Source organism: Anaerotruncus colihominis (assembly GCF_010206195.1).
Lineage (GTDB): Bacteria > Bacillota > Clostridia > Oscillospirales > Ruminococcaceae > Anaerotruncus > Anaerotruncus colihominis_A.
This window is the reverse complement of sequence record NZ_VIQT01000024.1, coordinates 56996-112940: the sequence shown is the minus strand read 5'-3', so window position 1 is coordinate 112940 and position 55945 is coordinate 56996. Positions and strand designations below refer to the sequence as shown.

Annotated in this window: 58 protein-coding genes and 1 tRNA gene (1 of these 59 only partly in view); 22 read left to right on the top strand and 37 right to left on the bottom strand. The window is 51.1% G+C overall.

What is annotated here, in order from left to right; all coding sequences use genetic code 11:
- Together FMM72_RS16655 and FMM72_RS16650 are read left to right on the top strand one after the other, a co-directional pair.
- Positions 1–1119, top strand: partial view of an antirestriction protein ArdA gene (locus tag FMM72_RS16655; protein ID WP_162222067.1) — the 3' portion only. 738 nt of this gene lie to the left of the window's left edge; only the last 1119 of its 1857 coding nucleotides appear in the window; the start codon falls outside the window, past its left edge; it ends in the stop codon at positions 1117–1119.
- Entirely contained in the window at positions 1109–1339 is a 231-nt protein-coding gene (locus FMM72_RS16650; protein WP_162222066.1) for a hypothetical protein, read from the top strand. Before FMM72_RS16655 ends, FMM72_RS16650 begins: the two co-directional genes overlap by 11 nt.
- 174 nt (positions 1340–1513) lie before the next feature.
- Here the strand turns inward: FMM72_RS16650 and FMM72_RS16645 are convergent, their stop codons facing one another.
- The 6 genes from FMM72_RS16645 to FMM72_RS16620 form a co-directional block, all read right to left on the bottom strand.
- A complete protein-coding gene (locus tag FMM72_RS16645) occupies positions 1514–3859 on the bottom strand; it encodes a S8 family peptidase (RefSeq protein WP_162222065.1) in 2346 nt (781 codons plus the stop codon).
- A gap of 3 nt (positions 3860–3862) precedes the next feature.
- Entirely contained in the window at positions 3863–4969 is a 1107-nt protein-coding gene (locus FMM72_RS16640) for an AAA family ATPase (RefSeq protein ID WP_162222064.1), read from the bottom strand.
- A gap of 134 nt (positions 4970–5103) precedes the next feature.
- On the bottom strand, positions 5104–6447 hold the full coding sequence (locus FMM72_RS16635; protein WP_162222063.1) for a relaxase/mobilization nuclease domain-containing protein: 1344 nt from the start codon (positions 6445–6447) through the stop codon (positions 5104–5106).
- The gene (locus FMM72_RS16630; RefSeq protein WP_162222062.1) at positions 6408–6737 is read right to left on the bottom strand and encodes a plasmid mobilization protein; all 330 of its coding nucleotides are present in this window, start codon (positions 6735–6737) and stop codon (positions 6408–6410) included. The genes FMM72_RS16635 and FMM72_RS16630 overlap by 40 nt, the downstream gene beginning before the upstream one ends.
- Positions 6738–6980: 243 nt before the next feature.
- Positions 6981–7349: a helix-turn-helix transcriptional regulator gene (locus tag FMM72_RS16625; RefSeq protein ID WP_162222061.1), complete on the bottom strand. Its 369-nt coding sequence runs from the start codon at positions 7347–7349 to the stop codon at positions 6981–6983.
- A 155-nt stretch (positions 7350–7504) separates the two neighbouring features.
- Positions 7505–8026, bottom strand: coding sequence for a PadR family transcriptional regulator (locus FMM72_RS16620; protein ID WP_065535707.1), 522 nt, complete (start codon positions 8024–8026; stop codon positions 7505–7507).
- Between the two features lie 193 nt (positions 8027–8219).
- On the opposite strand from FMM72_RS16620, the gene FMM72_RS16615 reads away from it, so the two are divergent.
- The 8 genes from FMM72_RS16615 (at position 8220) to FMM72_RS16580 (ending at position 14142) form a co-directional block, all read left to right on the top strand.
- Positions 8220–9596 (top strand): MATE family efflux transporter, encoded by a 1377-nt coding sequence (locus tag FMM72_RS16615; protein ID WP_162222060.1) that lies wholly within the window; start codon positions 8220–8222, stop codon positions 9594–9596.
- A gap of 68 nt (positions 9597–9664) precedes the next feature.
- Positions 9665–10189: a PadR family transcriptional regulator gene (locus FMM72_RS16610; RefSeq protein WP_162222059.1), complete on the top strand. Its 525-nt coding sequence runs from the start codon at positions 9665–9667 to the stop codon at positions 10187–10189.
- The gene (locus FMM72_RS16605; protein WP_162222058.1) at positions 10186–10608 is read left to right on the top strand and encodes a YjdF family protein; all 423 of its coding nucleotides are present in this window, start codon (positions 10186–10188) and stop codon (positions 10606–10608) included. Before FMM72_RS16610 ends, FMM72_RS16605 begins: the two co-directional genes overlap by 4 nt.
- A 1-nt stretch (position 10609) precedes the next feature.
- The gene (locus FMM72_RS16600; protein WP_009260154.1) at positions 10610–10795 is read left to right on the top strand and encodes a cysteine-rich KTR domain-containing protein; all 186 of its coding nucleotides are present in this window, start codon (positions 10610–10612) and stop codon (positions 10793–10795) included.
- 524 nt (positions 10796–11319) lie between these two features.
- Entirely contained in the window at positions 11320–11751 is a 432-nt protein-coding gene (locus FMM72_RS16595; protein WP_180322952.1) for an RNA polymerase sigma factor, read from the top strand.
- A 5-nt stretch (positions 11752–11756) separates the two neighbouring features.
- Positions 11757–11990 (top strand): helix-turn-helix domain-containing protein, encoded by a 234-nt coding sequence (locus tag FMM72_RS16590; protein ID WP_119345203.1) that lies wholly within the window; start codon positions 11757–11759, stop codon positions 11988–11990.
- A gap of 463 nt (positions 11991–12453) precedes the next feature.
- Positions 12454–12726, top strand: coding sequence for a helix-turn-helix domain-containing protein (locus FMM72_RS16585; RefSeq protein WP_431603344.1), 273 nt, complete (start codon positions 12454–12456; stop codon positions 12724–12726).
- Positions 12727–12747: 21 nt separating this feature from the next.
- A complete protein-coding gene (locus FMM72_RS16580; RefSeq protein WP_162222057.1) occupies positions 12748–14142 on the top strand; it encodes a site-specific integrase in 1395 nt (464 codons plus the stop codon).
- A gap of 178 nt (positions 14143–14320) precedes the next feature.
- On the opposite strand, the gene FMM72_RS16575 is transcribed toward FMM72_RS16580, so the two are convergent.
- Positions 14321–14397: transfer RNA gene (locus FMM72_RS16575), tRNA-Arg, on the bottom strand.
- Between the two features lie 330 nt (positions 14398–14727).
- Between FMM72_RS16575 and FMM72_RS16570 the strand changes: the two genes are divergently transcribed.
- Together FMM72_RS16570 and FMM72_RS16565 are read left to right on the top strand one after the other, a co-directional pair.
- Positions 14728–15165, top strand: coding sequence for a bis(5'-nucleosyl)-tetraphosphatase (locus FMM72_RS16570; RefSeq protein ID WP_160209881.1), 438 nt, complete (start codon positions 14728–14730; stop codon positions 15163–15165).
- A gap of 35 nt (positions 15166–15200) precedes the next feature.
- Complete coding sequence (locus FMM72_RS16565) at positions 15201–16568, top strand: TrkH family potassium uptake protein (RefSeq protein WP_160209880.1); 1368 nt, start codon at positions 15201–15203, stop codon at positions 16566–16568.
- A 125-nt stretch (positions 16569–16693) separates the two neighbouring features.
- Here FMM72_RS16565 and FMM72_RS16560 read toward each other — a convergent pair whose 3' ends face one another.
- Complete coding sequence (locus FMM72_RS16560) at positions 16694–16873, bottom strand: hypothetical protein (RefSeq protein WP_160209879.1); 180 nt, start codon at positions 16871–16873, stop codon at positions 16694–16696.
- Positions 16874–17313: 440 nt separating this feature from the next.
- Here FMM72_RS16560 and FMM72_RS16555 point away from each other — a divergent pair, with 440 nt between their 5' ends.
- Both FMM72_RS16555 and FMM72_RS16550 read left to right on the top strand, forming a co-directional pair.
- The gene (locus FMM72_RS16555; protein ID WP_160209878.1) at positions 17314–18177 is read left to right on the top strand and encodes a pyridoxamine kinase; all 864 of its coding nucleotides are present in this window, start codon (positions 17314–17316) and stop codon (positions 18175–18177) included.
- A gap of 220 nt (positions 18178–18397) precedes the next feature.
- On the top strand, positions 18398–18868 hold the full coding sequence (locus tag FMM72_RS16550; protein ID WP_162222056.1) for a DUF4870 domain-containing protein: 471 nt from the start codon (positions 18398–18400) through the stop codon (positions 18866–18868).
- 521 nt (positions 18869–19389) lie between these two features.
- Here the strand turns inward: FMM72_RS16550 and FMM72_RS16545 are convergent.
- Positions 19390–20625, bottom strand: coding sequence for an amidohydrolase family protein (locus FMM72_RS16545; RefSeq protein WP_162222055.1), 1236 nt, complete (start codon positions 20623–20625; stop codon positions 19390–19392).
- A gap of 244 nt (positions 20626–20869) precedes the next feature.
- Here FMM72_RS16545 and FMM72_RS16540 point away from each other — a divergent pair, with 244 nt between their 5' ends.
- The 4 genes from FMM72_RS16540 (at position 20870) to FMM72_RS16525 (ending at position 24693) form a co-directional block, all read left to right on the top strand.
- Entirely contained in the window at positions 20870–21145 is a 276-nt protein-coding gene (locus FMM72_RS16540; protein WP_162222054.1) for a hypothetical protein, read from the top strand.
- The gene (locus FMM72_RS16535) at positions 21114–21818 is read left to right on the top strand and encodes a nitrilase-related carbon-nitrogen hydrolase (RefSeq protein ID WP_162222053.1); all 705 of its coding nucleotides are present in this window, start codon (positions 21114–21116) and stop codon (positions 21816–21818) included. Before FMM72_RS16540 ends, FMM72_RS16535 begins: the two co-directional genes overlap by 32 nt.
- A gap of 126 nt (positions 21819–21944) precedes the next feature.
- Complete coding sequence (locus FMM72_RS16530; protein WP_162222052.1) at positions 21945–23255, top strand: uracil-xanthine permease family protein; 1311 nt, start codon at positions 21945–21947, stop codon at positions 23253–23255.
- A gap of 28 nt (positions 23256–23283) precedes the next feature.
- Complete coding sequence (locus FMM72_RS16525; RefSeq protein WP_162222051.1) at positions 23284–24693, top strand: amidohydrolase family protein; 1410 nt, start codon at positions 23284–23286, stop codon at positions 24691–24693.
- A gap of 67 nt (positions 24694–24760) precedes the next feature.
- Here the strand turns inward: FMM72_RS16525 and FMM72_RS16520 are convergent, their stop codons facing one another.
- From FMM72_RS16520 to FMM72_RS16505, 4 genes are all read right to left on the bottom strand, one after another.
- Positions 24761–25876: a 4Fe-4S binding protein gene (locus FMM72_RS16520; RefSeq protein ID WP_160209868.1), complete on the bottom strand. Its 1116-nt coding sequence runs from the start codon at positions 25874–25876 to the stop codon at positions 24761–24763.
- 28 nt (positions 25877–25904) lie between these two features.
- Positions 25905–26918: a LacI family DNA-binding transcriptional regulator gene (locus tag FMM72_RS16515; protein ID WP_160209867.1), complete on the bottom strand. Its 1014-nt coding sequence runs from the start codon at positions 26916–26918 to the stop codon at positions 25905–25907.
- 149 nt (positions 26919–27067) lie between these two features.
- Positions 27068–27784: a hypothetical protein gene (locus tag FMM72_RS16510; protein ID WP_160209866.1), complete on the bottom strand. Its 717-nt coding sequence runs from the start codon at positions 27782–27784 to the stop codon at positions 27068–27070.
- A gap of 166 nt (positions 27785–27950) precedes the next feature.
- Positions 27951–30215: a vitamin B12-dependent ribonucleotide reductase gene (locus tag FMM72_RS16505; RefSeq protein ID WP_162222050.1), complete on the bottom strand. Its 2265-nt coding sequence runs from the start codon at positions 30213–30215 to the stop codon at positions 27951–27953.
- A gap of 257 nt (positions 30216–30472) precedes the next feature.
- Between FMM72_RS16505 and FMM72_RS16500 the strand changes: the two genes are divergently transcribed.
- Positions 30473–31639 carry an amidase domain-containing protein gene (locus FMM72_RS16500; protein ID WP_162222049.1) on the top strand — a complete coding sequence of 389 codons (1167 nt, stop codon included), beginning with the start codon at positions 30473–30475 and terminating at the stop codon, positions 31637–31639.
- A gap of 135 nt (positions 31640–31774) precedes the next feature.
- Here FMM72_RS16500 and FMM72_RS16495 read toward each other — a convergent pair whose 3' ends face one another.
- Together FMM72_RS16495 and FMM72_RS16490 are read right to left on the bottom strand one after the other, a co-directional pair.
- Positions 31775–32944 carry an iron-containing alcohol dehydrogenase gene (locus FMM72_RS16495; protein WP_162222048.1) on the bottom strand — a complete coding sequence of 390 codons (1170 nt, stop codon included), beginning with the start codon at positions 32942–32944 and terminating at the stop codon, positions 31775–31777.
- A 145-nt stretch (positions 32945–33089) separates the two neighbouring features.
- Positions 33090–33836 (bottom strand): MerR family transcriptional regulator, encoded by a 747-nt coding sequence (locus FMM72_RS16490; protein ID WP_160209862.1) that lies wholly within the window; start codon positions 33834–33836, stop codon positions 33090–33092.
- Between the two features lie 271 nt (positions 33837–34107).
- Here FMM72_RS16490 and FMM72_RS16485 point away from each other — a divergent pair, with 271 nt between their 5' ends.
- On the top strand, positions 34108–35451 hold the full coding sequence (locus tag FMM72_RS16485; protein ID WP_160209861.1) for an MATE family efflux transporter: 1344 nt from the start codon (positions 34108–34110) through the stop codon (positions 35449–35451).
- Positions 35452–35639: 188 nt separating this feature from the next.
- On the opposite strand, the gene FMM72_RS16480 is transcribed toward FMM72_RS16485, so the two are convergent.
- From FMM72_RS16480 to FMM72_RS16430, 11 genes are all read right to left on the bottom strand, one after another.
- On the bottom strand, positions 35640–37028 hold the full coding sequence (locus FMM72_RS16480) for a hypothetical protein (protein WP_162222047.1): 1389 nt from the start codon (positions 37026–37028) through the stop codon (positions 35640–35642).
- 355 nt (positions 37029–37383) lie between these two features.
- Entirely contained in the window at positions 37384–38844 is a 1461-nt protein-coding gene (locus FMM72_RS16475) for a carbon starvation CstA family protein (RefSeq protein ID WP_162222046.1), read from the bottom strand.
- 377 nt (positions 38845–39221) lie between these two features.
- Positions 39222–40226 (bottom strand): reverse transcriptase family protein, encoded by a 1005-nt coding sequence (locus FMM72_RS16470; RefSeq protein WP_162222045.1) that lies wholly within the window; start codon positions 40224–40226, stop codon positions 39222–39224.
- A 194-nt stretch (positions 40227–40420) separates the two neighbouring features.
- Positions 40421–40717 (bottom strand): hypothetical protein, encoded by a 297-nt coding sequence (locus FMM72_RS16465; protein WP_160209857.1) that lies wholly within the window; start codon positions 40715–40717, stop codon positions 40421–40423.
- Positions 40714–41688: a phosphoribosyltransferase-like protein gene (locus FMM72_RS16460; RefSeq protein WP_162222044.1), complete on the bottom strand. Its 975-nt coding sequence runs from the start codon at positions 41686–41688 to the stop codon at positions 40714–40716. The genes FMM72_RS16465 and FMM72_RS16460 overlap by 4 nt, the downstream gene beginning before the upstream one ends.
- Positions 41689–41929: 241 nt before the next feature.
- Positions 41930–43117 (bottom strand): site-specific integrase, encoded by a 1188-nt coding sequence (locus FMM72_RS16455; protein WP_162222043.1) that lies wholly within the window; start codon positions 43115–43117, stop codon positions 41930–41932.
- 87 nt (positions 43118–43204) lie between these two features.
- Positions 43205–43408: an excisionase gene (locus FMM72_RS16450; protein WP_016321997.1), complete on the bottom strand. Its 204-nt coding sequence runs from the start codon at positions 43406–43408 to the stop codon at positions 43205–43207.
- Positions 43405–43938 carry a type II toxin-antitoxin system PemK/MazF family toxin gene (locus tag FMM72_RS16445; RefSeq protein ID WP_162222042.1) on the bottom strand — a complete coding sequence of 178 codons (534 nt, stop codon included), beginning with the start codon at positions 43936–43938 and terminating at the stop codon, positions 43405–43407. The genes FMM72_RS16450 and FMM72_RS16445 overlap by 4 nt, the downstream gene beginning before the upstream one ends.
- A gap of 362 nt (positions 43939–44300) precedes the next feature.
- Positions 44301–44507, bottom strand: coding sequence for a hypothetical protein (locus tag FMM72_RS16440; protein WP_162222041.1), 207 nt, complete (start codon positions 44505–44507; stop codon positions 44301–44303).
- A 36-nt stretch (positions 44508–44543) separates the two neighbouring features.
- On the bottom strand, positions 44544–45056 hold the full coding sequence (locus FMM72_RS16435) for a sigma-70 family RNA polymerase sigma factor (RefSeq protein WP_162222040.1): 513 nt from the start codon (positions 45054–45056) through the stop codon (positions 44544–44546).
- A 445-nt stretch (positions 45057–45501) separates the two neighbouring features.
- Positions 45502–46293: an SDR family NAD(P)-dependent oxidoreductase gene (locus FMM72_RS16430; protein ID WP_162222039.1), complete on the bottom strand. Its 792-nt coding sequence runs from the start codon at positions 46291–46293 to the stop codon at positions 45502–45504.
- 81 nt (positions 46294–46374) lie between these two features.
- Between FMM72_RS16430 and FMM72_RS16425 the strand changes: the two genes are divergently transcribed.
- On the top strand, positions 46375–46755 hold the full coding sequence (locus FMM72_RS16425; protein ID WP_162222038.1) for a MerR family transcriptional regulator: 381 nt from the start codon (positions 46375–46377) through the stop codon (positions 46753–46755).
- 238 nt (positions 46756–46993) lie between these two features.
- Here the strand turns inward: FMM72_RS16425 and FMM72_RS16420 are convergent, their stop codons facing one another.
- The 6 genes from FMM72_RS16420 to FMM72_RS16395 are packed head-to-tail and all read right to left on the bottom strand — an operon-like array spanning position 46994 to position 52175.
- Complete coding sequence (locus tag FMM72_RS16420) at positions 46994–49015, bottom strand: FtsX-like permease family protein (RefSeq protein WP_243157865.1); 2022 nt, start codon at positions 49013–49015, stop codon at positions 46994–46996.
- The gene (locus tag FMM72_RS16415) at positions 49015–49791 is read right to left on the bottom strand and encodes an ABC transporter ATP-binding protein (RefSeq protein ID WP_162222036.1); all 777 of its coding nucleotides are present in this window, start codon (positions 49789–49791) and stop codon (positions 49015–49017) included. Before FMM72_RS16415 ends, FMM72_RS16420 begins: the two co-directional genes overlap by 1 nt.
- Before the next feature lie 2 nt (positions 49792–49793).
- Positions 49794–50288, bottom strand: a complete 495-nt coding sequence (locus FMM72_RS16410) for a hypothetical protein (protein WP_162222035.1) — start codon at positions 50286–50288, stop codon at positions 49794–49796.
- A gap of 33 nt (positions 50289–50321) precedes the next feature.
- Positions 50322–51332 carry a sensor histidine kinase gene (locus tag FMM72_RS16405; RefSeq protein WP_162222034.1) on the bottom strand — a complete coding sequence of 337 codons (1011 nt, stop codon included), beginning with the start codon at positions 51330–51332 and terminating at the stop codon, positions 50322–50324.
- On the bottom strand, positions 51329–51994 hold the full coding sequence (locus tag FMM72_RS16400) for a response regulator transcription factor (RefSeq protein WP_162222033.1): 666 nt from the start codon (positions 51992–51994) through the stop codon (positions 51329–51331). Before FMM72_RS16400 ends, FMM72_RS16405 begins: the two co-directional genes overlap by 4 nt.
- Entirely contained in the window at positions 51987–52175 is a 189-nt protein-coding gene (locus FMM72_RS16395) for a helix-turn-helix domain-containing protein (protein WP_162222032.1), read from the bottom strand. Before FMM72_RS16395 ends, FMM72_RS16400 begins: the two co-directional genes overlap by 8 nt.
- 49 nt (positions 52176–52224) lie before the next feature.
- Here FMM72_RS16395 and FMM72_RS16390 point away from each other — a divergent pair, with 49 nt between their 5' ends.
- On the top strand, positions 52225–52599 hold the full coding sequence (locus FMM72_RS16390) for a winged helix-turn-helix transcriptional regulator (RefSeq protein ID WP_373925763.1): 375 nt from the start codon (positions 52225–52227) through the stop codon (positions 52597–52599).
- Positions 52600–52602: 3 nt separating this feature from the next.
- Here the strand turns inward: FMM72_RS16390 and FMM72_RS16385 are convergent, their stop codons facing one another.
- From FMM72_RS16385 to FMM72_RS16365, 5 genes are all read right to left on the bottom strand, one after another.
- A complete protein-coding gene (locus FMM72_RS16385; RefSeq protein ID WP_161930533.1) occupies positions 52603–53025 on the bottom strand; it encodes a DUF2000 domain-containing protein in 423 nt (140 codons plus the stop codon).
- A gap of 4 nt (positions 53026–53029) precedes the next feature.
- Complete coding sequence (locus tag FMM72_RS16380) at positions 53030–53923, bottom strand: DMT family transporter (RefSeq protein ID WP_162222031.1); 894 nt, start codon at positions 53921–53923, stop codon at positions 53030–53032.
- Positions 53913–54749, bottom strand: a complete 837-nt coding sequence (locus FMM72_RS16375; RefSeq protein WP_162222030.1) for a helix-turn-helix domain-containing protein — start codon at positions 54747–54749, stop codon at positions 53913–53915. The genes FMM72_RS16380 and FMM72_RS16375 overlap by 11 nt, the downstream gene beginning before the upstream one ends.
- A gap of 129 nt (positions 54750–54878) precedes the next feature.
- On the bottom strand, positions 54879–55436 hold the full coding sequence (locus tag FMM72_RS16370; RefSeq protein WP_243157862.1) for an FUSC family protein: 558 nt from the start codon (positions 55434–55436) through the stop codon (positions 54879–54881).
- A complete protein-coding gene (locus FMM72_RS16365) occupies positions 55366–55869 on the bottom strand; it encodes a YbhB/YbcL family Raf kinase inhibitor-like protein (protein ID WP_162222029.1) in 504 nt (167 codons plus the stop codon). Before FMM72_RS16365 ends, FMM72_RS16370 begins: the two co-directional genes overlap by 71 nt.
- Positions 55870–55945: the final 76 nt, after the last annotated feature.

Sequence of the window (55945 nt, the reverse complement as noted above, 5' to 3'; positions counted from 1 at the left end):
GCCGCCGAGCACCCAGAGGAACATGCGGCGAAGGAAGAAATCTACGAGAACCTTTCCGATTGCCGCATTGCCTCTCTGGAAGAAAAGCTGAAGGCGTTGGGCCAGACCCTGGAGGACTACCTTCCCTCCGAGTTGGAGAAGTTCAAGGAGGCTGTGGGCTACGAGGCATATTTGGATGTGGACCCCCAGGCGATCCGGGAGGCCATTGAAAACCCGGATCAGTCCCATGTGGACGAGATGCTGGCCTTTGCGGAGCAGGCAAACCGGGAGTATGAGGCGGAATTGTATGGGCAGCAAGCGGCACCTACCCCAGACGACCGGGAGACCGGCGAAACGGTGCGGACCCCCAGGGGCACCTTCCATGTGACGGATATGAGCCGGGAACAGATGGAGGCGGCCGGATACGGTTTCCACCACGAGTCCGAGGACGGAAAGTATCTCATCATGGCCAACGGCAGCCGTGCCTTTGCCATCCCCAACGGAGACGCCCCCGAACATACCGCGCCGGAGAAGCTGACCATCCTGGTGGTGGAGCCCATGAAGGAACCCTATGTGAAGGAGATCGATCCCGGCCTCCATGCGCTGCAAGCGGAGGTAGGCGGCGACATTGCCGCCTCCTATCCCTTTGACGATCCGGTGGGGTTGGTGCTGAACGATGAAGGCAAGCTCATCGGTCTGGACCTGAACCGTTCCCTCCGGGACGAGCATGGGGAGATTTATGACATTGTGGCAGGCACCTTCCTGGTGGTGGGCTTGGGCGAGGAGTCCTTCGCCTCTCTGTCCCCGGACATGATCCAGAAGTACACCGAGCAATTCAAGCGGCCGGAACTGTTCGCCAGCTTGGGCGGGCAGATTGTGTCCGTTCCCGTAGAACCGGAAAATCCGCTACGCACGGCGGAAATGACCCTGGAGGACGATTATGGGATGATCGACGGAATTGTCAACAATGGCCGCCGTGGGGAAGAACTGGAGAAGGCCCAGGCCGAGGCGCGCAGGACCACACCGGAGAAAAAGCCCTCCATCCGGGAGCGACTGGAGGACGCAAAACGAGAGTGCGCAGAACGGAAAGCCCCGGACAAGCCCGCCCCGCAGAAGAAGCCCCCGGAGCATGACCTATGAGCCGGAGCAAGAAATGGCGTCTGGAATGGGCGTTCTTCCTGGGCGAGAACGGCAGGCGCCAATACAACAAGCTCTGCAAAGGCTGTGTCCACCCATGCAAGCAGAGTTTTCGGGCGGTGGTGTTGACCTGTCCGCACTATCTTTCCCGCCGTTCCAAAAAGTGCAGGAATTAGAGTTTAAAATTGGTGATAAAACCGCTTGTATCGGCTTTTCCGTGTAGGGGCAGTATGATTTCCCATGTGGGGCGGCAGGGCGTTTCTGCATAGAAAAAATGCTGGATTTTCACATTTAGACAAAATGAGAGCGCCACCATCGGATCAAAGTGGGTCCGGTGGTGGCGCTCCTTTCCTTTTTGCACGATTAAATATCTAACATATTTTCTGAAGGCTTCATATCAAACATTAACAGTAACATCGTTTGTAAGCTTAATATTGCTGTGCCAGAAATGGTAGTTATCCAAACCTTGCGTAACATCATTGTAGATTGGGGCGATTCGATTAGGATCTCGGACTGTAATAATGAGACAGAGGTCTTGTTTTGGAATACTCCGCTCCAAACTTGCTTGTTGCTCTGTGTGCTCACGAAACAGTCCTCTTAGTGTAAGATACCATTTTTTCCCGTCTGTAATATAGTGCTGCTTATTGGCATCAGAAAGTTCCGATAAGTCGACGGCATACTTCTTGACGGGATAGTATTTATCGCCGTATTGAATCAACAAACGCTCTCTAAGTGCAAAGTCACTACTGTTATCTCTCATCAATCGTTTGCTATAAAGCGATTCACGAAACAAATTTTGGGAACCTTGGCGTCCAACAGGATTCAAAATATCTCTTCTTTGGGTATCTCGTTCCATTTTGGAATCGTAGGTGCCGAACTTTAAATCAATATTTGACTGACAATACTCAATTCCCTGAGACGGATCAAGAATAGGTTCGTATACTAGAGTTGCGATGATTTGTCCAGTATAAAATCCATTTTGAATTAAAGATTTAGGCATCGGGAAATCCATAATATCAATATACTCGCCTTTAGCTAGTGTATCTCGAAGAATCAGAGTCGCTTCATAAGGATCGTTATAGAGAATATTATGAATGTTCTGAGGGATACCAAAACCAATTTGATTGGCCCGCTCAGTTTCTGGAATATGAAGATTATGAGAATAAGTGGCCGAGTGAATTATTAATCCTTTTATTAACAGGGGATCAAATTTTTCATCGAGTTCTTGAAAAAGCCCTGTAGCTAAAGACGCAACTCTGGGAGTCGAAAAGCTTGTACCTGCATTTTCAATAGTCGTTCCGTTGGTAGAAAATGATTTCACTCCAGATATTACCAGTTTTCCATGATTATCAGTTCCTGCATTCCCACCATAATGTGCTACTTCTGGTTTTATAATAAATTCCGGACCAGGGCCGACTCTTGTAAATGGAGAAGGATTATCAATGTCTGCACAATCAAACTGCCCTTTTTTATGTGCCATCGAACCAACCACCAACGAGAGAACCGAATCGGCTCCCTCATGGATTCGGCCTTTAGGAAGATGCATTGCGAAATTTTGGCAATTGCCGGCAGATTTGCAAATCAAAATGTTATATTGTTCTTGTAGGGCATCCAGAGCCATTGCAAAATCAGAAAATTTGCTGTCGTCAACCTCTCGAGTAATGCTAACAGAGAGATTCCAAACTTTCACTTTTTCGTGATTTGCTTCAATTGCTTCCTGGATATTTGCAATTAAATCATCTTCGTCCAAGCTCTCCTTTGCAGGATCTGGAAAGATAGCTGCATCAAACAGCTTGATTCCATTATGACCAATCCAATCCTTTTCCTCAAAAATATCTCCATATAGTGCCACACCAGCTACAAAAGTGCCGTGCGTCTTTGAAATAACATTCTCTGGATAAACGGTCCATCTCTTGCCTTCCATCCACGGCTGAAGCTGAGGAATACTGGCAATGCCATTGTCAAGGATTCCTAAAGTTTCGTACCGTCGCCCGTCTACAGGGTATACCGGAGAAACATTATTACCATGATCTACAAAATCCAAAGACAATGTATACTGCGGCATAGGCTCAATAGAAAAAATCATTTCAAAAGAAGGATCATTTGCTAGATTATCAATCGTCATCTTTGGTGCTTGCTTAATTTTATAGACTGGTACTTGGCTTGTGTAAAGAGTTTTTTGATATGCAATACTTTTTTCTGTTAATCGCTGCTCAAATAGCCTTTGCATGGCAATATTTGTTTCATAATTCTGAAAGTCTATCAACTTAATTTTATAAGCTTCATTCTCTTCGTCCCACTGAACAATGGGCTCAAATTGTCTGAAGGTTTCTAAACAGGAAATGGCGTAACTGTTTCGCTCATAATCCCCAATACGAAATCCAAATTCATCCATTTGAGCGGGAGATTCTACTTTAACGATAAGTTCATCAGAACTTATTAACCCTAAGACATTACTTTTTTCGGCCGTTTGAAAAAGATTCATAATGTCTTTGCGTCTGGATTTGGCAGTAGCATCTTCACACATTTTTGCAACAAAGACAAATGGAATAGGAGATGATACCCGTTGCTCAAAGATATCCGAAAATGAATGAAATGCATCCAGCAATTGTGTAGAACGGTCGATTAGGTCTTGACCGGTAAGCAACCATCTAGGAGGCTCTTGGTTGCGATTCCCTTCGACACGGAGCTCATCGATTTCCCGTGGTGCAAAGAACTTGATTGGCAGTCTTTCATTATCCATATCTTATGGCTCCTTTCGTTCTAATGACTTGGAAATTGTTTGAATTTTGCGAAGAGGAATCCCAAGACTCTCATTAGCTTCTTTATGAGTAACTCCATGATTGAGCAAAAATGCAATAAAATCATCTTCGCATTCTACAGCATGTTTTTCATAGAGATAGATTGACTTTAAAACATCACAGTTAGTCAAGTTTTCACGGCCAGACAAGATAACAGTCTTTAGTGCATTGAGAATAATAGTCCTTATATCAGAATAGCTAAGTCCTTCAAATGCACCAACAATCCGCTCGAGTTTTTTATCATTAGAAATAAAGTCGGTGGATTTGCTAGCAAGAAGAGTATTCAAATAGCGTACTATTTCGTCCCTTTGTGGCTTTTCCAAAGCCACTATGGTCGAAAACCTCCTCCAAATTGCAGGATCAAGTAATTCGTGATGGTTAGTTGCAGCAATCAAAATACTGTCGTTATTAAAGCCATCAATGTTTTGAAGTAGGCTATTCACAACACGTTTGAGTTCTCCAAGTTCATTTTTATCGTCGCGTAGTTTTGCAATTACATCAAACTCATCTAAAAACAAAATGCACTCTCTTTTAGATGCATAATCAAAAACTTTTCTAATATTTTTAGCCGTACTCCCCAACAGAGAAGAAACCAGTCCATCTAACCGTGCAGTTACCAAGGGAAGGCCTGTAACGCTGGCAATATACTGTGCAACAGTTGTTTTTCCACATCCAGGAGGGCCATAAAGAAGTAAAGTATTTGAAACTTCCAAGCCGGATTGAAGCAGTATATCTCTATGTGTATAGCTATCAACAAAACTGTGGATTGAAGCGCGGGAATATTGATCTAACACGACCTGCTCAGGACTAACCTGTGGCATTGTAACCTCAACAATATCCATCCTACTTTCAGTATCAACTGGCCTTGTTGAGAAACTATCTAATGCGGTCAGTGTGCCCCTTTTTTTGTTAAGTGTTGAACGTATTTTTTTTGCTAATGAAATCTCTCCCTGCTGCTCCAAATTATTTGCCAAAACTTCAGCATAGTTAATCACTTTTTCTTTATCATTAACTAGGCCACCTTCAATAATTTTCACAATTTCTGTGTACATGATGACCACCTCACTTATCTACAATTTAGAATACCACATTCCGTTATTGAAGTCAATATATTCGTTATTGCAATTATACATTTTGTTATTGAGATGAGGATTTTCGTTATTGATATCAAATGATTAGAATAAGGTTATATTGAAAACTCTTTGGTCACCATTATTTTAGAGTTGTCAGTTTCAAGTATATCCTTTACGTTCTGCCGGACAGCATCGTACTCCTTTTCTTCATACTGTACCTTCCGAAGCTCTGCTTGCAGGACAGTTTTGCGGGCGGAGAGTCCGTCCAGTTCTGCTTTCAGTTTTTCGGCTGAAGGAAGTTTGGTGAGTCCAGCCTTCTTGATTTCCCTGGCTGCCGCCTCGAATAAGATGATCTCGCTCTCAAAGCCACGGAGGAATTTTTCCTTATCCTTTGATGCCTTGTAGCGGTCATAGACAGGTTTCAACTTGCGGTAGGTGTCAATCTGTTTTCCCAGGAGGGCAAGGTCGGCAATCCGTTGTTCTGTATCCCGCAGGCTTTCCCTGGTACGGATGGAGGCGGCGGAAACGGCGTCGCACCGTTCCACCAATTCCTCATAGCTGCCGATGCCGTGTTCGGTGAGAAAGTTCATAGTGGCGGCCGCACGTTTCAGATTCTCAATGGTCGCCCACCGCTGGTATCCTGCGCTCTGCTGGGCCTTGATATTGTTCTGAATGTCAATGAGCAGACTGACCTTCCCGCTACGCTGCCGGGGTTGTCTGGAGGGCCTGGAGCCTCCGGCGATGCGAGAGACAACGGCTTCTTCCGTGTAATCGGCGCCCAGGGTTTTGAGCCGGGTGAACCGCTCCTGGTCTGGCGCCCTGACGGAGATATACTTTCCTCGCTTGATCTCGTATCCTTCCCGCTGCAACCGGGCAAGCAAATCTTCCAAACTAGAGGACACGGGGATCAGGCGGTCGATGGTGGTTTTCAGCTTTGCCTTGTAGCTGGTGCCGTTCTGTGCGGCCTGATGCTCAATGTAGCTCTTGCCCTTGTCCCGGCCGGGGACGATGACGGACAGGCCGTGTTCTCTGCACAGCCGGTCGCTGACCCAGCGTATCTCGTGATAGCTGCGCTTATTGGAATGGTAGTGTTTGTGGTCGGTAAAGCTGACCGCATTGAAAATCAGATGGTTGTGAATATGTCCCTTGTCAATATGGGTGGTAAGTACAAACTCGTACTTGCCACCCAATATTTCTTTTGCCAGCTGCATCCCAATCTCATGGGCTTCCTCGGCGGAGACCTCCCCAGGCTCAAAGGCTTGGATCAGGTGGCGGCCCAGGTGTGTGCCCTTGTCGATGAAATGGCGGCGTGTCCATTCAAATTCAATGTCGGCGGTTTCAGCAGCACAACCAAAAGAGGATACCAGCAATTTTCCATCTGTCTTATCGGGATTACAGATATAGTCAATAGCTGCTTTCAGCGTTGACTTAATAGGATGCGTCTTTGTAACTGCCATATCTGACCCAGCCTTTCCCGGATTTCCTCCATGTCAGCCTGATAGGTGGGACCTCCGGCATTGATCCGTTTGGCAATTTGGTTGATATTCCGGCCAATGGCGGACAGGAGCTTGTTCATCTCCTTGATGTCCCTGGTGTCCACATAGATGATGTATCCGTCGATCGCCATCTTCCGTAGGTAGGCGCCGATCCGCTTTGTATGGAGCTGGGCCATCTTCTGCTCAATTAGGTTGCGTTCTTCCGCTGTTACTGGGCAGCGCAGGATGATGGGGCGTTTGCGCTTTGCCATAGGGTGGCACCGTCCTTTCTGTATAAGGGTTTGGGAGTATCCCAAAAAGCAATTTTGTGTTTAGGGACAAGGGACTCCCTAAAGCCAAAATTCGCAAGTGTGGCCACACTTGCTGTGCTTGCTCTACGCTTCTTCCCCCGTAAATACAATGCCGGAAACACCTTTATCTGCCCGCAAAATCCTGGATTTTTCAAAAAGAAAAGGGCAGCAGAGCCGCCCTGGAGAAACGAAAACGGAGGATGCTCACACACCCTCCGTTTCATCTGCTGATTTTTCAGTTTTCAGCGCCCCGTCAAGCGCGCCTTCGATGACGGCCAAATACTGCTCTGGACAGAGCTTCAGTTTGTGACTGATACGCTGCCGCTGTGCGCTTTCCTCCCGCATGACCTCTGGATTGAAGTACCGTTCCACGGGAAGTCCACATACTTTGATAAGCTGTATGATAACCGGCAAGCTGGGGATCGTACCCTCGTTCTCGATATTTGCGAGATACCGGGAGTCGATGTTGATGATCTCCGCCAATGTCTTGCGCGACAGATGCTTTGCGCTCCGTGCGGCTTTTACATCGGCACCGAAAGTTTCAAAACCGGGGCAATCTTTGATGTTCGCCATATTGCATCACCCACTTACATTGTATATTTCATACTTTGCCCGTGAAATGTTGCTATATGCGTATAAATTACATTTTATAATTCATATTAAAACAAAAGAAAACAGGCCATCAGATTGTAGATGCTACTATAATCTGATGACCTGTTTTTGTAATTTTATTGTTTTGTCAAAGAATTGATCCATGTCTGGATTGCTTCTGCCAATACATATTGCTGATGTAATACGGCCATACCTGTTGCCGGAATACTGGGTTCGTGTTCCTTCTCTTTTATGTTTTGCTCCAGGTAAGCTTTCAAAGTATCAATATTCTCCTGAATCTCTGCAAGGCACGCTCGCTGCTTTTCGGCCGGTAAAGAATCCAGATTCACAATAACAGCATTGAAGTCCAAGAAAATGTTAATTGGCTTTGAAGAGATTTCAAACATAAGCCGTTCAAATTCAGATTCTCCAGCTTCGGTCAGAGAGTAAATTGCCTTTTCCGGCATCTTGCCTTCTTTGACAACTTCGCCCCGGATTAGCCCTTTTTCTTCTAACTGAATTGCCTTTTTATAGATAGATGGAGTGCTGATTTTTACCCATTTAGAGATGTTCCTGTATTCCACCAGTTTCTGTATATCATAGGCACTCATCGGCTCTTTTTTTAACATTCCAAGAACAATCAAATCAATGGTAGCCATGTGGATCACGCCCCTCCGTTCCAGTGCGCATTTTAAATGGAAACACTATAAATTATAGTATTGGATTTTATAGCCTTTGTCAAGAGTGGACGATACTCCCTTGACAACTACTATAATTTATAGTAGTATAGTCGTTGCAGTATACTATAATTTATACTACTGTAATTTATTCTTTTAGGAGGAAGTATCCACAATGAGTGAACGCAACAACAAACTTGAGCTTTTGGGCAGTGCGCCCATCCCCAAAGCTCTGATGGCCCTCGGCATACCGATTATGATTGGGATGTTGATCAATGCACTCTATAATCTGGTAGATGCCTATTTTGTGGGCGGTCTGGGCGAAAGTCAAATGGGTGCTATTTCCGTCGTGTTCCCCTTGGGACAAGTCGTGGTTGGTTTGGGGCTTATGTTCGGTAACGGAGCCGCATCCTATCTGTCAAGACTGCTTGGGCGCGGAGATAAAGATACCGCCAATAGGGTGGCAAGCACCGCACTATATAGCAGTATTCTGATTGGTGCCATTATCATTCTGTTTTCTACAATTTTCCTCAAACCAATTTTGGCAATGTTGGGTGCAACAGAAACGATTATGCCGTATGCCATGACATACGCAAGAATTTATGTGCTGTCCTGTATTTTTAACGTGTTTAATGTAACAATGAACAACATTGTAAGCAGCGAGGGTGCCGCAAAGACGACCATGTGCGCTTTGCTGCTGGGAGCCGTATTGAACATCGGATTGGACCCTCTTTTCATCTACGCTTTGGACATGGGGGTAGCGGGTGCAGCAATTGCCACAGCAATTTCGCAAATGGTATCCACACTTGTTTATCTAACCTATGTTCTTCGCAAAAAAAGCGCATTTTCCTTCAGCGTAAAAGCATTTTCTCCAACTGGACAAATGATGGCGGAAATTTTGAAAATTGGTATTCCTACTTTAGTATTCCAACTGCTGACAAGTCTTTCGATTGCGCTGATCAACCGTGCATCCGGTGATTATGGCGATTCGGTCATTGCAGGCATGGGGGCAGTCACGCGGATTACTTCTATGGGAACGCTTGTTGTCTTTGGATTTTTGAAAGGGTTTCAGCCTATTGCCGGATTCAGCTATGGGGCAAAGAAGTTTGATCGCCTGCGCGAAGCAATCAAAACCTCAATCATTTGGTCTACAAGTTTCTGCTTAGTCGTGGGCTTGGTGATGGCCGTTTTCTCCACGCAGATTATCTCTCAATTTACCGAGGGAGATACTCAAATGATTATAGCCGGTCAAAAATCCCTATTTGCGAACGGCCTTACATTTATTCTTTTCGGTTTCTACACGGTATACTCCTCTCTGTTTCTTGCTTTGGGCAAGGGGGCGGCAGGTTTCTTTTTGGGAGCATGCAGACAAGGCATCTGCTTCGTTCCTGTCATTTTGCTGCTGCCTATGGTATGGGGAATGAACGGAATCCTATATGCCCAACCCATCGCAGATGTAATTTCCGTAGTAATCACTGTGGTTATGGCGTTGCACCTTCATCGGGAATTATCCAGGGCTGAAAAACAGATTATGTCCAATTCGGAAATGTAAGTTACGCCCCTTGACTTTTACTATTGTCAATAGTACTATTGTTAATAGTAAAAGCTGGAGGTGGCGTTATGTCGTCAATCGATTTGGTCATACTTGGTATTGTATTGGAAAAACCGCAAAGCGCCTATGACATTCAAAAGGATGTTGAGTACCACCATTTTTCCCGCTGGACGAAAATAAGTGTCCCCTCTATTTATCGAAAAGTACTCCAGTTGAGCGAGAAGGGTTATCTCCAAAGCGATATTGTCAAGGGTGATAAGTTTGCGGATAAGGCCATTTATTCTATTACCGATAAGGGCAGAGCGTATTTCAAGGAACTGATGGCCTCGTGCGCCGCTGGCCCGGTGCCCCTGTTATTCGATTTCAATGTAGTCATTACCAATCTGAACAAGATGGACAAAGCCGAAGCGTTGGAGCTGGTTTCGGCTTTGCGCCGGAGTATACAGTCCTCGGCTGAATCGAACGAGGGCTATGCGCGGGAATTTGCAGACATTCCTTTGGTTGGGAGAACGGTTTTTGAGCAGCAGCAGCTTCTCTATCGCGCCCTTCTGGAATGGCTGGATCACTTTGAAGGGCAGTTCTTAGAAGAATGAGTTCAGGCCCCCAAAGCAGTTTGACCATCCTGTTTGAAGCTCCGTTTTGGATCGGTCTATACGAAAGAACGGATAACGGTAAGTACGAGGTATGCAAAATCACTTTTGGCTCAGAGCCCAAAGATTATGAGATCTACGAGTTTCTGCTGAAGAATTGGCACAAGTTGAAATTCAGTCCTCCAATCCAGGCCGAGATAGCCATAGAGCGAAAAATCAATCCCAAACGTATGCAGCGCGAAATTCAAAGCCAACTGCAGGATAAAGGCATTGGAACAAAGGCGCAGCAGGCGTTGAAACTCCAGCATGAGCAATGTAAGCTGGAACGGAAAACCAAGAGCCGTAAGCAGAAAGAGGCGGAGAAAGACCGCCAGTTTGCCATACGGCAGGAAAAGAAGAAAGCCAAGCACAGAGGAAGATAACATGAAGATAGAATGGATTTTATGCCCCTTTTGCGGCAGCAAAACGCGATTGAAAATCCGCGATGATACAGTCCTGGAAAACTTTCCGCTGTATTGCCCGAAATGCAAACATGAAACCTTGATTGCGGTAAGACAACTGAATCTATCTATTATCCAAGAGCCAGACGCTAAGACGCAGAGCCGATAACACTGAGGGAAAACCTCGTAGGTTATCGGCTCTGTTTTTATATTCTCAATGATCTGCCCGGCGGCAGAAAAGAAAAAAACCGCCGCGGGGCAGACGGCTTTCTGCGCGCAAAAGTACTTTCTTCACGGCGGTTCGATTCGAGCCGCCGTTGTTCTTTGCCCTGACAGCTTCCACGGCGGCATAGAAGGAGGATGCCGCCATGCTGCGCCGGATGCTGTCCCCGCCTAATCTGACAAGGGCTAGCCACTCAAAAAAAGCCCGCTCCATTCGTTGGACAGGTTCGGCCATGAGTATGAACTATACCATGTAAATAAACTTCATATTACTCGCTATTGCGTCCGGTGGGTCTGTGACCTGCCGGGCGCTTTTTGTCGTTTCCTGCGGTCGGGCTGGCTGGCCGTTGATTTTCTCAAATTTTCTTCAAAAAGGAGGCGTTTGGCGGGCAGAACACGCTCTCGCAGGATTGGTAGTAGCGGAAAGGGAGAGAACCACCTGATCCCCCCCATGGAAAGGGGGTGAAACTGATGGAATCTAACCCCCGCGACTATGGCGAGCAATGCCGGTTCGATGCTTTTTGCAAGAAGGTATTGCGAAACGAGGCCAGAGCCTACCTGCGGAACATGAAACGCCAAAGAGAGCGTGAAGCTTTCTTTAGCGACTTGTCCCAGACGGAGCTGGACAAGCTCTGCGTCGTGGATCGTTACCCCAGCGACAGCATCGTGTTCTCGTCGCACGGCTGCGATCTACATATCGACAATGAGCTTGTGGCCGAAGCGTTCTCCGCTTTGCCGCAGATGGAGCAGAGCATTTTGATTTTGCACTGCACCCTGGACCTGGCAGACGGTGAGATCGGCAATCTCGTTGGGATGTCCCGGAGCGCCGTTCAGCGGCACCGGACGAGGGCGCTGCAAGAACTGCGCGAAGCATTGTCGGCGCTGATGCCGAAAGGAGGCTGAGGAAGATGACAGAGCCCATCCACAAGGGAAAGGACCTGCCGCCCGTTTGGGTGATCCACGCGGCCTCCAGCGGTGACAGCGAGGCCATGGAGCAAGTGCTGCGGTACTACGACGACTATATGAGCCGCCTGTGTACCCGTACCCTCTATGACAAGGACGGAACGCCTCATGTGTGCGTGGATACCCACATGAAGCGCTGTCTGGAAATCCGACTGATCCGGGCCGTGATGCGCGCCTGATCCTTTCAGCCCTGGCAGAATGCAATCGGCTTACCCTTTCCTCTTTTGCCAATGCCGGGGACTGAACCCACCTTGACAAAGAAAGCCTTCGGGCAGCATAAGGCAGACGGATACGATCTGCCTGTGTGGAGCCGGTCGGCCGGTGCGCCAAGACCCTGTTGCAAGTCCGCAGGACGGGACCCCTACCAAACAGGTGAGCGACAAAACCAGGCCGCGAAACAGGTGTGGCAGCCTGTGGGCGAGGATGCACAGGCAGGATAATGATACTCCCGCGTTGAACGCCCTCAAAGCATTGCGCGGCGCACCCATCAGCATGGGCCGGGGTGAGATTCCCGTGGAGCTGCGGCCAGCAGCCATCCGTTTTTTGCCTCTTTTATTTTCAGATAAATCTTCTGCTTTTCTGTTTACGGATAATTCGTAAACTTTCCATTAGCAGCAGACAAACCCGAAACGACGCGGTACAATGAGGGTGGAAGTTATGAATGAACACCCCTTTTGCGTGCCGTTTCCGATTAGAAAGGGGGCAACCATGTCACAAACATGGAACGGTACGAAGAAGGAGCCTCCAGAACGAAGGACTTATACGGTTGAGGACATTGCTCATATCCTGGGCATTGGTCGGACTTCCGCTTATCTTCTCGTGAAGGAAGAGCACTTTAAAATCGTACGAATTGGTAACGCCATACGGATTTCCAAGCGGTCATTTGACGAGTGGCTGGAGTCACTCGATATGTGACAGAAGAAAGGAAGTAACGCTATGGCATCTATCATCAAACGCAAAAAGAACTATTCTATCGTCTACAACTACACGGACGAGAACGGTGAGACCCGGCAAAAATGGGAGACCCGCACTTCCTACCAAGACGCATTGAAGCGTAAGGCGGAGGTAGAGAATCAACAGTTCACGAGAACCTTTCTCCCGCCCACCGATCAGACCATTGCGGAGTTCCTTTTGGACTTTGTTTCGCTCTATGGTGAAAAGCGGTGGGGCGTATCCATGTACGACAGCCAAAACTCGCTGATCTCCAACTACATCAACCCCATTATTGGAGATTTGAAGGTCCAGGATGTCACGCCGCGAGTCGTGGACAAGTACATCCAGACTTTGCAGAAAACTCCCGCTGTTTCCACGAAGATGCATAAAGCAAAAACGCAATATGTAACAAACCAAACGATTGAGAAAATCATCAAACTTCTGCGTTGTGCTTTTAAGCAAGCTGTCCGTTGGGAACTGATTGCCAAAAATCCTTTTGACAATGTTATCCTACCGAAGAGCGAATATAAAAAGCGGGACATTTGGGATGCGGGAATGATCCGCACCGCCTTGGATCAGTGTACGGACAGCAAGCTCTATGTGGCTATGAACCTCTCTTTTGCCTGTTCATTGCGTATGGGGGAAATTCTGGGGCTGACCTGGAGCAACGTCCACATCTCCGATGAAGAAATTGCTGCCGACAATGCCTATGTTTACATCGACAAGGAACTGACGCGGGCCTCCAAGCGGGCCATTGAGATGTTGGGGCAAAAGGACATCTACCATGTGTTCACGCCTTTATTTCCCAACACCAGCACAAGAGTCATCTTGAAAAAGCCAAAGACCGATTCCAGTATCCGCAAGGTGTGGCTTCCCAAGACCCTGGCTTACATTTTGCGAGAATGGAAAGCCTCCCAGGATGAACTTCGGGGATTTCTCGGTGACGAGTATCAGGACTACGATTTAGTGGTGGCACTGCCCAATGGTCGGCCTTGCGAGGATCGTATCATCCTGAAGGAATTTGAAAAGCTGCGGGAGAAAGCTGGATTGCCCAGAGTCGTTTTTCATTCCCTCCGACATTCCAGCACCACCTACAAGCTGAAGCTCAACCACGGCGATCTGAAGGCCACTCAGGGCGATACGGGACACGCAGAGATTGACATGATCACCAGCGTGTATGCTCATATTCTGGACGAGGACCGCAAGATCAACGCCCAGAAGTTTGAGAGTGCGTTTTACGCCAATCCTGACTTGCGTTCGGTTCGTCCCCCGGAGGAAGAAAAGGAACCGGCACCCGCCGCCTTGGATTTGGAGGCCCTGGTGGAACAGCTTCGCAAGTCGCCAGAACTGGCAAATACTCTGGCGGCGCTGCTCTCAGCAACACCCGGCAGCAAATGAGTCCGAAAAATCGAATTAGCAGGGACGCGATTTTTTTTAGCAAGAGTTTGTAAACCGTTCAAATCCAATTAGCAAAGCATACAACAAAATTGAATTGAAACTCTCCCTTTGCTATACGCTTTTTGCTTAAAACAAAAACCGCTGCAAACCAGCGAAAAATGGCTTACAGCGGTTGTTTTGGCACCCCCGGCGAGACTCGAACTCACTACATTCCGCTTAGGAGGCGGACCCTCTATCCCGGTGAGGTACGGGGGCTTATACAACAAATATTCAATTTTCGGGCTCAACAGGATTCGAACGACCTACCGCTTAGGAGGCGGTCGCTCTATCCTGCTGAGCTACAGGCGCAAAGATACCGTTTTATTATAGCCAAGATGGGACATCTTGTCAACTGCGCTGCGTGAACAAGCCCCTGTACCCAATGTACAGAGTGGGGCGCTTTTTATTGGCGAAATTGCTGATTTGACTTTTAAAACAGATACAAACGTGATATATTAATAAATATCTGCACAGCCCGCGCGGTGCGCGGTGTATGTGAAAACCGGGGCGTGGGTCCGCGCTTCTCTTGAAAGGAATGAAACGATTGTGATACGTGAGAAATCCTGCGGTGCGCTTGTTTACCGCAAAAAGCAGGAACGGCTGGAGCTGCTGCTGATCCGGCATAAAAACGGTGGCCATTGGTCATTTCCAAAGGGACATGTGGAGTTGGGCGAAACGGAGCCACAGACGGCGCTGCGCGAAATCAAAGAGGAAACGGGGCTTGATGTCGGGCTTTGCCAGGGGTTTCGGCAGAGCGTGGAATATTTTCCAAAGCCGCATGTCAAAAAGCAGGTTGTCTATTTCCTCGCATCGCCTGATGGAGATGATACGGTGCGCCGGCAAGAGGAGGAAATCAGTGAATATAAATGGTGTTTGCTTGATGAGGCCGACATGCTGGTCACTTTTAAAAACGACAAACATCTGATCAACGAAGCGCGTCGTTATCTGTCCAGCCAAAGTTCTGTTATCAGGGTAGAAAGGTAGCTCATATTTTTGCAAAGAAAGGCGCTGTAAATTGCTTGGAACAGAGACAAAACTGCAAAAGCCGCTTGTTTTCATCGCCTACACGTGTGATTGCCCTGAGTTTTGCGGCCCTTATTTTAATCGGCACGCTGTTGCTGATGCTGCCAGCCTCCAGCCGCGCGGGACAGCCCGCGCCGTTTTTGGACTGTCTGTTTACGGCGACCTCCGCCACATGTGTGACGGGCTTGATTGTGTACGATACCTATCAACACTGGACGTTGCTTGGTCAGGCGATCATCTTGCTGCTGATTCAGATCGGCGGGCTTGGGCTTGTCACGCTGACACAATTTTTCAATGTGATCATCGGACGCAAACTTGGGCTGCGCGGGATGCATCTGGCGCAGGAATCGGTCGCTTTCTCGGAGCCTGACGTATATCGTATGCTGCGCCTTGTCATCAGGACGGCCGCCGTTGTCGAGGGCGCCGGCGCTATCATTCTGATGTTTGTGTTTATACCTGAATTTGGGGCGGAAGGTATATTTATCTCAGTATTCACCGCGGTGTCCGCTTTCTGCAATGCCGGCTTTGATTTGTTTGGCCGTAAAACGGCTTTTCTATCGCTGTGCGGCTATGCCGGCAATCCGGTTGTCATTGCGGTGGTCGGTTTTCTGATCATCATCGGCGGTATCGGCTTTATCGTCGTTTATGACCTGTCGCAATACCGCCGTACAAAACAGCTCACGCTGCATACGCGCGTCGTACTGACGGCAACGGCGATTCTGCTCTTAGCGGGGACGCTGATTACAGCCGTTTTTGAATGGTCGAATTCAGCGACACTCGGGCCGATGCCGCCTTTGCAAAAAATCGGCGCGGCATGGTTTCATTCCGTAAGCTGCCGCACGGCGGGCTTCAATGTATTTTCCATTGAAGGAATGAACAGTGTGACAAAAATCCTGTCGTCTGTGCTCATGTTTTTCGGCGCGGCTCCCGGCTCAACAGGCGGCGGCATCAAAATCACCTCGGTAGCAGTCATTTTTATGATGGTTTACAGTGTGGTTCGCGGCGACGAGGATACGCTGATCTTTGGCCGGCGCGTGGAAAAAGGCGCTGTTTATAAATCATTCGCTGTGATGATTCTGGGCGTATTGGCTGTGACGATAACGGCCGGCGCGATTGTTGCGACCATGCGTGAGACGCACGCTGTGGCCGGTGTTGACGCACTGCTTGAAAGCGTTTCGGCCTTTGCGACCGTCGGATTGTCCGCGGGTATTTCGGCCCAGGCGAACACATTGTGCCTGTCGCTGCTTATCTTTTCCATGTATATCGGGCGCCTCGGTCCGGTATCATTCTTTCTGTCGTTAGCGGCGCGATCCACGCGCAAGCGCCGCCTGATTGTGCCGGAGGGGAAAATTCAGATTGGATAAGCTGTATTTTGCACATCCGTTCACCTTACAGACAGCCTGCTTCTATTTAAAAAGCCGCCGCCCGCATGTCCGTTCCCTGAAAATCGGGCGGGCGGAGCGGGCGGCGGCCTTTTTCGCGGCAGCCTTCAGCGCATCATTGTTTCCACACTGTCCAGCACGCTGCCGAGCGTGCGGATCGCTTTCGCGGTATTCTGCTTGAGCTTTTTGGCGGGTGTTGTCTTGCGATGACTCAGCATATAAGCTGCAGTGCCTGCCAAGGCGGCCATTGCCACACCAGTGACTGCGGTCGTCGTCGATTTGTTCATTTATACCACCTCCGTTTATTTTACGCGCCCATGCACAGGACGCCGGGAATGCACGGGACGCGCCGGGCGTCCCCTGATGAACAGTATGCCCGGATTCAGGCGGCTCTATTGCAAAAAATACAGACAAACAAAAGTTTGCACCATTGTTATTTTTTGGATTTTACGGCCTTTTTTCAAAAAAGCGGGTGCTTGCAAAAGCCACGCCAGCCGCGCAGCGCCCGCCCTGCTGTTTGCGGCGCAGCCTGTAAAAATGCCGGAACCTGCCCCGCTATTCGCGGCGCAGCCGACTAAAGTTTTTCGCCGAAGCCTTTTTTCAAAAAGGCTGGAGCGCAGCCGACTAAAGTTTTTCGCTGAGGCCTTTTTTCAAAAAGGCTGGAGCGCAGCCGACTAAAGTTTTTCGCTGAGGCCTTTTTTCAAAAAGGCCGGAGGGGGAGAGAAAAATGGAAAAGAGACCTCCGCGCGTTGCGGCAATCCATGGGCTGGCCGGCTTTGGACGCAGCTCCCTGGCAGTTGTTATCCCAACGCTTTCAGCAATGGGCGCGCAGGTCTGTCCTGTGCCCACGGCAGTGCTTTCAACACACACTGGCGGGCTGGGCGATGTGGAATACCGCGACCTGACCGATTATATCCGGCCGAGCCTGGAGCATTACCAGCGTTTGGAGCTTGGTTTCGAGGCGGTATATTCCGGGTTTCTGTCAAGTCCCGCGCAGGCTGACGATGTTGAAGCGTTTATCGCGGCGTATCCGGACGCATTGGCTGTTGTCGATCCGGTTATGGGCGATCATGGAAAGCCATACCGAACCTGTACGCCGGAATTGATGTCGCGTATGCGTGCGCTCGTCAGATCGGCCGATGTGATCACGCCTAATCCGACGGAAGCGTCTGTCCTGCTTGGCGAGCCGTACCGCTTTGAGCCGCAGACACGGCAGGCACTCAAAAGTATGCTTGCGCGGCTTTCGGAATTAAGCCCGCAATACGTTGTGATTACAGGCGTGGAGACAATGCAGGGCGGTTATGTGAACGTGGGCTATGACCGCGCGCGCAATGCCTATTGGCGGGTGCCTTACGACTATGTGCCTACATCTTATCCTGGAACAGGCGATATTTTTGCAAGCGTGCTGACTGGCGGGATGATGAACGGCGACAGCTTTCCGATCGCCATAGAGCGCGCGACGCGCTTTATTGAATTGGCGATTAAAACAACTTTCAGCTATGGGACAGATACACGGTATGGCGTCATGTTGGAGAAATGCCTGCCATGGCTATCGCAGAATGTCGTATTGAAAGGATATGAAATTTTGTGAAAAATAACAATTTAGCGCGGCTTTACTTGAATTTTGCTGACGCGGCTTTTCAGATTCATCAATATATGATACAATATGCGAAAAGTAGCAGACGGCGCATATTACACCGCAGCTAAAATCAGCTTTGTTGGTTTTACTGTTGCTTTGCGGCACAATAAGCCCATTGGGCTTGCTGCTGCGGTGTAATTGAACAAATTATCATTTGAGGAGGATATCAGAAATGAACACTTATCAACCGCATCGCTCCAGCCTTGGTGGACTGGACGCCAATATTATGGCATTGCTTTGTTACCTTGTGACGTTTGTCGGCGGATTAATTCCAGTCGTCAAATACGTCGCCTGGCTTCTGCCGCTCGTGATTGTATTCCTGGAGAAGGAAAGCGGCTTGGTCAAATTCCATGCAATGCAGGCGTTTGTGCTGAACCTGATCTCGTTTGTGGTAACAGTGATTATTGCAATCCTGACGGTGGTCGGTACCGGGGCGGCAGTTGCCGCAGGGTCGGCCGCTGCGACTTTCGGCGTTCTTGGTGTGCTGGGGATTGTTTCTTTGGCGATCAGCATCGCGATCCTGGTATTCAGCATCATTGCAATGGTTAAATCGTATGGCTATCAGGTGTACAATATCCCGTTGATCGGCGGCATTGCGCAGGCGCTTGTCAGCAAATTTCCGCCAGCCAACATCCAGGGCTGATTGAAAAATCAAAATCCCCATCTTTTTCCAAAAGCAGGGGTGAATGCTGCGTTAAAAAGCCTTGGAATCCGAAAGGATTCCTGTGTTTTTGCCTTGCATTCTCCAGCTGTCTGCGAAAAATCCAGCAATTCCTTTATTTTCAAACAAGCCCTAAAGATTTAAAAACTGGCAGGTTCGGCCGCTCCGCGTTTCGCGGAGCGGCCGTTGTTTTCCGATGATGGCGGGGAGGTTGGCGCTTGCAGTCCGCGTACCGGCTGCGCGGAGTTTAGGGCGCTGCCTTCTCCAAAAGGCGGGCGAAAACCTTTGATCGCCGCGGCGTAAATCAAATTATGTAGCACCAACCCACTATTCGCGGCGCAGCCGGCTAAAGTTTTTTGCCGAGGCTTTTTTTCAAAAAAGCCGGAAAGTTTTTTGGCATACCTTTTTTTTAAAAAAGGTATGCGGATAAAACCATGGGGACCGGCCGCTCGGTTCAGCGGCTGGTCCCCATGGCGATATGGAAAAGAAGAAGTAATGGCAAATCAGAGAAAAAGCTGTGTATCGACGGCGGTTTTGGCAACGATACGCCCGTCACGGATGACATACAGACGTTCCGGATTCAAACGGATGGCGTCGCGCGCGTCGTCGGCGTTGACGATCACAAGATTGGCGCGGCAGCCCTCTTCAATCCCATAGCCATCCAGCTTCAGGATACGGTTGGCGTCGTATGTAATCATGTCATAGACCTTTTCGATTTCATGGGGCAAGCTCATCTGTGCGGCATGTGCAACTACATTCGCAACCTGGAGCATATCGCCGCTGCCATAGGGGTAAAACGTATCCTTGACACAATCCTGTCCGTAAGAGACATTGACTCCGGCTGCAAGCAGCTCCTTAACACGCGTAATGCCGCGGCGGATCGGCTGTTTGTCGCCGCGTCCCTGGAGCATCAGATTGGTGACAGGGTTTGTGATGATATGAACGCCGGCCTTTTTGACTTTATCGATCACATAGGACGCATAATGATCATCATAAGCGGCCAGCGCGCAGGTATGGCCCGCTGTCACGCGGTTTTGCCAGCCACGCACAAGCGTTTCGTCTGCGACCATCTCAAGCGTGCGGAAAAACGGATCGTCTGTTTCATCGACGTGCATATCGATCTCGGCGTTGTACTTTTCGGCGATGTCAAAACAGAGCTTCACATGTGCAAGGCTGTCAGCGGGGCAGTTTTCATTGGCGGGCATACCGCCCACGACATCGGCTCCGGCCTCCATAGCCTCCCACATCAGCTTGTCACAGCCCGGGTCCTTGACAATACCCTCCTGTGGAAAGGCGACAATCTGAATGTCGACAACGTTCTTATATTTTTCACGTAGCGCGAGAACGCCTTCAAGCGGGCGCAGACCGCCGATCGTATCAACATCGACGTGCGTACGGATGGCGAGCGTGCCGTTTTTGATCGCCTTTTGCACGACGTCCTCGCCGCGCGCAACGATATCATTGACGGTGTAGATACGCTTTTGATCCCACAGGATTTCGATCGCTTCTTTGAGCGTACCGCTTTTGTTCGGACGGACAACATCGAATACATTGACCTTATCGAGATGGATATGCGGATCGATCAGGGACGGCGTCGTCAATTTTCCGCGCGCGTCGATTACCTCGCCCTGTGCATCCTCAATTTTTGGCGCAATGTGTTTGATACGGCCGTTTTCAATTTGGATATCGACCGTACCGTCGCGGCCGCGCAGCTTCGCGTTTTGAATCAACAGTTGCATATTATTTCCTCCTGTTAATGCCTTGTTATGGGTTTGGGTACGCCACAGTATGATTTTTTTGATTCATACTTGACTTTGGGTTGAAGATGTGTTACATTTTGTTACACAAAGAATAACACAATTAGTCGTGAAAGTAAAGATATTTTTGTAAGATTTACAAAAATATCTTTAAGGAAAAAGTCTTGTAGGCAGGTTTTTTTTAGAACCTGTTACAGATTTGTTTCATAAAAAAGGAGGGATTTTTATGATCGTCGGAAGCAGCCACGGCGTCGGAGGAAAGGTTGAATCAGAGGTGCTAAGCGTCGTCTGTGCACAGCTCGAACCGATCCATGCGGATTGTATGGAGGAGGTCAACCGCAACATTGATACCATCATCCAGTACATGGAAACGGGCGCGAGGGGATTTCCAGGTTATGACCTGTTTGTTACCCCGGAATTCGCTGTACAGGGGATGCACCCGACCAAGCGGCTAAACGTTGTCTTGACGCTTGATTCACCTGAAATCACGCGGTCTGCGTGAGGCCTGCACACGCCTGCACGTTTGGGGTATTTTCAGCGTAATTCTGAAGCTCGATGGACACGACAGCCCCGGTAACTGCGCAATCATGATCAATGATCAGGGCGAGGTTGTTCATCGGTATGTCAAAATGAATCCATGGATTCCAACGGAACGCCATTATCCCGGTTGGGAATGCCCTGTTACGCCCGGTCCAAAGGGATCGAAAATTGCGACGATCGTTTGCGCTGATGGCGATTATCCCGAGATCTGGCGCGAAGCCGCTTACAATGGCGCGAACATCATTGTGCGCCCGACCCATTACATGAGCCCGTGGGAAAACGGGTGGGATATCACAAACAAAATGGGTGCTTACTGCAACCAGTGTTATGTTGTCGCAGTTAACTGTGTCGGCGTGGAAGCGGCGTGCTCCGCGTTTGGAATGAGTATGATCGTTGCGCCGGACGGCAACGTCATCACAAAGGCGCCGGCCGGCGTCCCCTATATTGTCAAGGCGGATCTGTATCCCGGCCTGGTTGACAAGCTTCATGAGAGCAGTGTAACCAATACGTTTTTGTATTCGTTCCGGCATCGGGGCGCGTCATGCCGCGATCTGGGCGGCCGTGGCGAGACGCGCTGCCAGTACAATGCTTATACTTATGGGGGTGAACAAGATGAGCCTGATCCTCCCCGATAAGCAGGTCGAATAATTTCCCGATTTTTTGAAAAAAAGCCTCACGGATTGCTGCCTGACCGTTTCTGTGTGTACAGGGTTACATGCAGAATCGAGACGAAATTCGTACTTAAAAAGGGGATATTGAATATGAAAAAAATAGCACGCGGTTATACATTGAACGAGTGTCCACCCGCAGGCGAAGCGATTCCGCTCAGTATTCAACAAATTGTTGTGCTGATTTTTAACGTATTGCCGGTTCCGTTGCTAATTGGAGGGGGGATAGGGCTGAATGCCGCTGAAATTACAATTTTGGTTGCAGGATGCTTGCTTGTTACCGGGATTGCGACAATTCTGCAAACGATAGGAGCCGGGCCGATTGGTGCAAAGCTGCCGATACCGCTTGAATGCAGTTTTGTATTTGTAGCACCGGGTATTGCGTTTGGAATGCAATATGGGTTGGATGTCTTTACGGGCGCTTGCCTTATTGGCAGCATTGTTACCCTATTCCTGTGGATTGTGTTCCATAAACAGCTGTCCCGCCTGTTTAAACCGTACATTACAGGCGCAGTTGTCATGGCGCTGGGCCTCAGCCTTTGCGGAGTGGGTATCGGATATTGCGCCGGCGGTACCGGTTCAGTAGACTATGGAGACCCAGTGAACCTAATGCTGGCCTTTGGAACTATTCTTATCATGGTACTTTTAAATCATTTCGGCAGAAAAAATTTTCTGTCCAAGGCGTCGCCCCTGATCGCGATTCTGGTGATGTCAGCAATCAGTGCCGGATTTGGAAAGCTAGACCTTTCCGCAATTGCGACGGAAGCCTGGGTTCGTGTACCTCAGCCGCTTCACTTTGGAATCCGATTTGAGGTTGGACCGATTATTACAATTACAGTTCTCAGCTTTTTTGCACTGGTGGAGCTCATGGGGGATCAGGCGTCGGCGGCCATGCTTGCGCAGAATCGCTTGCCTTCTGATCGGGAGACGCGCGGCGGTATTCTGGCTCAAGGTATCAGCAGCGTAATTTCGTCCGCCTTTAATATGGTTCCGACGATATCGGGCAGTGCCAATATTGGATTGTGCGGGATCTCCGGCGTAACCAGCAGGTTTATTACAGCGATAGCCGGTGTGGTTGTCGCGTTGTGCGGCTTATGCCCAAAGCTTTGCGCTGTTTTTTCCGCAATCCCGGAGCCTGTCCTTGGCGGCGTTGCGCTGACTGCCTTTGGCACGATACTTGTATCCGGCATGAACGTCATCAAGGGAAGCGAATTGGATGCTCGCACTACAACGATTGTCGGCGTTTCACTGGCGGTAGGGGTAGGATTCAGTATGGTTGCCGATGCCCTTTCGGCCTTTCCTTTCTGGGTTTCATCCATCCTCAGTGGCGTGCCGGGAACGGCGATCACCGCAGTGGTTTTAAGTCTGCTGTTGAGGGAAAAGAAGATGGAAGAATCTGTATAAGGAATGATCTGGGAAGGAGAAAATTTATATGAAAACAGTCCTGTATAAAAATGCCGACTGGATCATTACCATGGATCAGGCGAGAACCCGTTATCGCCATGGAGATTTACTGATCCAAGGAAATCAGGTCAAAGAGGTTGGCGTACATTTGGAAACAAAACTGGCCGGGTCCATACAGATTGACGAGATCATAAATGCGCAAGGACGCATTATCCTTCCCGGCTTTGTAAATACGCATCACCATACATGGCAAACGCTGATACGCAATATCAAGGCGACGCAGGGCTTAAGGCTGGAACCGTGGCTGACCGTTATGTATGAGATATATAAAAACCTTAATACGGATGTGGCACGCGCCGGCGTTTATGCCAGCCTTGGCGATGGATTAAAGACAGGTATTACAACATCCAACGATCTCTGGTATCCTCATCCGGTAGGCGTAACCGGCCTGGTTGATGCGGAAATTGAAGCCGCGCGGGAATTAGGAATCCGTTTTCATCCGGTGCGGGCGTACCATTCGGTCGCAAACGATATTGTCCCGCCTGAAGTCGTTGATACGACCGAAGGAGTGATGGCGGATACGGAGCGCCTCGTCAAAAAATACCACGACCGTTCCCGTTTTTCCATGTGCCGGGTCGGCGTCGGGCCAAGCATTGCGCAATATGAAACGGAAGAAATTGTAAGGGCGACCATAGACCTGGCTGAAAAGCTGGATATCATGGTGCATGGGCATCTGGCCGAAAGCCGTCATGAGGTAGAATATACATTGGAAAAATTTGGTTGCAGCCCGGCGGAATGGTTTCGCCGTCATGATATGCTCGGTGATCGTTTTTATTATGCGCATTGCATCCATCTTTCAGATGATGAAGTTACGCTCATGGCCAAAACGAATACGGGTATTTCAACCTGCCCCATCTCTAATATGTATCTCAGTTCAGGCTCCTGCAGGGTACCGGAGCTGCTGCGCGCCGGCGTAACTCGATTCGGTATTGGTGTGGACGGCGCCGCCAGCAGCAACTCCGCAAACATGATGGAGGAGATACGGGTGTCCTATCTGCTCAACCGTTTGAGCTGGGGAGATGCTTCGGCCAATGCAGAGGACGTACTTTATATGGCGACAGCTGGAGGGGCAAAGGCACTTGCAAGAGATGATATTGGTTATTTGGCTCCTGGGATGGCCGCCGATTTTATCCTTATGAATTGGAATCAGATGCAATATGCAGGCGGTTGTAATGACCCTGTGGACTGCATTGTCCTCAGCGGTGACGCCCGCATGGTGGAAACGGTGGTTGTTGATGGAGTTGTCGTTGTCCGTAACGGGCATTTGACAAGGGTAGACGAGACAGAAAAGACGGTATATATAAATCAGGTGGGGCGCGCCCTGCTGGAAAGCGCCTCCGGCAGGGTGCCGGGCCTGAAAGCGGATTTGGTAAATTAAAGCAGCGTACGGTTCGAAAATTCGAAACAGCCGGCATTCCGTAGCGGAATGCCGGCTGTCTTTATAGTCAGAACGTTTCCAGGAAAAACAGTCCCTGCGGGCACCGCTGGACACACAGCCCGCAGCCGGTACACTGCGAGGAGTTCAGATGCACGCCGTCAGGCTCCATAACAAGCGCGCCGTACATACAGCCGCACGTACACAGCCCGCAACCGGTACGGCTGCAAGGCTGCGTCATCCGGCAGACGGCGCGGCGGTGCACAGCCTTTTCAAACGGGGTAAGCGACGACAGCGCTGCGCCTGTGATGGATGCGTAATCGTCATATCCATGCGCGTCCATCCAATCCTCCAGCGCGCGCACGGTTTTGGAGATCAGATCATAGCCGTGCAGCATAATGGCTGAACCGAGCTGCGCGGCAGCGGCGCCAAGCATGATAAATTCAAGAATGCCGCGGTAATCCTCAACACCGCCGACGCCGCAGATGGGCAGATCGGTCAACTGAGCGAGCGTCGCTGTTGCAGCCAAGGAAATGGGCCGGATGTGACGGCCTGTATAGCCGCCGTAGGTCGGCATAAGGGTTGTTTTTGTTTCCAGATCAACGCCGGAAAGCGCGCGCAGGCTTTCAATCGCACAGACGGCGCGCAGTCCCGCACGCTCTACAGCGCGCAGATGGGGCGCGCTGGCGACCAGATTGTATGGCAGACGCGTCATGACCGGAATGGAGACGGCGCTGACCGCGGCATGAACAAACTCATAAAGCTTTTCAGGCTGGAGATGGATGTCCTCGATCATGGAATCCATCGGCGCATACAGGTCGAGCTGAAGCGCGTCGGCGCCAAGCCGTTCTGTCCTTTGGGCGATATAGGCGATCTCTGACGGGCTGGAGGCGCGAATGCTGCAAATCAGGTAGCAGCCGTCCTTGCGGACACGCTCAGCCTCGCCCTCCCATTCCTCGAGGGTGCGCTTTCCATACAGTGAGAGATTGAGCAGCTCGTCGTCATGATAGTAGATGCGCGGGCTGAAAAGCCGCGGCTCCTCCATCACGATCGTCTCTGTGATGACGGCCGCAGCGCCCGCGTCAATACATTTTTGGATAGCCGCCGCGCCGCCCGACCATGGCCCCGCCGCGATGATCACAGGATTTTTCAGCGCCAGGCCCATAAAGGGTATGGGTTTTGCCATCGACATGTCCTCCTTTTCGGGATACGCTTTACTCGAATAGGGTGTTGATATGCCTCCTGTTGCCGCAGGAAGCGCGGATTTTCAGTTTTGGCAGCAGAACGATTTCCTGCGGCGTGGCGTCTGCGGCCGGAATCCCGTCGATCATATCGAACAGCATACGGGCCGCAACCATCCCTTGACGGTGCGCCGGTTGTTCGACCGTTGTCAGCTCCGGCGTTACAATGCCGGCTGTGGGGGAATCGGTAAAGCCTGTGACGGCAACTTCGCCCGGCACATCGACCCCGTGTTCAAGCAGCGCCTTCATAAAGCCGAAGGCCAGTTCGTCGCCGGAGGCGAAAACAGCGTCCGGCAGACTGCCGGAGAGGACTTCGAACGCCGCTTCATAACCCGCGTGCACGCTGTTTTCCGGCGCGTGCAGGACACGCCCCCCGTCCGGCTCCAGACCGGCCATGCGCTGCGCCCGCAGCAGGCCCTCCTGCATACTGGCCGAAACATTTGGCCGGCGTCCGTTTGTCAAAAGCCACAGGCGTTTTCTGCCAAGCTCCAGCAGATGGCGCGCCATGCGATAAGCGCCCTCCTCGAAATTGACGTAGCAGGCGTTGAAATGCGCGGCCGCGGGGCAGCGTCCCGCAAGAACAAATGGCATATGCGCATTTACAAGGCGCGCTGCGCTTTCAGCGCCAAGCGAGGAGGAGCAGATGATCAGGCCGTCGAACCGCTGCCCAACCACCGCGCGCAGCAGGTCCTCCTCCGAGCGGCCGCCCGTACCGCACAGATATACGGAGCAGTCCCGCTGCGCGGCCACATTTTCCACCCCGGAGAGAAGGCGCTGCACAAGATAATCACCGGCGTGCCCGGCCAACAGGCAGATAGAGCCTGTCCGCGCAGCAGTTCCGCGTGAGGCTGGGTTGTAATTGTGGGCGCGCATGACCGTAAGGACATGTGCGCGCGTTTCCGGCTGGACAACCTCCGGGCGGTTGACCACGCGCGACACCGTCGCAATGGAAACATTCGCAAGCTTTGCAATCTCCCTGACATTCATGTGCCGCACCGCCTTTCATATAATTGGAGTTTATTGGAAAGGGAAAATCCGCCGCATGATTCCTGTGAAAGATGCCGGAATCGAGCGCTGCTGTTTTGGGTACGGCGGCTTTGTCAACAGGCCCGAAATGCGTGGGATTCCAAGTGTGTTTATTCAAGCGCAGACAAGCTGACGCTCTCGGCGATCGCTTCGGCCTGCGCGCGGTCCAGAGCGCCCGGCAGAAACGCTATCCCGATATAAACGCGCAGTTGCTTGTCGTAAGAAAGCACGCCATACGTCTCCAGTTGGGGGACATCCGGCGCCGCGCCAGGGTGTTTGTCTATTTCATTGGGATCGAGATACCAGATTTCCGCCACGCCGGTTTCCGCCGTATCCGTGGTTGCGACCGCGGTATATGGATCCCAGTGGAAAAAGGAGGAAAGGCGCAGTCCGGGGTAAACCGCCTTATAATACTCCTCCTGCGGGATATCGCCGCCCAAAGGTTCAAAAACGTTAAAACCGATATACCCGATGGGTTCGTCCCCGCTGCAAACGGAAAGCGGCGTATAAAAATCACCGGGGACAGAAACCACATCCCCGGGCGGCGTTTGGCTGACTGTCCAGCCTGCGGGGAGCGCCATCTCTACCTGGAACTTTGTGGCGGAATTGGCTTGATCAACAGCGGGAACCTGTTGCGGATTAGCCTCGTCATACGCGGGAAATATAATGGAAACAGCCTGTGTCTCCGCTTCTGTGGCCGCATCCCCCAAGGCGCTTTGCACAGGCGCAGACAAAGAGCTGCTCTGCTCATCCATGGAAACGCCGGCGCAGGCTGTGACGGCGGCGGTCAGCGCAAGAAGAGTCAAAACTGACAGAAAGCGTTTCACAAGCTGTGGACCTCCTTTTTTCCGTTTTGGCTGAAGCGGGGAGAAAGCCCGCCTACATACGATACTGTAAATCCTCTATCCTGATTGTAGCAGGATTTTCACCGGAAAACCAGCCCCTTTATCAAAATGAAAGGATACGGCGGGTATAGGGGGACTTTCCCGGGCATCAATTACATTTCGAGTAACCACAGCTTCGGCAGCTCACACAGCCGCCCTCATGCTCGAGCGCGCTGCCGCATTCCGGGCAGAACTTCGAGCCATGCTCGACCGCATCCGGCGTTTCCGCCGCGCTGGATGCGCGCTGCGCGCTCGGCGCGGCGGCAGGCAAGCCCTGTTGGAGCGCGATCATATCGGCCGTCTTTTTGATGACGCGCGCGATCGCATCCGGGCAGGAGGTGCACTTCATCCCAGCGTGACGGATGGTCGACGGGCAGCGGATGCCGCGGAGCTGATCGAGGATTTCATCGATTGACACGCCGGAGCGCAGCGCAATCGACGCGAGCCGCGCCGTCGCCTCCGACTGCGACGGGCAGCCGCCCGCCTTGCCGGTCGAGGTGAACACTTCGCAGATGCCCTGCTCGTCGTAGTTGACTGTCACATACAGGTTGCCGCAGCCGATTTTCATGCGCTCTGTCAGCCCGCAGGTGACCTCGGGGCGCGGGCGCGGCTTGATCTGACCGAAGGGGACAGACGGTCCTGCTTTGGCCGGGGCGCCCTCCTTTTTGACAGAACCGATGTTGAGCACCTGGCTGTCGCGGCTCCCGTCGCGGTAGATCGTGACGCCTTTGCAGCCAAGCTCATAGGAAAGCATATAAACCTCGCGCACATCATCGATGGTGGCGTCGTGCTTAAAATTGACGGTCTTGGACACAGCATTGTCGGTGAACTGCTGGAATGCGGCCTGCATCTTTGTGTGATAAAGCGGGCTTACATCGTGCGAGCAGACGAACACACGGCGGATATCGGCCGGAATCTCCTCGATATGCTGGAGCGAGCCTTCGGCGGCGATCTTTTTCATCAAATCGTCGCTGTACAGGCCGCGCGCCTCCAGGACTTTCTTGAGGACAGGGTTGACTTCGATCATTTCGGTGCCGTCCATAACGTTGCGGATAAAGACATAGGCAAATACCGGCTCGACGCCCGAGGAGCAGCCGGCGATAATGGAAAGCGTGCCGGTCGGCGCAATCGTGGTGACAGTGGCGTTGCGAAGCGGCGTGCCGCCCGCATAGACGCTCTTTTCAAATAGTGGAAACGCGCCGCGCACCCTGGCAAGCTCGGCCGATTCGGCGCGGCTGGTTTTGGTGATAAATTTCATAACGCGGCGTGCGAGCGCGACAGCCTCGTCGGAATTGTAAGGGACGCCCAGATAGGCGAGCATATCGGACCAGCCCATCACGCCGAGCCCAATTTTACGCGTCTGTTTGGTGGTAAAGTCAATTTCCGCGAGCGGATATTTGTTGACGTCGATCACATTGTCGAGAAAATGCACCGCGTCGCGCACGGTGCGGGCGAACTTGTCATAATCGACGGCGTATGCGCCGTTTTCATATTTAAGCATATTGACAAGATTGATCGAGCCAAGGTTGCATGACTCATATGGGAGCAGGGGCTGCTCGCCGCAGGGATTTGTACTTTCGATCTCGCCCTGCGAGGGCACGACGTTGTCACGGTTGAGCCGGTCGAGGAAGATGATGCCGGGTTCGCCGTTGCGCCACGCGCTTTCAACAATTTTGTCAAAGACCTCGCGCGCGTCGAGCTGGCCGACGGCCTGCTTTGTTTTGGGATCGACCAGGTCATAGGCGTTGCCCTGCTGGACCGCCTGCATAAATTCCTCGGTGATGCCGACAGAGATGTTGAAATTGGTGATGTCGGCGTTGTTTTTCTTGCAATCGATAAATTCCAGTATATCGGGATGGTCGATGCGCAGGATGCCCATGTTTGCGCCGCGCCGCGTACCGCCCTGTTTGACGGCCTCGGTGGCCATGTTGAACACGCGCATAAAGCTGACGGGGCCGCTGGCTACGCCGCCCGTACTGCGCACAGTCGCGCCGGTTGCGCGCAGGCGCGAAAACGAAAAGCCCGTACCGCCGCCCGATTTGTGGATCAGGGCCGCCTGTTTGATGGCTTCAAAAATTTCCTCCATCGAATCGCCCACCGGCAACACAAAACAGGCGGAAAGCTGGCCAAGCTCCTTGCCTGCGTTCATCAGGGTCGGTGAATTCGGCAGAAATTCCAGGTTTGTCATCATCTCATAAAAACGGTCGGACAGCGCCGCGATATCCGCCTTATCGCTGTAGACGGCGTCGGCCGCCGCGATCGCATCAGCCACACGCCGGAACATCTGCTCGACGGTTTCGATATTTTCCCCGTGTTCATCCTTTTTCAGATAACGCCGTTCCAGAACGGTCAGTGCGTTTTTCCCAATTTTCATTATTTGCTCCTCTAACATGATCTGGTATTCCATATATTGTACGAACGCTATATATTGTAGCATGTTTCTGGAATGGATGCAATGGCCGCAGAGAAAAAATCTCGAGAGCGCGCCGGGAGGTCAGGGCTTGCTTAAAAAGAGAGGAATTGCTGCAGTTTGTAGAAAAAGATGGTATTTCCGATTTTTCAAACAGCCCCAAACCGGACGGAAAAGATAGTCCTGAATGCGCATATAGATGAGGCAGGGGGGTGGAACGAATGGGTAAAGGGCGCTTGGCGGCCGTTTTGGGGGCGCTTGTGGCGGCTTGCGCGATTGCCTGCGGGATTCCGGCGGCGCCGGTGCATGAACAGGCCGCGTCCGGCCTGCGTCAGGGTTATTTGACAGGCGCACGCACTTATCAAACAGACGGGCTGTTCGCTCCGCAGGCGGCGGTACGGGCTTATCTGGAGGGGCAGTATGAATCGTATCTGACGATGGAGCCGCTCGACTTGTCGGCGGTGGCGGATACAGAGAGCCGGGCAGTCAAAAACGAACTGCTCTGGCTGCGGCTTTTAATCCAGCGAAGGCGGCTTTTGATGAACAGCCATCTTTGTTATGTGCCGGTCAAGCCGCTGCCATACACGATTGTATGGATAGATGAAAGCGAGTTGAAGGACCCGCGGATGGAGACGCTCGGCGCGCCCGGCGAGGGGGAGACGGACCTTCATTTTATGGTAACGGGCGAAGCCGGGCAGGCATATCCGCCAATGCTGGCGGTAAACGCACAGCATACGGTGCGCCTGCGCCGGGATGGCGGCGGTTGGAAGGTGACGATGCACGAGTACCCGGGCGCGGCGCGGCGGTTTGGAGGGGCTGCGCCGGCCGTGCCGTCGAATCGTGCGGCGATGGAGCGTCTGCGCATGGAATTCGCACGCCTGCCGGCCGGTACGGCGCCTGAGGCGCCGGCGGACGCGGCAACCTATGATGGGGAAATGGCGGCGTCTTATGCTGCCCGATGGATGAAGCCGCCCAATCCCCAATATTACGATATCGGCGACTGGCTTGGCAACTGCGCCAATTTTACTTCCCAATGCATCCGCGCCGGTTTTGGCGGCGGCGACAGCCCGGAGGGCATGACGGCGATGACGGACGAATGGTTTGCCGGCGTGGGGGGCGGGTCGCCCGCCTGGGAAAATGTCGGGAGATTTTGGGAATATGCGATGCGCGGCGCTGATTTTGGCGTGACGGTTGTTCCAACGGCGGCGTCTCTGTGTGCCGGAGATCTGGTACAGGTGCGGTCCGGCAGCGGCAGCTATAATCACAATCTGCTTGTGGTCGATGCGCGCACGCTGCGCCTTGCACAAAATTCGCCTGATTGCCTTGTGTATTATGCAGATCTGGTCAACAGCAGTATGCGGGCGCTGCGCCCCTGCTGGATTGCCTGAGCGTTTGTCTTGCGGGCCGCGCCGCATGGCGCGGCCCGCAGGACGGCCAAGGGCGCGCCGCCCAAGCGGCGCGCCCTTGGCCCAAGCCGCCGGGGCCGGCACAAAGCAGGCCCCGGCGGATAATTCTGCGTATCATCAGCGCCAGGAGGCTTCAAAAATTGCGCGCACATCGTCGTCGGAAAGCGGCGCAGGATCGACTGCGTAAAGCCCGCCCATGGTGGCGCGCGCATTTTGGACATACTGCTCCAGATGTTCGCGCTGCACGCCGTAGGCGCTCATATGGATATCGTCGACGCCGCACGCTTTTTGCAGCGCGGCCAGCGCGTCGACAAAGTCGGACGGTTTGGAGGCGTCTGTTTTTCCCAGAGCGCGCGCCATGCGCACCATGCGCTCATCGCAACAGCCGCTTTTTGCCCAATGGCTGTAATAGGCGCAGCTTACGGAAATGAGCGCCGCACCGTGTTCAAACTGCGGATGGAAAGCGCTGAGCGCGTGTGCAAAGCTGTGCTCGGAGGTACATCCGGAAGTTGATTCCACCATACCGGCAAGCGTGTTGGCCAGCGCCACGTCAGCGCGCGCATCCAGGTTGGAACCGTCTTTGACAGCCGTTTCCAGGCTTTTACCGATCAAACGGATTGCTTCAAGCGCGTAAAGATCGCTCATCACATAGGCGGTATTGTTGAGATAGCCCTCTGTGCTGTGAAACAGCGCGTCAAAGCCTTGATAAGCCGTCAGGCGCGGCGGAACTGTGGTCATCAGTTCGGGATCGACAACCGCAAGCACGGGGAATGTCTTATCATAGCCGCCGCCGATCTTTTCGTTTGTTTCCGTTTTTGTGATAACGGTCCATGGGTCGGCCTCCGTGCCGGTACCGGCTGTTGTCGTGATTGCGACGACCGGCAGCGGCTCGTTCGGCACGGGCAGACCCTTGCCGCTGCCGCCGTTTATATAATCCCAGTAGTCGCCGCTGTTGGCGGCCATGATAGCGATGGCCTTGGCGGAATCGATCGCGCTGCCGCCGCCAAGCCCAACGATAAAATCACAGCCAGATGATTTGGCGAGCGCGGCGCCCTCCATGACATGTTCCTTAACTGGATTCGGCAGGATTTTGTCAAATAAAATATGGCTGACGCCCGCGCGGTCAAGCTCCTGTTCGACGCGTGCGAGATAACCGAATTTTTTGACCGACTGGCCCCCGGTTGTAACAATCAGCGCTTTTTTGCCGGGGAGCTGCTGTGTGTGCAGGGCGCTTAATTGCCCTTTACCAAAGAGGATGCGCGTGGGAATATAATACTGAAACTGCATATGACCGCTCCTTTTTCCAAAGTTATCCGCCAAAAAGCGGTTGCCTGACAAATAATCAATAGATGGATGACTATAAAAGGAATCAGAACCATTTTGTGGTTATTTTATCATATTTGACGCTTAATCACAAGCGCATTTATAAAAATCAGCCGATATCGAGCCATGCTTCATAATAATCATACAGCGCGCTCTCCTCATGCGCTGAGACAATAAACCGTCCGTACAACGCACCGGCTGAATATCCCGCTGCTTGTGCAGCCGCAGCAAAATCAGCCGCACTGTTTTGCGCTGGGTCGTCCGATAGGACGCGCAGCAATCCATACAGGTAATTGCGTGGCGTATCGTCCCGCTGCTTAAGCGCATCCGAGCGCAGGCCGGTGTCTGAAGGGCAGAAGATTCCATAGGCCGGCGTGCTGCCGCGGGAGATTACAATGCCTGACTCATGTACGTCGTAAACATATGTTTGCACACTGGCTTCATCCTCAAAAGAAAAGGGACGGATTGCCGGGAGCTGGTCATGCACAGGTGCGATTGCGCTTGTGCGCAACCGGTCCAGGCGCGCGATGGCGCTGCGCATTGCACGGATATGCTCGATGGCATTTTCCAGTTCGTCAATCTGTGCTGAGAGTTTTTGTTCATTTTCCACGAGCAGGGTGTCAAGATGGCCGGCGTCCATATCGGGCAGGGAACGTATATCGCGCAGGGGAATGGATAGCCGCCGGAACAAAAGTACATTGGAGATATCCAGCATAGTCTGGATGCAGGGGCGGCGGTAATTATTCTGCTCATCACGTTCAAACCGGACAAGCCCGATGCGATCCCAATAACGCAGCGCCGACGGTGCGACGCCAAACAGCCGCGCTACAGCGGCGATACAATCATCTTTTTTCATTATGGGCCTCCAACACAAAAACGGGAATTTTGATTTTTCAAACAGCCCCTAATAAATATCCTTATGATTGCATGACTGTCCGCAGGTTCCTGGTCTATCTTTTAACAAAACAGTTTAGAAGACAGCTTCTGTATTGAATGGCTATCCAGGGAATCCAGGCTTTTATGGATTGGTTACATGATTTATTTATATAGCGGATGCAGGGGCTTGACATGTAAGCTGCTTTAAGGTTTATACTGGTCTTATTCTAACACAAAACAGGGAGTTTGTCATGGTCAAACAGTTTTTTAAACAGGTATTGCCTGCAATGGCGGCTTTCGCTTTTTCAGGACTTTATACGATTGTGGATGGATTTTTTATTGGCCGCAGCGTTGGCGACGTGGGGCTGGCCGCTGTCAACATTGCTTATCCGCTGTCCGCGTTGCTTCAAGCAGCCGGAACAGGCATTGGAATGGGCGCGGCAGTCTGTATTTCTGTTTGCCGCGGCCGAGGTGATACGCATGGCGAACGCGGACATCTGGGAGGCGCGTTTTTGTTGCTGGCCGCCGCCGGCGTCCTGCTTGCGGCGAGCCTTTTTTCATTCGGCGCACCAGCACTCGCCGTTCTTGGTGCACGCGGTGAAGTGCTGGAACAGGCGATTGTTTATCTCCAAGTGATTCTGCTGGGTATCCCATTCCAGCTTGCCGCCACGGCGCTTGCGCCGCTGATTCGAAATTACGACGGTGCGCTTGCCGCCATGGGTGCAATGATTGCCGGCTTTGTTACAAATATCGCACTTGACGCGCTGTTTGTTTCTGTATTCGAGTGGGGGATGGCTGGCGCAGCCGGCGCCACGGTCATTGGACAGATTGTCACAGCGCTCCCTTGTGCATTTTATCTGTGGCGTTCAACCTTCCGGACTGGAAACGGCTCGGTCCGGCCAACCGGTCATATGTGCGGCTCCATTCTGCGCACGGCAGTATCGCCGTTTGGACTTGCGATGTCGCCGCTCTTTGTGATTATGCTGCTCAATAAAGCGGCGTCCGTCTATGGAGGAGAATCATCCGTGGCCGCGTATGCGGTGATCTCTTATGCAACTGCCGTCGTCATGTTGTTGTTACAGGGGGTGGGTGATGGAAGCCAGCCGCAGATGAGCCTTTATTTTGGTATGGACCAGCCGGAACGGACAAAGATTGTGCGAAATCTTGCCTATGGCTTCGCGGCGGTGACGGCTGCTGTTAATATCGCCGCGCTGTGCCTGCTGCGCGCGGTGATTCCTGTGTTTTTTGGCGCTTCGGGTGAAGCGGCTGCGCTGGCGGCCGAGGCCATGCCTGTCTTTACAATCGGGTTTATCCCAATTGCGTTCTGCCGTGTGACAACCGCATATTTTTATGCGACACAGCATAATTGTCCTGCATACGTGATGGTTTACGGAGAAGCGGTTTTGCTTGCGCTGCTGTTGGCCTTTGTGTTCCCGCACATGATCGGGATAGATGGCGTTTGGATTTCTCTGCCGGTTGCGCAGATTTTGCTGATGCTGATTGGGTGCGGCCTGCTGTGGCGGTCGCGCCGAAACCGAGTAAAGGACTCCAGACAGGTTTCGAATGAAACGGTATGCGATACCCCTACGCTTTAAAAGTATGGGGGAGGGGATGGCGCGGCCGGGCCTGCGCACGCATGTGCGCAGGACAGACAAACGCCAGGCGGCGTTTGTCTGAGGCCTGCCTGCACCGCAGGCAGGCCCCCGGCCGCGCCCCTTACCCCCGAGGCGCCAAAAGAGCCGGTTCCAGTTGGAACCGGCTCTTTCGGCGCCTCGGGGGCGCTTCACATATCCGCGGTCATATAATAAGCACCCGCCCGTGCAACCGTAAATTCAAGCACGATCCCTTCGTCCTCACTTTTTACACGCGTCTGCAAGGGCGCGCCCGTATCGTCATACATTTGGACGCCCTTTTTCCCGAGCAGGGATCGCGGAAGCACCGCACGGATCAGAATGGGGGACTGCGGCACAGCGGCGCCGCCGTCGGCGCCTATAAAAGCGATAGAATAAGCGTAAAGCGTCTGCTTGGCAACATTGGGCAGAGACTGGCTGCTTGGCGCGCCGGTCACGGAAAAACGGACGCCGCCCTGTAAAAATGCGCCGAGCATCCCAACAGCGCGCACGGGACGCTCTCCGGCAGACGCTTGCCAGCCAAGGTTATACGCATCATATTGCCATCCGCAAAGCGTTTGCAGGCGTTTGATTACCTGCGCGTCCACCTGTGCCCGCAGCGCCGCAGGCATGGCGTAATATTCAATCAGAGCGGCTTCCGCGTCCGCGCCGGCTGCGGTGGAAACCTTTGTTAAATACGTGCAAAGTTCGTTGGAGATCGTAAAGGCGACGCGCCGGGCCGGGCTGTGATTGCCTACGGCGTCGCGTATACAGATGTCAAAAGCATAGCTGCCGGGCTTTGTGAACGATACGGTGTATACGCCGTCTGTCGGCTCTATATATTGCCATCCATCATTTTCACGAATACAGACAAGCTCCAGATCATAGAGCGTCGCAGGACGCACCTCAACATCGACCTTGCCGGAAAATACATTGGCGTTCGGCGCTTTCGCTCCGGTTAAAACAATGGTGGGCGTGTCGGGCGCATGCACATCGATGGTTGGCTGCATATTGCTCAACCAACCAACAAGCTTTGTCAGACGGTACTGCTCTGAGACAGGGAACAGTGCGCGCTGGCTTTCGGTCAGATCGCTCCAACGCGACTGCACGTCCATAATCTTTGCGCGCTGCGCCTCCACCTCGCTGTCAGTCGCTGTCAGCAGGTTTGGAAGCGCGCGGCTGTCGTCGATAAGCTGTGCAAGTATGGGATCGATTGTAAAATTTTCCGCGCGCGGTTCGCCACGTGTGCCATCCGACGCCTGGGTACAGAAACGAAGCGCATATTCCCGCGGTTGGCGGAAGGTGAGCGTATAATTTTGATCCTTGTCCGGCGTCAGCTCCATCCAGACCCCGCCGTCCTCAATGAGCAGCGTGTCCTGCGGATGCTCCGGCACGAGCGTAAGCGTTACAGACGAACGATACACATAGCTGCCGTTGACAAGATCACCTGTTTGATCAATATCCAGGCCGCCGGGTGTTTGAACGGCCAACGTGGGCACGGCCACGGCCCACAGGGTACAGACGGCCGTTGCGAGCACGGCCAGTCGCTTCAGATGTATCATTGGATTCACCTGCAAACTTTATTAGGGTATTTGGAACCTGTATTCACAGTCAGGGAACACTGGATAGACGGGGGGATTTTGTACCCGGCCAAGGCGGATTCTCGCAGGCGGGCTGCCACCTGGCAAGAAAATTTAATGCGGAGCAGGACAAAAGACCTACACAGACAGTGTTCAAGGGCTGTGAATACAGGGTCTTGTTAAAAGGGTACTATATCTACAGGCGGAAATCAACCGTTTTAAAAAACTTTCCATATCAAAATCCGGATGTCAAAGGCCGGATGCTGTCTGCAAAACATAAAAAAGCGCGCGCATGGATTGTTCCATACGCGCGGCTTTTAAAACTGAAGCTGTGCAATCAGGCGTTGCCCTGCGCTGTAGGCTGCGCCGTTTTGCCGCTGCGGACATAAGTCTGATAAATAAAGAGGGCCAGACAAACGAGCGCAAAAACGATACCCACAGGATAGGCAATAGAAGTAGCGAGCCGGAACCCTTCCGGAGCCTGAAGGATATAGGTCATGCTGACCGCGGACATGAAAGCGGCGGGCAGCGCCGCCATAAAGCAGCACACCGGCGGGAAGCCGAACTTATGAAGAAATACAGCGCCCGTCCAAAGCACTACCATTGCGAGCGTCTGATTGGACCAGGAGAAGTAGCGCCACAGAATATCAAACGGAAGGGCGATGGCGGTGAATGCGCCGACTGCCAACAGGGGGATGGAAAGAACGGCGCGGGAGGAAGTCTTGGACTGGTCGACGTGGAACCAGTCGGCAATGGTCAGACGGCAGGAACGAAACGCCGTGTCCCCTGATGTGATCGGACAGGCGATGACGCCGATCATAGCGAGCACGCCGCCGACCGGACCCATCAGGGTAGTGGAAATATTGTAAACAACCGTGCCCTGACCAAGGGCGCTGATGGCTTCTGAGAGGGGGCCGACGCCATTGTAGAAAGTGACGCCCGCGCAGGCCCAGATCAGAGCGATGATGCCTTCAGCAACCATCGCGCCGTAGAAGACGTTGCGGCCTTCCTTTTCGGAAGTCATGCAACGCGCCATCATCGGAGACTGGGTGGCATGGAAGCCGGAGATTGCGCCGCAGGCGACGGTGACGAACATCATGGCCCATTTGGGAAGCCCCTTGGGATGAACGACCGCAAGCGAATTCCACAATTCGGGCATCTGGCTGGAATATGCCGGATTCAGAAGGAGAGTCCCCGCGATGCCGACAGCCATGATGATCAGGCAGATTCCAAAGATCGGATAAATCTTGCCGATAATCTTATCGATCGGAAGGAAGGTAGCCAGCAGGTAATAGATCATGATAACAGCCAGCCAGAACGAGGTGTTCAGGACCTCGGGAGTCAGCATGCCGATGAGCGCGGCCGGGCCGACCGAGAAGTTGATGCCGACCAACAGCAGCAGGACAACGGAAAAAACACGCATAATAAAGGAAATGACCTTGCCCATGTATGTGCCGACAATTTCCGAGATAGAAGCGCCGTCATGGCGTTCAGACATCATACCTGAAAGGAAATCGTGGACGCCGCCGCCCAGAATGGTACCGAATACGATCCACAGATAAACCTGCGGCCCCCAGCACGCACCGGCCAGGGCGCCATAGATAGGCCCAAGCCCCGCGATGTTCAAAAGCTGGATCAGGAAAATACGCCAGGTTTTCATTGGAACATAATCGACGCCGTCGGGGTGCGCAAGAGCCGGCGTCTGCCGGTCGTCAATGCAAAAGACGCGCTCCACCAGTTTTCCATAGGTAAAGAAACCGACAATCAGTAAAGCCAGGCAAAGAAAAAATGTAATCATTCGCCGTAAACCCTCCTCACGTATTCTTCTGGAAATTTCCTACTTGACCGGTCGGTTTTATTCTAAATTATGGATGTGCATTCGTCAAGCGGCTACGCAAAAAAACATATATAAACGATCTGTTTTGTAGAGATGAACAAATCATTCATAAGCGATTTGTATATTAAAGATAAGCGCCCGCGATGGATAGCAATAGAGCAGAATACGGAACAAAGATAAACGCGCGCGTGGATTAAATAATCCACACGCGCTGCAATATCAACTTTGTAATACAAGAAAGATAAATCTTCCTTAGACGATCTTTGAACGACGCCGGAATCTTTAGCCATGGATTTTCCCTAAACAATGGGAACCATGCCTATAACAGTAACAAATAGTTATTCGGGCCAATCCACTTTGGATAATTCGTCTAAAAAATGCGTCCCCAATTCAGGTTCCACCATTTTGATATAGTATGCTTTTCCATAAAGATGCTCCCGGTAGTGTATAGAGCGTACCGCCTTTGTGTTTTCCAAATGGGCAGTGACGCCAAACTGCTGGCAATAGTGGATTTCCTGCCGCAATCTGCGCTTGAAAGCCTTTGGCACACTGACACGGTCATGTACGGTCAGGCCGGTAATGCGTTTTGGCTGTCCCGGATTGTATATTCTGCATTTATCGAAATTTATCGAAAAGCCATACTTGCTCAAGATCCGCCCCAGCGCTTCCCAAAGCCATGGTTGCTCCTGATTTGAGGAGATAGCAATATCATCCGCATAACGAGTGAATACGCCGTGGAAGCATTCCGCCATTGCGCCAAGCTCTTCATCAAGACTGCGGCAGATCACATTCGAAAGATATGGACTGGTGGGAGCTCCCTGTGGGAGCACCCCCTCGTAACAGCATAAGCCGCACAAGGTGCTGGCGGCGGATCTGCTGTACCCCATGTTCCGAAAAACCGGCAGAACCTGTTTTTGTGTAATGGATGGAAAAAAGTCTGTGATATCCGCGCAGTATGTGTATGCATACCCGATATGAAGAGCGGCGTTTGTCACAATGGACCGCTCGGGCACAAAGCCGTGGGCATACGGGGAAGCTTCTTTTCGGATCAATATATTCTGATAGATCCACTGCTGTCGGAGCTTCAGTTTGCGGCTGGGAGCCGTGATGATCCGGCTTCCATTGTGTTTGGGGATGGCAAACCTGTGGTAGTCACAGAGACGGGGAGCGGCCATGCCAAGCACCTTTCGAATATGTGCTTGATCAAATAGGACAGGTAATCCCTGTTTGAGCAGATTTTCCGCGTAGGTACAGCACTGTGCAATATAACCGGGTGAAAAGCGGGGCGCTTCAGAGATCTTCATCGCATGACGCAGCCGATTTACATAATCATTTAGCTCCATTGCAAACCCATCGTTTCATCAATAATATATAAAACCGGGAACGATCACTAAAATAAATTCTAAAAATAATTGCCTAGCTGTTTGCCGTGCGTGCGCCGCAGGGAATGAAATGGACAAGACGCACGCACGGTGAACAGTGGTTAGAACCGTTTCATCATGGGGGCGAATTCACCCCGGTCTGATCGTTCCCGGTTTTATTCCAAAGTGAGATTTAGCGGGATATAAAGGTCTGTCCAGGAAAACTCCGAAAAGATCGGGTCCTCATCTCCTGGCGTTGGAAACGAAGTGCAGATGGTCAAAGCCCGGTCAGTCAGGCGAAAAGCCCCCTGGGGTTCCATAGAAAGGAGCCCCAGCGACATGAGCTTTTGGATACGATGGTCTATGATCATTGTATGTACGCCCAGCGCCCGGGCCGCATCGCGAAACAGCATGTCAGGGTGCGCCCGCAGATAACCCAACAACTGTTGATCAAAATGATCGATCAGGTTCATTTCTCCTCCGTCCTTTGCTCAGCTTTGATTCTGTATGCATTGTCGTCCTTTTTTCGCTTCACCGATTGTAAGTACTTTAATCGAATTTGGGGCTGCTTTTCCCGAGGAAACAGCGGCGTATGCGAATCAGTCCAGCGCCAAAATGTACATAATGTGTTATTGGGAGTATTATAGTAAAATGATACGAGCTGTCTACAACCCCAAAATCCCAGTATATATGATTTCTCCGGATCTTTCATATACGCGTCGATCAGAGCTTCGTATTTTCGGACCCGCTCTATAGCGTCGTCACGCTCAGAGGCCGCGAAGATATCCGCGTGCTGGAACGCCGGGACAGCGATCCACTCCTGATTATAGACCGGGATAATATTGACGTCTCTTTTTTTCAACTGTCCGATAAGGTAAGAGAGGCCCGCGTCCGTCGGGACGATACAAAGCATAAAAAGCGGGGCATTAATAAAATCCGGAAATTGATCCAAAAAAGATGAAATTGTCCGACGCAGGGTGAAGCCGGTACCGACAATATCATCCACAAAGACGAAACCACGGTAGCCAGCCAGTTCATCTGCAGACAACCTGCATGTGGAAGCAACGATCTGGCAGGCGTCTATTTGGCCCATACATAGGCGGTGCAAATCCGTGCGGACATGATCGCTTCCCGATTTCCGTTTGTCTGACGATTCTGTTGAAATAAATAACAGATCACAAAGGGAGAGGCCGAAGGGTTGCAGCTTTTCCGTCAGGATATGGATACCCTCATGATACCGCCGGACAGAAGCCTCATTGGTCAGATAAGTATATCGGCTCAACAGGCGCAAAAATACCCCCCGGTCAGATGGCTCGACAATGGCCAGCCACTGGTCTACTTTTTCGGAAAGACGTTCGAGCTTTGGATCGAGGTATCTGGCAATTTGCGCCGGATCGATTTGATTATGTTGAAAAAATTCTGCGATAGCCTGTTCCTTTGTCACGAAAACCTCCCAGAGGATCGGTCAAAAATAATGAATTCATGATAAAATTTATATAAAGATTTTATAATTTCCAGCCCTAACCTTATGTAACTCGGCAAATGGTGGCAAAGCCTTGATTTTCAGGCGTTTCCGCCATTTGCCGTTTAGGAGAGTTCTTCGCATATCTCGGCGTATCCCGGCGTGGCTTTGCGCTGAAACGTAGTACGGAAGTAGTAAAAGCGGCCTTTCACTTCCTTTTTTACTACGCAGCCAGCCGCTCCATCTCCGCCTTTACGGAACAGGCGTCAACATGGGTGTAGTAGTCCAGCGTCATGGTGATATTGGCGTGGCCCATGATGTACTGCAACGCTTTGGGATTCATACCGGCGTTTGCCATACGGGTACAGAACGTGTGCCGGAGAGAGTGGGGGGTGATATTGGGCAACTGCTCCTTGTGCCACTTGTTGTACTTCTTCACAAGGCCCGTAATCACGGCGTTATAGTTCATGCCCACTTTCGGCGTCCCGTCCTTTTTGAGAAACAGGAAGTTTGTGTAGCCGTCCACCGTAACGGTGGTTTTCTTACCCCGGTTCTTCAGCACCCGCTTAAATGCCTGATAGACCGGCTCACTCATAGGGATTTCCCGGTAGCCGCTCTTGGTCTTGGGCGTTTCAACGTAGTAGCCGTTTCTGCTGTCCCGCAGAAGTTGGTGGTCTACCCGGATCAGCCGATTCTTCAAGTCAAGGTTCGTAGTCAGCCCGCAGAACTCGGAAATGCGCAGCCCGGTTCCCAGCAGAATGATAAGCTCATCGGCGTACTTCTGATACACAGGGTCATTCTGCGCAAAGTTGATCAGGCTTACCTCCTGCTCCAGCGTCAGCACGGTTTTCTCGCCCCTGTCGTCCTCCAGAACTTTGTTCAAGGCAAAGCTGAACGGGTTCTTACGAACACAATCATCTTCAATGGCGATGAAGAACGCGGCTCGGAGGGAACGTTTGTAGTTGCTGATGGACTGGAAGCTAAAGCCCTTTTCCCTCATGCGGATGGCCCACTCCTTAGCGTCGGAGGGCTTCACCGCGTCGATGCTTTTCCCGCCGAGAGGGTCGTCCCGCAGGAGGCCCATCAGGTACTCCCGCTGTTTCTTGGTGCCCCGCTTCACATCCACTCGCTGACTGTTCTGCTTGGCGTAAAGCTGGCAGACGGTCATTTTTTTGCCTACGGTGTCGATACCGTCCGCAATATCCCGGTTGATCTCCTTTTCCTTTTCCCGGAGGGAAACATCGTCCCGCTTGCCAGCCGGGGTCTTGTCCGTGGCTACCAGCTTCCAGGCATAGACGAATTGGGGCTTGCCGGTGCTGTCCGTGTATTTATATGCGTATCTCCCATCTTTTCGCTGGCTCTCTCCAGTTCTTAAAATGCGGCCTTTGCTGTCACGTCGTTTTTCCGCCATTGTAAAAACTCCTTTCCGAAACTGGAACGAGCCTTGATACGACTTGACTATATTTTATCATATTTCCGGCTCAATACAAATCTGCGATCAGATCACATCCAGAGAGTCAATGACCTTTTCAAACTGCCTGCGCTTGATCTGGATGCGGTTCCCGTTCATTATCAGCCAGTTGGCGTCCGGGTTTTCCTCCGCCAGTTTCCGCAGCTTCTTTTCTCCGATACGGAAGTATTTAGCGGCTTCCTCGATGGTCAGCGTGTATTTCTCCCAAATGGGCACATCAGGATAACTCATACGCCCACCCCTCCTTTCGGCGTAACCACATATTCCATACCAGGGCGCTGGCCGCAGTAGACGCATACCTCTTTTTCAGTCAGTCCCGGTACAGCTTCCCGCAAAGCAAAAGCGCCTGTGCCGCGAAAAGCGTCAGCACAAGCGCCGCATAAGCAGAGCGTCAGTTTCGGGGGGACGGGTTCGATCAGGCCAATGCTGACCGCCAAGGCGTGGTTGATGCCCTGGATATGTTTCTTGTCCAGTCTGCCGATGTAGCTGGACAATCGCTGCTTGTCCACGGTGCGAATTTGCTCCAACAAAACAAGGGACGGCTGGGCCAGCCCATTCCCGGCGTCCAGGTAGTAGTGGGTGGGCAGTTTGGCTTTGACGTTGGCCTTGCTGGTGACGGCGGCGATAATGACGGTGGGGCTGTGCTTATTACCTACGTTGTTCTGGATGATAACGACGGGCCGGGTGCCCTTTTGCTCCGAGCCGATACCGTGGCCCAGGTCGGCGTAGTACAAGTCGCCGCGTAAATATGTCCTGCTCATGGTTGTTTGACCTCCCCATAAAAATTAGACGGCCTGTGCCGCCTATGTAGGGCCGGACAGCATGACATATCAAGGTTGGCAGAGCATAAACGCTCCCGTTTCCATAAACCTGTCCCGCTGTCCGGCCTATATGAAAGCAAGCCTATTTGTCCGCGACACCCCGGCCCGCTGAGGGAAGTCATCAAACGGCTGGCGGCAACCAGCTCCACGGGAATTTCACCCCCGGCAGGTTCTCTGTCGGCTGCTCTCATTGTCTGCGACGGCTTCACGCTGGAACACGCTATCACGCTCGGACTGTGACTGAACAGGAGTATCATTGTCCCTATTGCCGGTCATGGCCTTACCGGGAGCCGCCCGGTATTTCATGGCCACTGGTTCTCGCTCCATGCCGGACGGCAGACCGTGGACGAATTGATGATGTGGCATCCCGCTGTCTTGTCCGGCACATCCTGGCGCGGCGGCAAAAGTAGCTTGCGGCAATAGGAATGTGCTTGATGAATGGGTATGAAGTTTTCAAAGGTCAGACCCATTCGACGCACATAACGAGGAACAGGTGAAAGGCTTTCCATCGCCCTCCACCTGTTTCCTCACTCAAACGCGAAAATTCACCCCCCTATAAGAAATTTTTTCAGATTTTTTTCTGCGGTCTTTATTGACTTGGCAATCACCTGAAATTTACATCCTTCCATAGCCGCAATCTGCTCGTATGTAAACTCCCCAAAGTAGTACAGCACCAGGCGGCGGCGCTGTTTTTCAGGCAGTTTAGCGATTGCTTGATGTAGCTTGTCCACTTCCATTCGCTGAGAAACGGTTTCTTCCACGCTTTCCTGGGGCTTTGCGGCCCGCCTGTTCAGCATCGCCTCCGTCACCTCGGATTGCTCGTAGTGCCTGTCCACTTCATTGAAAAAAGAAAGATCGTCCAGTTCAAATTCATTGAATGCGTCGAACAGGGCTTTGTCAATCTCCATCCAGCGTTTCACTCCGCCGCCGTCTTTGAAGAACAGATAGAAGCGCGGGTGAGCGGTGTTGATTCCAGCGGTGTATATCTCATAGGGGTTTTCTTCATCCCTCCGGCGTTTGGGCCGGGGGTCAAGATTTTTCGGATGGCTGTCTGCCATTTTCTTTTACCTCCAGTCTAAATTTTTGAAAATTCAGACTGGACGGTGGGCCGCGACAACCTACACCAAAGGTGGGCTTTTCATGCCCATCGACTGAAAATGACAAAAAACGCCCGGCAGGTCGTAAACCTACCGGGCGGGGGGAAGAACAAAATTTAGCTGTGGCGACATTGTATAGTTCATCTTCATGGCCGGAATATCCCTTGGCGGGGGACAGGCTTTTTTTGATGGATCACTCTTTGTCAAAATTGGTCGAAACTCTTTCGGCCTCATGGCGGCTACCTCCTTGAGCCGCCGCTATCGCAGTTTGACCGCGCCATTCCCCTGGGGGCAAAAGAACGGCGGCTTTGATATTTCAAAAGCCGCCGTTCGCAAAATGGGCATAGTTATGGACTGCTACACGACGGCTTTTTTTCTTTTGCCGTCGTGCGGCAGTTTTTCTTTTCTATTTGCTGGGATGCTGATTATGGGTAGAGCTGTTCGCATAAGGGAACATCGGGAGCCGCAGTTCAAATTGGAAAGTCTCTCTATCCACGATTCCAAGGGTGCTGTCGCTGTCGTACAGCTTCATCAAGAACTCCGCCATCTGTCGGCTTGTGTGGTAAGTACCAAACGCTTTGTCATAATCGTAAGTATCCACGTTGTTTGCTTTCTTCCCGAACTCCGTCTGTGTCGCTGCCGGAGCCAGCACCTTGGCCCGCATCCTTGCCCCACTCTCGATCAGTTCCCAGGCCAGCCCCTCAGTAAAGGTGCTGACATAAAATTTCGTCGCGCAGTAGGTGACAGCCGTAGGAACGATGGTATAGCCGCCGCAGGAGGACAGGTTGATAAGCTGTGTTCCTGGAACGTCCTTATAGTCACGGACGAACAGAGAGGACAATATGGTAAGGGCCTCAACATTTAGCCGGAGCATAGTGTCAATCTTCTCCAAGTCCTGCTGTGCCACACTGTCATAGTTTCCAAAGCCTGCATTGTTGACCCATGTTTCCAGTTGGAAGCCCTTTAGGCTGGAATAAAACTGATATACGTTTTCCAGCACAGACAGGTCAACCGTCCTAACCACGACATCCAGTGCGGGATACTGCTCTGCAATTTCACGCTTTAAGGTTTCGAGATTCTCTGTACGGCGGGCGGCAATAATCAGGTTCTTGCTCCGATCCGCAAAGGCTTTTGCAGTTTCGCACCCAATCCCGGAGCTGGCCCCAGTAATGACTGTGTATCTTTTTGTGTGTTCCATTTGAAATTCCTCCATTCATTAGGTATAATAAGAGCATACAATGTAGAGTAAACTCTACGTCAAGAGGATGGAGGGATTATTTTGGATTATTCTATTGGAGAATTTTCAAAGGTTACGGGGCTGGGGATACATACCCTGCGCTACTATGAGCATGAGAGTTTGATAACCCCTGTGCGAAATTCCAGTAACCGCCGCCGTTACTCTGAGAAAGATATTACATGGATCGCTTTCATCAAACGGCTGAAAGCAACCGGGATGCCAATTAAGGAGATTAAGAGATATGCGGCGTTGCGGGCCAAAGGGGATGCTACTCTTTCTGAGCGGATGGAAATGTTGATCCAGCACCGCCAGTCATTGAGGGAGCAAATCAGGCAGTTGCAGGAGCATGAGGCCAAGCTGGATGAAAAAATCGCTTTTTACCAGCAGGAGATTGAGCGAAGCCTTATAGATGTCGCAAATTGACATAGTACTTCCGCAAATCATTTTCACTTACGCTTTCACCAATCCTATTAAGGGTTGCAGTAAGGGCATCTATATCCTCTGGCAGCGTCCCCTGGGTAAAAGTTTCATAGACGTTATTGATTGCATAGTGGGAAGATCATAATTTGCCTGATACCATAGAATAACGAAGCACAGCCAGTGGGCCAGAAAAGATTTCACCCACTGGCTGTTGTTTATTGGAAAAACCTTACTTGTTGATTTATTTCCCGCGCTGACCGTAACTTATCCGGGCAGCGACATAATAGATGGAGTAGAGCAACGAAAACAATACCAACGTGATAGCCAGAGATTGACCAATCCAGAGAATATCCGGGACAATCGGGAGTGGGAAAAAGCTCACTAAGATTTTCTTTGCGCAGACATATACAAAGCAAATACTGAGTACAAGTGATGGAATAAGCGGGAGCAGGAATATCTGTGATAGTTGGCGGTTATTCAACTTAGATACAAGCCGCTCGTTCATTCCAAGCTGCCGCAGGATGCGGTCTTGTCTCTGTTTCACTTGCCAATCGCTGAGAACTTGTGTTGCTAAAATTGCAGCGCCAGTAATCTCTAAAATCAAAGCGAGATAGAACAGGCAGATTAGCATGGAGTAGAGATAATGAAACTCGGTCTTATCCATCCATTTGCCGGACAGATAGTCCATATCTTCGTGCATAAAGATTGTGGGCGCACCGCTGGGAGTAGACTTCGCACTGGACCGGTCTAACTGAACAAGACCGTCACAAGCGGATGTGATGTTCTGAAGGTCATTGGGACTTAATGATTTTTTGCTCACCGCCGCATATACGCTATATACGATTTCCATTTGCCTGATTGCACCGTCTGGAACAACGATCACATAGCCTGCGCCGTTACCATAGTCGTTTACTTGGCTGAAAGATTCTGAAAACACTCCGCTGTCTGCAAAGGCATAGCCAGCACATTCCAGGCCATCTTGCTGTTCAATCAACATTCTGATGTCCTTTTCCAATGCCGGAACACAATGGACATAGCAGAGAGTGGGGTCAAGTTCTAAGTGTTTATAACCCAGCAGTTCCCGCAACTTTAGGTAGTCGCTTTGCGTCATGCAGGTATCATGCTCAAACTCCGCATAAGGGTGGTGAGCAGAACGGCCAGCCTCGATCACCGTTTGTTCATGAACAGAAAGAAACTCCGTTCGCCCGTTGGTATAGATTCCATAGGTATGGCCTTGTGCGGAAAAGTCCTGCTGGATGATGGCGGCATAGCGGGAGAAATCACGCAGTTCCCCTTTATGCAAAATCATAATGTCAAAGGCACCGGCCTCAACATTCTTTGTCACCATCAGTCCGATAGTTGAGCCAATCCCCCCAAAGGTGATTGCCAGCATAAACAAGATTGACAGCATACCCATAACGGTACTCGTAGAACTGATTTTTGCAGTAAATCCTCGAAACGGCACCAGCCTTTGATTTCTATACTTCCAATCAATACGGTTTCCGAACCGGGTAACAAGAAAGGCCGGGACGCTGATAAAAAAGCCGAACAGGAACAGAAGCAAAAAGGCAGTTCCAATGAGAATATCGTAACCTTTTCCGATGGGCTGGATATATATGAGCAGAAACCCAGCGCAGCCAGCCAGAACGGAAAGGCAGAAAATCAAAATTGCGGATATGCCGCCGGAAAACGGGGCTTTTTCGTTCTGACGGTCATAGTAGAGCATATCCCGTAGCTGCACCCGACGTATCCACTTTCCATTTTTGCGTATAGAATATAAAAGCATGACTGCAAAATACAGAAGCGTCAGCCCTACGGTGGATGGCGAAAAGCTGAAATGCAGCGTGTAGGGCAGTCCGAACATATTCAGCAGAACCGCTTCTAATATCTGCGAGAACAGCATCCCCAAGAGAACACCCGGTACAAAGGCCAGCAGTCCAATCAGGCTGTTTTCATAAAATATGAGCCTGCTGATCTTCCTGTTAGGGATTCCAGATACCATATACACACTAAACTCTCTGCTGCGCTTTTTGAGCATATAATTTATCATGTAGCTGATGATCCAACCCATAATGAGGATAATCAGCAGAGAAGCCGCTACAATCAGGTAAGGCAGCAACTCCATATCAGGAAGTGCTTTTACCGTATCTGAGAAAATCAGGGCATTAAAAGCGTACATGGATGCCACGGCACAGGTGAGCGTCACAAAGAAAAGTGTGTATTCATTGAATTGCCTTTTAGCGTTGCGGAGGGACAGCTTCATCAGCACGGCTTGTCACCTCCCAGCAGGGCGAGAACGTCCAAAATTTCATGGTAGAACGTACTGCGGGTCTTTTCACCCTTGAGAATCTGATTGAAAATGCGTCCGTCTTTTAAGAACAGGATTCGCTCTGCATAGCTGGCGCTAAAAGCGTCATGTGTCACCATCAGGATCGTTGCTCCCATTTCCTGGTTGAAGTTTGATATGACCTCCAGGAGAACACGGGATGAATTGGAATCCAGAGCGCCGGTCGGCTCGTCGGCCATAATGAGTTTTGGGTCGCAGATTACCGCCCGCGCAAATGCGCACCGCTGTTTCTGGCCTCCTGACACTTGGGTGGGGAATTTTTTTAGTGTGTCACTGATATGCAGCTTGTCCGCAATCTGACGAACACGCTTGTCAATCTCCCTTGGTGGTGTCTCACTGATCGTCAGGGGCAGCGCAATATTTTCCTCCAGCGTCAGCGTATCCAGTAGATTGAAGTCCTGAAATACAAAGCCGAGGTAATCGCGGCGAAAAGCGGCTATATTCTTTTCCGTGATGGTCGTAATATCCTGGCCGTCCAGCAGGATGTGGCCGGAGCTTACTGTATCAATGGTGGAGATGCAGTTCAGCAGAGTAGTCTTTCCAGAGCCGGAGGCCCCCATGATACTGATAAATTCGCCCGCCTGCACGTCAAAGCTAACCTGATCCAGTGCCTTTGTGACCGCACCGGGATTGCCATAGTATTTTTCGATATTCTCCACATGGAGCAGCGGCTCTTTGCGTTTTAACGTCATGGTTACTCCACCACCTTTCCGTTGACGATCTTCACGTCTTTATCCGCGAATTTTAAGATATAGGTACAGGTCATTTCGTTTGATGCTTCAATGTTAAGTTTCATAGTTGCCATGCTCTGGCCGAAAAAGGACGGCTCTGCCTGCATCGTATAGGTGCAGATTTTTTCTGTCACATTACCTGCCGGGTCTTGAACATAGTCATTTTCCATCGGACAATTTACCAGCACATAGGGGAATTGTCCTCTGACTGCAACACAGGTTATTTGCCCATCTTCGGTTACAAACTCAACTCCGGCAGAATCTGAGCGGAGTTGTATCGGATGATTCAACAGCATAATAGCCACCGCGCCGCAGAGTATGATTGCAGCGGCTATGCCACCCACGATGAAAAATACCTTCCTATGTGGGCCTTTAGGGGTATCGCGCATTTTTACGCCTCCTTTTTGAAACTGTCTGTATTTTAGCAATTCGAGGCGTTCTGTTGTATAGAAGTTCATTGATTTTCTCTAACAGATTTGTAAGATAAGAAATCAGACCTTCAAAAATTTGCTTTTGGGGAAGTGCAGGAAAACGGCTGTATATTCTCCTGCCGTTGATTTTATCTCAATGCTGATGCCCAATTTGGCACAGAGCTGATCGCACAAGTACAAACCGATGCCGGTCGAATTTTTTCCAGTCCGGCCATTACTCCCAACAAAACCCTTATCGAAAACTCGGCCCAACTCGCTCTCCTTGATTCCGAGGCCATTGTCAGTAATGGACAGTGTTACATAGTCGCCCTGATCCTGCGAGGTCACATTAATGACCAGCGGCTGGACACTCTGATACTTGACGCTGTTAATGATGATCTGATTCAGAATGAATTGAAGCCATTTCTGATCGGAGTACACAGTGCCGGAGAGAGTTTCTGTATGGATACAGACATTGTTTTGTATCAGGAATTGCTTGTTCCGCGCCAGCACCTCCGATACACACGCTTTCAGTGGAACTTCTGTAATCAGATAGTCCTTCTCTACACTTCCCAGCCGAGCGTAGAACAGAACGCGCTCCACACTCTGCGAAATCATTTCTGTCTGCGTAAGGATTTTCCGGGCGACACTGGACTTGTTGTTTTCGCATAGCAGTTGGATTCCAGTAATCGGGATTTTCATTTCATGTATCCATTGTTCTATAAATTCCCGATATTCACGGTTAAGCCGGTTAGATTGGGACACTTCATCCGTCATGGCTTTCAATGCGGTTTTCATCAGCTCAAAGTACGATTTTTCTAATTCTGATGTTGGGGTATCGGTGATCTCCGCAAACAGGTACTTTTGGTCTAAGGCATCCATCACAGCCCTTAAATGTTGGAGCCGTTTGTGCTGGCTCAGGTAGCTCCATAGTAATAAGCCGCCAACTATGCAGATAAAACAAAACCACAGCAGAGAGATTTCCCCACTTCCCAGACCAAACAGCCATAAAAGTACCGAGAAGAATAAGCCATTGGCAAAGCATACCAACAACACAGCCTTTTTGTCACTCAAATAGCTGGAAAATCTCATATTTTGTACCCCATTCCCCGCTTCGTCTGTATCAACTCGCCTCCGCCAAGAGTGCGTAGTTTCTCTCGGATACGCATGATATTGACACTGAGCGTGTTGTCGTCTATGTGAATCTCGTTGTCCCAAAGATACTCTACTAAATCCAGCCGGGGGACAATCTCGCCGGGATGCTCAAAGAAGTAGTACATAATTTTCAATTCCGTTTTCGTTAATTCAATTTCTCGTCCATCTGCTGCCAGCGTCCCGGCAATCGGATTGAGCGTGAACCTGTTATACTCCAGATAGGCGGTTTGCTTGGCTGCTTGCCCCCTTTTCAATAAAGCGTTGATTCTTGCAAGCAGAATGGGGATGTTGTAGGGTTTGGAAATAAAATCATCTCCCCCTAATGTCAAAGCCTGCAATTCATCCATCGTGGTATTGCGGCCTGTAATGAATAAGATAGGTACATCGGAAAATTGACGGATTGAGGCACATAGGCTATACCCATTTTGTCCCGGCAGATTGATGTCCAGCAATATCAAGTCAGGCATTTCCGCTTTGATTTGAGTCAGTGTGTTTTCAAAATCGGTCACACACATGACCGTAAATCCAGCATTGGACAATAAGGTTTCCAGTTCTTCTTGTATCAGCTTTTCATCCTCGACAATCAGTATCTTATTCATCGCGTTTTTCTCCTTTCCGTTTGAATCGCTTATCTTCTGGCTTTTCAGCATCTTTCGGAACGAGCCAGACCGTTGCCATTTTTACTGCGCCGGGAATACGCTGTTCAGCACAATAATAATTGATTCTTCGAGGGGTTACACCCCATTTTTCACTTGCTTCTTTTAATGTCATGTAATCCATATCTACACCTCCACCAACATATTGTATTTCGGATGCTCGAATAATACAAGTGTGGAAATGTAAACGTAAATGTCAGTCTGGCCTTTCCTACAAATTGCACCAGGAGGTTGATCCCCCTGGTGCAATTAGTTCAGACAAATATAAACCGCTTATCCTCTGGCATCTGGTGGATTGCCCTCTGCACTATATGGAGTTACAGCGGAGGATTCCCAGCGCAACACCCAAAATGCTTTCCCAGCAGCTCCGCGATCTGGAGGATTGTGGCATGGTACATAGAGAAGTGATTCCAGAGAAGCCGCCCAAAACGGTATACTCTCTGACTGCGTTTGGGGAAAGCATCATTCCCGTTATAGACGCTATGTGCCAATGGGGGACGGACTACCTGGACGGGTTGGATGTGCAGCCTCCATGCTGCGGCGCATAATTCTTATCGCAGCAACGGCATACTGCCGGTCAACTTATTGACCTTTTTCTTCGGGCCACAGATCGCAACACCAAAATATTGCAGGGTACTTTCTGGAACGTGGCCCATCTTCTCAACAAATTCGTCATAGGTCTTGCAGCCCTGGGCCAGATCGGAGAAGTCCACCACCGTTAAATCTTGAAAATCAGGCTGGTAGAGCTTTTCCCGTATCTGTTTGATGATCTCCGGCGAACCGCGCAGGATGGGCACAGGAAATTCGATGATGCCAAGATGTTCGTTGCCGCTTTGGTCGGTCACGTCGGCCCCTACTACCTCCGGCATTTTCTTTCCCAAGGTGATCCCCATGATCGCCGCCGTGTTCGCAATAATACCCAGGGGTAGGCTCTCGTCAATCACCATGACGCACTTCTCACTTTGCCAATCCATTTTACTACGCCTCTTTTCTCAAAAATAGTTTGCTCTCGGACAGGAGCAGACCCGCCAGTGTCAAAGCTGTTCCGACAGCAGCCAGGGCGGTGATTTTTTCATGGAGGATTGCCACGGAAGTCACCACTGTAATAACAGGAACCATATAGATATAAACGCTCGTTTTGACCGCTCCCAGCGCCTTGACCGCGAAATTCCAGGTGACAAAGCACAGGGCTGATGCGCCCAAGCCCAAAAAGAGAATGTTGAATAGGTACACAGGATTTGCAAACCTTGCCAGTTCCAGCCTGAAATCGAACAGGAACAGAGTTGGGAGCATGAACAGGATGCCATAGCAGAACACCCGCCGGGTGGTGAGAATGGTGTAGTAGCCGTAGCCGCTGATTTTCTTTGTCAGCACAGAATAACAGGCCCAAATCAGCGCGGCCAGCAGCGCCAGCAAGTCCCCGGTGGGGTTTAGTTCCAGCTTGGAGCCGTTGAAGCTGATTAAAGCGATCCCGGTCATAGCCACTACAAAGCCAATGAAAAAGCTGGTATGAGGCTTTTCCTCTTTCAAAAACAGATGGGATAGAATGGCCGTGAAAAACGGAGCTACGGAGATAATCACCCCGACATTGGAGGCCATTGTGTAGGTAAGTGCGATATTTTCCAGCAGATAGTAAAGGCATATCCCGCATAGGCCCGCGGCGGCAAAGGTCAATTCCTGTTGCCGGTTCGTCCCTTTCAAAGGTTGGGGATAAACAACCAACAGGGCCAGCAGTCCCATGACGAAGCGGAAGAACAGTATCTCTACCGGCTGGAAGTCGGTCAGCAGAATTTTGGTGGAGATAAAAGTCGTTCCCCAAATGATGATCGTGAGCAGGGCGGAGAGATGGCCCGCTGTGCCATTACCCTTCATGCGGCATTTCCTCCGTATCCTTGAAGATGTCCCGATAGATACCGGGGGCCAGTCCAATAAATCGGTTGAAATAATTGGAGAAGTGGCTTTGATCGGAAAAGCCGGTTTGCAGTGCCGCCTCAACGGGGGGAATACCTTGCTCCAACAGCTTTTTGGCCTTGCCAATGCGAATGTTTTCCAGGTAGCTGTACGGCGTGACGCCTTTTGAGCGGGCAAAGGCCCGGAGCAGGGTGGATTTGCTCAATCCGGCGCAGCGGCAGATCTGATCCAGATAAATCCGCTGGGTATAATGCTGCTCCATAAAGGCACAGGCTCTTTCAATTTCCTCCCGACACTCCGGGACGCAGTTCTCAAAGGGCTGGCCGTATTGCTGGATTAGCAGAGAAATCAGGAGCAGCAGATTTTCCTCTTTGCCAAACTCATTGGAGCCTTTCATCACCAGTTCATGGAGTGGGCGCAGATGGCAGGTGACTTCTTCATCAAAGATTACATTTTGGGAAAATCCGGGCAGCTCCCGTCTGCCGGTGACTTCCTCCGCCAAGTCCAGCATGACCTCCTTGGTGATGTTGAAGCCCCGGTAATCCAGCGTCCCGCCGTCACTCTGGGCACAGGCGTGGTTGTCCCCTGGGTTGAACAGAAGAACATCGCCCCTTGTGATGGTGTACTCTTGATTTTTGCAGGACAAGACACGTTCCCCGTCCTCCATGAAGCCAATCACATAGTATTCATGGAAATGGTTCGGAAAAGGCTGTACGATGCCCTCAAAACGGTAAGCCTCAATGTGTAGCTCGTCATCGTAGACCACCGTTCGCACTTCTTTTTTCATGCGGTGTACCTCCTTGTCCGTCCCATTATAACAGTCGAGGATTGAGCTGGCTTGTAAAATATCTTCATTTTTCGCAGGACTGACAAAACAGCGCAGGGATGGGTCAGCCAATCCCTGCGCTGTTTTGGTTTACTTCACCTTTTGCTCCGCTGCTGGAATTTGATTGATAAGCAAAGCGATCATGATACCAACCGTAGTATCGGCAATCCTGTTAAGGCCAAAAGTCAGGGGGCTTTCATCAGTTCCATGCGTTACCGCTATACAAAGAAATACAACGCACATTAAGAATGTTCCTTTTTCCTGCTTTATAAGTACAGAAAAGTTAATGAGAGGGATAAGCAAGATTGACAAGCACAAATATCTCAATATCTCGCAGGGAATGAAGTATATGTTCTTTTCAAAGAGCAAGACGGTCATTCCCCACGCTCCGCCAATGATTGTTGCGATTTCTCGGTTCAATGCTTCACGCAAGCTGTCCTCTGGGGTGCGCTGGATGCACAGGATAGCGGCAATCGCGGCATAGAACGCTGTGTTAGAGTTTCTGACTGTATCGACCGAGAAGCACAAAAAGACAGCGATGACGGTTTTTATGGTACGGCCCCCCACCTTTAGGGGGCTAATTTTCATATATGCCTTTGAGGGTGTATTCTGCCAGAATATGGCCGTCCATTTCCCGATAGAGTTCATTTAGCAGAAATCCCCGCCGCAAATCCAGTAGCTTGTTCAAAGCATATACATGAAGCTCATAGATGTGCGGCTGATCCGGCGGGGTCATTCCGCCATAATAGGAGGACAGCTCCGCCGACAGCTCACCGCCCTGGATGCTCGTCCAGCTATTTCGACCCTGGATAAAGTCGGTGGCCGTCTGGCTCTCGTTGTCCTTGATCTCAAAACGGGTGATGTTCGCAGCCAGCCAGTGTATCCAGGCAAAGCCGCCTGTCACCGGGTAGGCGTCCTTGTCCTCCAGGACAATAGCAATCGAAGCTGTGCCGGAAGGAGCGTCCTCTACTACAAAGGGCAGAGAATAGGTAGGAATATTGTTCTCGTTGAATTGGGTTCCCCGGCCTCCATACTGAGGCTGGATTACCCCGTCAATAATACCGTTGCTGGTAACTTTCATTGTGATACCTCCAAATCTGATGTTCTGCACACAGTATAGGAGGCACTTGGTAAAATGTAAATTACCCACTTTTTTG

What these genes read in the sequence shown, in the direction of transcription:
- FMM72_RS16445 (WP_162222042.1), bottom strand. Translation starts at nt 43,938, where the DNA reads ATGAGCAGGACATATTTACGCGGCGACTTGTACTACGCCGACCTGGGC.
- FMM72_RS16525 (WP_162222051.1), top strand. Translation starts at nt 23,284, where the DNA reads ATGAAAACAGTCCTGTATAAAAATGCCGACTGGATCATTACCATGGAT.
- FMM72_RS16480 (WP_162222047.1), bottom strand. Translation starts at nt 37,028, where the DNA reads ATGATACATCTGAAGCGACTGGCCGTGCTCGCAACGGCCGTCTGTACC.
- FMM72_RS16465 (WP_160209857.1), bottom strand. Translation starts at nt 40,717, where the DNA reads ATGAACCTGATCGATCATTTTGATCAACAGTTGTTGGGTTATCTGCGG.
- FMM72_RS16600 (WP_009260154.1), top strand. Translation starts at nt 10,610, where the DNA reads ATGAAGATAGAATGGATTTTATGCCCCTTTTGCGGCAGCAAAACGCGA.
- FMM72_RS16560 (WP_160209879.1), bottom strand. Translation starts at nt 16,873, where the DNA reads ATGAACAAATCGACGACGACCGCAGTCACTGGTGTGGCAATGGCCGCC.
- FMM72_RS16630 (WP_162222062.1), bottom strand. Translation starts at nt 6,737, where the DNA reads ATGGCAAAGCGCAAACGCCCCATCATCCTGCGCTGCCCAGTAACAGCG.
- FMM72_RS16550 (WP_162222056.1), top strand. Translation starts at nt 18,398, where the DNA reads ATGAACACTTATCAACCGCATCGCTCCAGCCTTGGTGGACTGGACGCC.
- FMM72_RS16640 (WP_162222064.1), bottom strand. Translation starts at nt 4,969, where the DNA reads ATGTACACAGAAATTGTGAAAATTATTGAAGGTGGCCTAGTTAATGAT.
- FMM72_RS16450 (WP_016321997.1), bottom strand. Translation starts at nt 43,408, where the DNA reads ATGAGTTATCCTGATGTGCCCATTTGGGAGAAATACACGCTGACCATC.
- FMM72_RS16455 (WP_162222043.1), bottom strand. Translation starts at nt 43,117, where the DNA reads ATGGCGGAAAAACGACGTGACAGCAAAGGCCGCATTTTAAGAACTGGA.
- FMM72_RS16385 (WP_161930533.1), bottom strand. Translation starts at nt 53,025, where the DNA reads ATGGATTGGCAAAGTGAGAAGTGCGTCATGGTGATTGACGAGAGCCTA.
- FMM72_RS16645 (WP_162222065.1), bottom strand. Translation starts at nt 3,859, where the DNA reads ATGGATAATGAAAGACTGCCAATCAAGTTCTTTGCACCACGGGAAATC.
- FMM72_RS16410 (WP_162222035.1), bottom strand. Translation starts at nt 50,288, where the DNA reads ATGAACTTCTATACAACAGAACGCCTCGAATTGCTAAAATACAGACAG.
- FMM72_RS16615 (WP_162222060.1), top strand. Translation starts at nt 8,220, where the DNA reads ATGAGTGAACGCAACAACAAACTTGAGCTTTTGGGCAGTGCGCCCATC.
- FMM72_RS16620 (WP_065535707.1), bottom strand. Translation starts at nt 8,026, where the DNA reads ATGGCTACCATTGATTTGATTGTTCTTGGAATGTTAAAAAAAGAGCCG.
- FMM72_RS16440 (WP_162222041.1), bottom strand. Translation starts at nt 44,507, where the DNA reads ATGGAAAGCCTTTCACCTGTTCCTCGTTATGTGCGTCGAATGGGTCTG.
- FMM72_RS16580 (WP_162222057.1), top strand. Translation starts at nt 12,748, where the DNA reads ATGGCATCTATCATCAAACGCAAAAAGAACTATTCTATCGTCTACAAC.
- FMM72_RS16400 (WP_162222033.1), bottom strand. Translation starts at nt 51,994, where the DNA reads ATGAATAAGATACTGATTGTCGAGGATGAAAAGCTGATACAAGAAGAA.
- FMM72_RS16625 (WP_162222061.1), bottom strand. Translation starts at nt 7,349, where the DNA reads ATGGCGAACATCAAAGATTGCCCCGGTTTTGAAACTTTCGGTGCCGAT.
- FMM72_RS16415 (WP_162222036.1), bottom strand. Translation starts at nt 49,791, where the DNA reads ATGACGTTAAAACGCAAAGAGCCGCTGCTCCATGTGGAGAATATCGAA.
- FMM72_RS16635 (WP_162222063.1), bottom strand. Translation starts at nt 6,447, where the DNA reads ATGGCAGTTACAAAGACGCATCCTATTAAGTCAACGCTGAAAGCAGCT.
- FMM72_RS16515 (WP_160209867.1), bottom strand. Translation starts at nt 26,918, where the DNA reads ATGAATGTCAGGGAGATTGCAAAGCTTGCGAATGTTTCCATTGCGACG.
- FMM72_RS16420 (WP_243157865.1), bottom strand. Translation starts at nt 49,015, where the DNA reads ATGAAGCTGTCCCTCCGCAACGCTAAAAGGCAATTCAATGAATACACA.
- FMM72_RS16505 (WP_162222050.1), bottom strand. Translation starts at nt 30,215, where the DNA reads ATGAAAATTGGGAAAAACGCACTGACCGTTCTGGAACGGCGTTATCTG.
- FMM72_RS16650 (WP_162222066.1), top strand. Translation starts at nt 1,109, where the DNA reads ATGACCTATGAGCCGGAGCAAGAAATGGCGTCTGGAATGGGCGTTCTT.
- FMM72_RS16365 (WP_162222029.1), bottom strand. Translation starts at nt 55,869, where the DNA reads ATGAAAGTTACCAGCAACGGTATTATTGACGGGGTAATCCAGCCTCAG.
- FMM72_RS16405 (WP_162222034.1), bottom strand. Translation starts at nt 51,332, where the DNA reads ATGAGATTTTCCAGCTATTTGAGTGACAAAAAGGCTGTGTTGTTGGTA.
- FMM72_RS16585 (WP_431603344.1), top strand. Translation starts at nt 12,454, where the DNA reads ATGAGGGTGGAAGTTATGAATGAACACCCCTTTTGCGTGCCGTTTCCG.
- FMM72_RS16530 (WP_162222052.1), top strand. Translation starts at nt 21,945, where the DNA reads ATGAAAAAAATAGCACGCGGTTATACATTGAACGAGTGTCCACCCGCA.
- FMM72_RS16500 (WP_162222049.1), top strand. Translation starts at nt 30,473, where the DNA reads ATGGGTAAAGGGCGCTTGGCGGCCGTTTTGGGGGCGCTTGTGGCGGCT.
- FMM72_RS16605 (WP_162222058.1), top strand. Translation starts at nt 10,186, where the DNA reads ATGAGTTCAGGCCCCCAAAGCAGTTTGACCATCCTGTTTGAAGCTCCG.
- FMM72_RS16470 (WP_162222045.1), bottom strand. Translation starts at nt 40,226, where the DNA reads ATGGAGCTAAATGATTATGTAAATCGGCTGCGTCATGCGATGAAGATC.
- FMM72_RS16395 (WP_162222032.1), bottom strand. Translation starts at nt 52,175, where the DNA reads ATGGATTACATGACATTAAAAGAAGCAAGTGAAAAATGGGGTGTAACC.
- FMM72_RS16490 (WP_160209862.1), bottom strand. Translation starts at nt 33,836, where the DNA reads ATGAAAAAAGATGATTGTATCGCCGCTGTAGCGCGGCTGTTTGGCGTC.
- FMM72_RS16435 (WP_162222040.1), bottom strand. Translation starts at nt 45,056, where the DNA reads ATGGCAGACAGCCATCCGAAAAATCTTGACCCCCGGCCCAAACGCCGG.
- FMM72_RS16520 (WP_160209868.1), bottom strand. Translation starts at nt 25,876, where the DNA reads ATGGCAAAACCCATACCCTTTATGGGCCTGGCGCTGAAAAATCCTGTG.
- FMM72_RS16555 (WP_160209878.1), top strand. Translation starts at nt 17,314, where the DNA reads ATGGAAAAGAGACCTCCGCGCGTTGCGGCAATCCATGGGCTGGCCGGC.
- FMM72_RS16590 (WP_119345203.1), top strand. Translation starts at nt 11,757, where the DNA reads ATGACAGAGCCCATCCACAAGGGAAAGGACCTGCCGCCCGTTTGGGTG.
- FMM72_RS16595 (WP_180322952.1), top strand. Translation starts at nt 11,320, where the DNA reads ATGGAATCTAACCCCCGCGACTATGGCGAGCAATGCCGGTTCGATGCT.
- FMM72_RS16540 (WP_162222054.1), top strand. Translation starts at nt 20,870, where the DNA reads ATGATCGTCGGAAGCAGCCACGGCGTCGGAGGAAAGGTTGAATCAGAG.
- FMM72_RS16475 (WP_162222046.1), bottom strand. Translation starts at nt 38,844, where the DNA reads ATGATTACATTTTTTCTTTGCCTGGCTTTACTGATTGTCGGTTTCTTT.
- FMM72_RS16485 (WP_160209861.1), top strand. Translation starts at nt 34,108, where the DNA reads ATGGTCAAACAGTTTTTTAAACAGGTATTGCCTGCAATGGCGGCTTTC.
- FMM72_RS16495 (WP_162222048.1), bottom strand. Translation starts at nt 32,944, where the DNA reads ATGCAGTTTCAGTATTATATTCCCACGCGCATCCTCTTTGGTAAAGGG.
- FMM72_RS16375 (WP_162222030.1), bottom strand. Translation starts at nt 54,749, where the DNA reads ATGAAAAAAGAAGTGCGAACGGTGGTCTACGATGACGAGCTACACATT.
- FMM72_RS16380 (WP_162222031.1), bottom strand. Translation starts at nt 53,923, where the DNA reads ATGAAGGGTAATGGCACAGCGGGCCATCTCTCCGCCCTGCTCACGATC.
- FMM72_RS16610 (WP_162222059.1), top strand. Translation starts at nt 9,665, where the DNA reads ATGTCGTCAATCGATTTGGTCATACTTGGTATTGTATTGGAAAAACCG.
- FMM72_RS16545 (WP_162222055.1), bottom strand. Translation starts at nt 20,625, where the DNA reads ATGCAACTGTTGATTCAAAACGCGAAGCTGCGCGGCCGCGACGGTACG.
- FMM72_RS16370 (WP_243157862.1), bottom strand. Translation starts at nt 55,436, where the DNA reads ATGAACTCTATCGGGAAATGGACGGCCATATTCTGGCAGAATACACCC.
- FMM72_RS16430 (WP_162222039.1), bottom strand. Translation starts at nt 46,293, where the DNA reads ATGGAACACACAAAAAGATACACAGTCATTACTGGGGCCAGCTCCGGG.